This window comes from Aeromonas sp. 25-AL00135 (genome assembly GCF_054052385.1).
Genome location: NZ_JBSTYQ010000014.1, coordinates 1 through 57044 on the forward strand (window position 1 = coordinate 1; position 57044 = coordinate 57044).

The 57044-nt window shown below is 59.2% G+C and carries 52 protein-coding genes and 1 riboswitch (1 of these 53 running past the window's edge); of the genes, 30 read left to right on the top strand and 22 right to left on the bottom strand.

Annotated features, from left to right (window positions below):
- Nucleotides 1–180 precede the first annotated feature (180 nt).
- From ACW5XC_RS13850 to uvrA, 3 genes are all read right to left on the bottom strand, one after another.
- Nucleotides 181–777 carry an OmpW family outer membrane protein gene (locus ACW5XC_RS13850; protein ID WP_005340187.1) on the bottom strand — a complete coding sequence of 199 codons (597 nt, stop codon included), beginning with the start codon at nucleotides 775–777 and terminating at the stop codon, nucleotides 181–183.
- A 458-nt stretch (nucleotides 778–1235) separates the two neighbouring features.
- Nucleotides 1236–2909, bottom strand: a complete 1674-nt coding sequence (locus ACW5XC_RS13855; protein ID WP_042052619.1) for a sensor domain-containing diguanylate cyclase — start codon at nucleotides 2907–2909, stop codon at nucleotides 1236–1238.
- A 121-nt stretch (nucleotides 2910–3030) separates the two neighbouring features.
- Complete coding sequence (uvrA, locus tag ACW5XC_RS13860; protein ID WP_042052616.1) at nucleotides 3031–5859, bottom strand: excinuclease ABC subunit UvrA; 2829 nt, start codon at nucleotides 5857–5859, stop codon at nucleotides 3031–3033.
- Nucleotides 5860–6229: 370 nt separating this feature from the next.
- Here uvrA and ACW5XC_RS13865 point away from each other — a divergent pair, with 370 nt between their 5' ends.
- Together ACW5XC_RS13865 and ACW5XC_RS13870 are read left to right on the top strand one after the other, a co-directional pair.
- The gene (locus ACW5XC_RS13865; RefSeq protein WP_005340181.1) at nucleotides 6230–6817 is read left to right on the top strand and encodes a single-stranded DNA-binding protein; all 588 of its coding nucleotides are present in this window, start codon (nucleotides 6230–6232) and stop codon (nucleotides 6815–6817) included.
- Between the two features lie 136 nt (nucleotides 6818–6953).
- Complete coding sequence (locus ACW5XC_RS13870) at nucleotides 6954–7697, top strand: substrate-binding periplasmic protein (RefSeq protein ID WP_042052615.1); 744 nt, start codon at nucleotides 6954–6956, stop codon at nucleotides 7695–7697.
- A gap of 72 nt (nucleotides 7698–7769) precedes the next feature.
- Here the strand turns inward: ACW5XC_RS13870 and ACW5XC_RS13875 are convergent, their stop codons facing one another.
- Complete coding sequence (locus ACW5XC_RS13875; RefSeq protein WP_019445191.1) at nucleotides 7770–7895, bottom strand: hypothetical protein; 126 nt, start codon at nucleotides 7893–7895, stop codon at nucleotides 7770–7772.
- 461 nt (nucleotides 7896–8356) lie between these two features.
- Between ACW5XC_RS13875 and ACW5XC_RS13880 the strand changes: the two genes are divergently transcribed.
- The 8 genes from ACW5XC_RS13880 (at nucleotide 8357) to ACW5XC_RS13915 (ending at nucleotide 16035) form a co-directional block, all read left to right on the top strand.
- On the top strand, nucleotides 8357–9259 hold the full coding sequence (locus ACW5XC_RS13880; RefSeq protein WP_042052614.1) for a cation diffusion facilitator family transporter: 903 nt from the start codon (nucleotides 8357–8359) through the stop codon (nucleotides 9257–9259).
- A 146-nt stretch (nucleotides 9260–9405) separates the two neighbouring features.
- A complete protein-coding gene (yjbD, locus tag ACW5XC_RS13885; protein ID WP_005340165.1) occupies nucleotides 9406–9690 on the top strand; it encodes a DUF3811 domain-containing protein in 285 nt (94 codons plus the stop codon).
- A gap of 595 nt (nucleotides 9691–10285) precedes the next feature.
- Nucleotides 10286–10498 carry a transcription antiterminator/RNA stability regulator CspE gene (gene cspE / locus ACW5XC_RS13890; RefSeq protein ID WP_005316548.1) on the top strand — a complete coding sequence of 71 codons (213 nt, stop codon included), beginning with the start codon at nucleotides 10286–10288 and terminating at the stop codon, nucleotides 10496–10498.
- Nucleotides 10499–10803: 305 nt separating this feature from the next.
- Entirely contained in the window at nucleotides 10804–12162 is a 1359-nt protein-coding gene (locus ACW5XC_RS13895; protein WP_042032197.1) for an NCS2 family permease, read from the top strand.
- Between the two features lie 238 nt (nucleotides 12163–12400).
- Nucleotides 12401–13471, top strand: a complete 1071-nt coding sequence (gene dhaK, locus ACW5XC_RS13900) for a dihydroxyacetone kinase subunit DhaK (RefSeq protein WP_005340163.1) — start codon at nucleotides 12401–12403, stop codon at nucleotides 13469–13471.
- Nucleotides 13472–13480: 9 nt separating this feature from the next.
- Nucleotides 13481–14110, top strand: coding sequence for a dihydroxyacetone kinase subunit DhaL (dhaL, locus tag ACW5XC_RS13905; RefSeq protein WP_042052612.1), 630 nt, complete (start codon nucleotides 13481–13483; stop codon nucleotides 14108–14110).
- Between the two features lies 1 nt (nucleotide 14111).
- Entirely contained in the window at nucleotides 14112–14828 is a 717-nt protein-coding gene (gene dhaM, locus ACW5XC_RS13910; protein WP_042052611.1) for a dihydroxyacetone kinase phosphoryl donor subunit DhaM, read from the top strand.
- A gap of 124 nt (nucleotides 14829–14952) precedes the next feature.
- Nucleotides 14953–16035: a glycerol dehydrogenase gene (locus tag ACW5XC_RS13915; protein WP_042052609.1), complete on the top strand. Its 1083-nt coding sequence runs from the start codon at nucleotides 14953–14955 to the stop codon at nucleotides 16033–16035.
- A gap of 95 nt (nucleotides 16036–16130) precedes the next feature.
- On the opposite strand, the gene dhaR is transcribed toward ACW5XC_RS13915, so the two are convergent.
- On the bottom strand, nucleotides 16131–18032 hold the full coding sequence (gene dhaR / locus ACW5XC_RS13920; RefSeq protein WP_042052626.1) for a dihydroxyacetone kinase operon transcriptional regulator DhaR: 1902 nt from the start codon (nucleotides 18030–18032) through the stop codon (nucleotides 16131–16133).
- Between the two features lie 600 nt (nucleotides 18033–18632).
- Between dhaR and ACW5XC_RS13925 the strand changes: the two genes are divergently transcribed.
- Nucleotides 18633–19511 carry a hypothetical protein gene (locus tag ACW5XC_RS13925; RefSeq protein ID WP_143182603.1) on the top strand — a complete coding sequence of 293 codons (879 nt, stop codon included), beginning with the start codon at nucleotides 18633–18635 and terminating at the stop codon, nucleotides 19509–19511.
- Nucleotides 19512–19845: 334 nt separating this feature from the next.
- Here ACW5XC_RS13925 and ydiK read toward each other — a convergent pair whose 3' ends face one another.
- Together ydiK and ACW5XC_RS13935 are read right to left on the bottom strand one after the other, a co-directional pair.
- Nucleotides 19846–20931, bottom strand: coding sequence for an AI-2E family transporter YdiK (gene ydiK / locus ACW5XC_RS13930; RefSeq protein ID WP_042052607.1), 1086 nt, complete (start codon nucleotides 20929–20931; stop codon nucleotides 19846–19848).
- A complete protein-coding gene (locus ACW5XC_RS13935) occupies nucleotides 20928–22316 on the bottom strand; it encodes a bifunctional NUDIX hydrolase/phosphatase PAP2 family protein (RefSeq protein ID WP_042052606.1) in 1389 nt (462 codons plus the stop codon). The genes ydiK and ACW5XC_RS13935 overlap by 4 nt, the downstream gene beginning before the upstream one ends.
- Nucleotides 22317–22501: 185 nt before the next feature.
- On the opposite strand from ACW5XC_RS13935, the gene ACW5XC_RS13940 reads away from it, so the two are divergent.
- The 9 genes from ACW5XC_RS13940 (at nucleotide 22502) to ACW5XC_RS13980 (ending at nucleotide 30636) form a co-directional block, all read left to right on the top strand.
- Nucleotides 22502–22882, top strand: coding sequence for a hypothetical protein (locus tag ACW5XC_RS13940; RefSeq protein ID WP_005340143.1), 381 nt, complete (start codon nucleotides 22502–22504; stop codon nucleotides 22880–22882).
- A 256-nt stretch (nucleotides 22883–23138) separates the two neighbouring features.
- The gene (gene hslR, locus ACW5XC_RS13945; RefSeq protein WP_005340141.1) at nucleotides 23139–23537 is read left to right on the top strand and encodes a ribosome-associated heat shock protein Hsp15; all 399 of its coding nucleotides are present in this window, start codon (nucleotides 23139–23141) and stop codon (nucleotides 23535–23537) included.
- A 77-nt stretch (nucleotides 23538–23614) separates the two neighbouring features.
- On the top strand, nucleotides 23615–24499 hold the full coding sequence (gene hslO, locus ACW5XC_RS13950; protein ID WP_042052605.1) for an Hsp33 family molecular chaperone HslO: 885 nt from the start codon (nucleotides 23615–23617) through the stop codon (nucleotides 24497–24499).
- A gap of 149 nt (nucleotides 24500–24648) precedes the next feature.
- Nucleotides 24649–26274: a phosphoenolpyruvate carboxykinase (ATP) gene (gene pckA, locus ACW5XC_RS13955; protein WP_005340139.1), complete on the top strand. Its 1626-nt coding sequence runs from the start codon at nucleotides 24649–24651 to the stop codon at nucleotides 26272–26274.
- A 193-nt stretch (nucleotides 26275–26467) separates the two neighbouring features.
- Complete coding sequence (locus ACW5XC_RS13960) at nucleotides 26468–27133, top strand: GntR family transcriptional regulator (RefSeq protein ID WP_005340138.1); 666 nt, start codon at nucleotides 26468–26470, stop codon at nucleotides 27131–27133.
- A 33-nt stretch (nucleotides 27134–27166) separates the two neighbouring features.
- The gene (locus tag ACW5XC_RS13965; protein WP_042052604.1) at nucleotides 27167–28969 is read left to right on the top strand and encodes an aminopeptidase P family protein; all 1803 of its coding nucleotides are present in this window, start codon (nucleotides 27167–27169) and stop codon (nucleotides 28967–28969) included.
- Nucleotides 28970–29055: 86 nt separating this feature from the next.
- Complete coding sequence (locus ACW5XC_RS13970; RefSeq protein ID WP_042052624.1) at nucleotides 29056–29460, top strand: nitrous oxide-stimulated promoter family protein; 405 nt, start codon at nucleotides 29056–29058, stop codon at nucleotides 29458–29460.
- Nucleotides 29461–29573: 113 nt separating this feature from the next.
- A complete protein-coding gene (locus ACW5XC_RS13975) occupies nucleotides 29574–30071 on the top strand; it encodes a GNAT family N-acetyltransferase (RefSeq protein WP_042052623.1) in 498 nt (165 codons plus the stop codon).
- 97 nt (nucleotides 30072–30168) lie between these two features.
- Complete coding sequence (locus tag ACW5XC_RS13980) at nucleotides 30169–30636, top strand: outer membrane lipoprotein (protein ID WP_005340126.1); 468 nt, start codon at nucleotides 30169–30171, stop codon at nucleotides 30634–30636.
- 82 nt (nucleotides 30637–30718) lie between these two features.
- Here the strand turns inward: ACW5XC_RS13980 and amt are convergent, their stop codons facing one another.
- Nucleotides 30719–32146 carry an ammonium transporter gene (gene amt / locus ACW5XC_RS13985; protein WP_042052603.1) on the bottom strand — a complete coding sequence of 476 codons (1428 nt, stop codon included), beginning with the start codon at nucleotides 32144–32146 and terminating at the stop codon, nucleotides 30719–30721.
- Between the two features lie 505 nt (nucleotides 32147–32651).
- On the opposite strand from amt, the gene ACW5XC_RS13990 reads away from it, so the two are divergent.
- Entirely contained in the window at nucleotides 32652–33575 is a 924-nt protein-coding gene (locus ACW5XC_RS13990) for a GGDEF domain-containing protein (RefSeq protein ID WP_042052602.1), read from the top strand.
- Between the two features lie 89 nt (nucleotides 33576–33664).
- Here the strand turns inward: ACW5XC_RS13990 and ACW5XC_RS13995 are convergent, their stop codons facing one another.
- Entirely contained in the window at nucleotides 33665–34285 is a 621-nt protein-coding gene (locus ACW5XC_RS13995) for an outer membrane beta-barrel protein (RefSeq protein ID WP_042052621.1), read from the bottom strand.
- A gap of 251 nt (nucleotides 34286–34536) precedes the next feature.
- Here ACW5XC_RS13995 and ACW5XC_RS14000 point away from each other — a divergent pair, with 251 nt between their 5' ends.
- Complete coding sequence (locus tag ACW5XC_RS14000; RefSeq protein WP_040067711.1) at nucleotides 34537–35175, top strand: exopolysaccharide biosynthesis protein; 639 nt, start codon at nucleotides 34537–34539, stop codon at nucleotides 35173–35175.
- A 66-nt stretch (nucleotides 35176–35241) separates the two neighbouring features.
- Here the strand turns inward: ACW5XC_RS14000 and ACW5XC_RS14005 are convergent, their stop codons facing one another.
- Nucleotides 35242–36516, bottom strand: a complete 1275-nt coding sequence (locus ACW5XC_RS14005; protein WP_042052601.1) for an amino acid permease — start codon at nucleotides 36514–36516, stop codon at nucleotides 35242–35244.
- Nucleotides 36517–36987: 471 nt separating this feature from the next.
- Entirely contained in the window at nucleotides 36988–37878 is an 891-nt protein-coding gene (locus ACW5XC_RS14010) for a sensor domain-containing diguanylate cyclase (protein WP_042052599.1), read from the bottom strand.
- A gap of 349 nt (nucleotides 37879–38227) precedes the next feature.
- Between ACW5XC_RS14010 and ACW5XC_RS14015 the strand changes: the two genes are divergently transcribed.
- The 6 genes from ACW5XC_RS14015 (at nucleotide 38228) to ACW5XC_RS14040 (ending at nucleotide 42515) form a co-directional block, all read left to right on the top strand.
- The gene (locus ACW5XC_RS14015; protein ID WP_042052598.1) at nucleotides 38228–38545 is read left to right on the top strand and encodes a DUF6968 family protein; all 318 of its coding nucleotides are present in this window, start codon (nucleotides 38228–38230) and stop codon (nucleotides 38543–38545) included.
- Nucleotides 38546–38568: 23 nt separating this feature from the next.
- On the top strand, nucleotides 38569–39204 hold the full coding sequence (locus ACW5XC_RS14020; protein WP_042052597.1) for a Vat family streptogramin A O-acetyltransferase: 636 nt from the start codon (nucleotides 38569–38571) through the stop codon (nucleotides 39202–39204).
- 26 nt (nucleotides 39205–39230) lie between these two features.
- Entirely contained in the window at nucleotides 39231–39644 is a 414-nt protein-coding gene (locus ACW5XC_RS14025) for a GNAT family N-acetyltransferase (protein ID WP_042052595.1), read from the top strand.
- Nucleotides 39645–39648: 4 nt separating this feature from the next.
- Nucleotides 39649–40164, top strand: coding sequence for a hypothetical protein (locus ACW5XC_RS14030; protein WP_042052594.1), 516 nt, complete (start codon nucleotides 39649–39651; stop codon nucleotides 40162–40164).
- A gap of 22 nt (nucleotides 40165–40186) precedes the next feature.
- Nucleotides 40187–40738 carry a GNAT family N-acetyltransferase gene (locus ACW5XC_RS14035; protein ID WP_042052592.1) on the top strand — a complete coding sequence of 184 codons (552 nt, stop codon included), beginning with the start codon at nucleotides 40187–40189 and terminating at the stop codon, nucleotides 40736–40738.
- Between the two features lie 292 nt (nucleotides 40739–41030).
- Nucleotides 41031–42515, top strand: a complete 1485-nt coding sequence (locus tag ACW5XC_RS14040) for a hypothetical protein (protein ID WP_042052591.1) — start codon at nucleotides 41031–41033, stop codon at nucleotides 42513–42515.
- Between the two features lie 519 nt (nucleotides 42516–43034).
- Here ACW5XC_RS14040 and thiH read toward each other — a convergent pair.
- The 9 genes from thiH to ACW5XC_RS14085 form a co-directional block, all read right to left on the bottom strand.
- Nucleotides 43035–44294: a 2-iminoacetate synthase ThiH gene (gene thiH / locus ACW5XC_RS14045; protein WP_042052590.1), complete on the bottom strand. Its 1260-nt coding sequence runs from the start codon at nucleotides 44292–44294 to the stop codon at nucleotides 43035–43037.
- On the bottom strand, nucleotides 44291–45058 hold the full coding sequence (locus ACW5XC_RS14050; protein ID WP_024945667.1) for a thiazole synthase: 768 nt from the start codon (nucleotides 45056–45058) through the stop codon (nucleotides 44291–44293). The genes thiH and ACW5XC_RS14050 overlap by 4 nt, the downstream gene beginning before the upstream one ends.
- Before the next feature lie 85 nt (nucleotides 45059–45143).
- Nucleotides 45144–45350, bottom strand: coding sequence for a sulfur carrier protein ThiS (gene thiS / locus ACW5XC_RS14055; RefSeq protein WP_042052588.1), 207 nt, complete (start codon nucleotides 45348–45350; stop codon nucleotides 45144–45146).
- Nucleotides 45347–46141, bottom strand: coding sequence for a HesA/MoeB/ThiF family protein (locus ACW5XC_RS14060; RefSeq protein WP_042052587.1), 795 nt, complete (start codon nucleotides 46139–46141; stop codon nucleotides 45347–45349). Before ACW5XC_RS14060 ends, thiS begins: the two co-directional genes overlap by 4 nt.
- On the bottom strand, nucleotides 46131–47738 hold the full coding sequence (gene thiE, locus ACW5XC_RS14065; RefSeq protein WP_042052586.1) for a thiamine phosphate synthase: 1608 nt from the start codon (nucleotides 47736–47738) through the stop codon (nucleotides 46131–46133). Before thiE ends, ACW5XC_RS14060 begins: the two co-directional genes overlap by 11 nt.
- Nucleotides 47735–49726, bottom strand: coding sequence for a phosphomethylpyrimidine synthase ThiC (thiC, locus tag ACW5XC_RS14070; protein WP_042052585.1), 1992 nt, complete (start codon nucleotides 49724–49726; stop codon nucleotides 47735–47737). The genes thiE and thiC overlap by 4 nt, the downstream gene beginning before the upstream one ends.
- A gap of 278 nt (nucleotides 49727–50004) precedes the next feature.
- Nucleotides 50005–50117: riboswitch (TPP riboswitch) on the bottom strand.
- A 241-nt stretch (nucleotides 50118–50358) separates the two neighbouring features.
- The gene (gene aerA, locus ACW5XC_RS14075; RefSeq protein WP_178378379.1) at nucleotides 50359–51822 is read right to left on the bottom strand and encodes an aerolysin AerA; all 1464 of its coding nucleotides are present in this window, start codon (nucleotides 51820–51822) and stop codon (nucleotides 50359–50361) included.
- 260 nt (nucleotides 51823–52082) lie between these two features.
- A complete protein-coding gene (locus ACW5XC_RS14080; RefSeq protein ID WP_042052581.1) occupies nucleotides 52083–52568 on the bottom strand; it encodes a hypothetical protein in 486 nt (161 codons plus the stop codon).
- An 86-nt stretch (nucleotides 52569–52654) separates the two neighbouring features.
- The gene (locus tag ACW5XC_RS14085; RefSeq protein WP_005340092.1) at nucleotides 52655–53077 is read right to left on the bottom strand and encodes a hypothetical protein; all 423 of its coding nucleotides are present in this window, start codon (nucleotides 53075–53077) and stop codon (nucleotides 52655–52657) included.
- Between the two features lie 88 nt (nucleotides 53078–53165).
- Here ACW5XC_RS14085 and ACW5XC_RS14090 point away from each other — a divergent pair, with 88 nt between their 5' ends.
- Together ACW5XC_RS14090 and ACW5XC_RS14095 are read left to right on the top strand one after the other, a co-directional pair.
- Entirely contained in the window at nucleotides 53166–53834 is a 669-nt protein-coding gene (locus tag ACW5XC_RS14090; RefSeq protein ID WP_042052580.1) for a response regulator transcription factor, read from the top strand.
- Entirely contained in the window at nucleotides 53831–55075 is a 1245-nt protein-coding gene (locus tag ACW5XC_RS14095) for a sensor histidine kinase (RefSeq protein WP_042052577.1), read from the top strand. Before ACW5XC_RS14090 ends, ACW5XC_RS14095 begins: the two co-directional genes overlap by 4 nt.
- 95 nt (nucleotides 55076–55170) lie before the next feature.
- Here the strand turns inward: ACW5XC_RS14095 and rimK are convergent, their stop codons facing one another.
- On the bottom strand, nucleotides 55171–56067 hold the full coding sequence (gene rimK, locus ACW5XC_RS14100; protein WP_005340088.1) for a 30S ribosomal protein S6--L-glutamate ligase: 897 nt from the start codon (nucleotides 56065–56067) through the stop codon (nucleotides 55171–55173).
- Nucleotides 56068–56298: 231 nt separating this feature from the next.
- Nucleotides 56299–57044: the final stretch of a methionine synthase gene (gene metH / locus ACW5XC_RS14105; protein ID WP_042052576.1), read on the bottom strand. It continues 2950 nt past the right edge of the window; 746 of the gene's 3696 nt are visible here — the last part of the coding sequence; its start codon lies beyond the right edge, outside the window; its stop codon occupies nucleotides 56299–56301.

The window sequence follows — 57044 nt, forward strand, 5'->3', positions numbered from 1 at the left end:
GAGTAATCGCGCTGTGTCCGTTTCACACCTTGTCCCATCGGGTTCTCCATTTATTGGGGGGAAAGGTGTAAACCATATTCAGGACGGGACAGCCATACGAAAAAAGCCCGGCACAAGCCGGGCTGAAAGAGACGTACTTTGCTATCTTCCGCGGTCCGTTCAGAACCGCAGTCAGAATCATTAGAAGCGGTAGCCAACACCCACCATAAAGGCCATCGGGTCGACCTTGGTATTAATGGTGCCAATCGCTGTATGCACATCGGTATCGATATCCATGATCCAGGCTGAACCGTTGACAAACCAGCGGTCAGTGATCGCCATATCGATACCAACTTGTCCGGCAACTCCCCAGGAGTCATCGACTTTGACATCGGTTCCTGACAGCGCACCACGACCCTCTTCATCAAAGAAGGTGGTGTAGTTCACGCCAATACCGACATACGGGCGAACCTTGCTTTGAGCATCGCCAAAATAGTACTGACCCATCAGAGTCGGCGGCAAATGCTTGATCTTGGCAACTTCAGCGCCACCCAGTTTGACTGAATGAGAGAAGGGGGTTGCAGCCAGCAATTCGACACCCCAGTTATCAGTAATCATGTAAGAGAGAGTCAATCCCAATTGCATGTTGTCATTAATTTCCAGCTCTACAGGCGTGCTGCTTTCCTGCGGCGATACAAATGCCAAACCACCACGAACCAGAATATCACCAGCCTGATGGGCCATGGCGAAAGGAGAGGTCACTGCAGCGGCAATCATCAGAGGAAGTAATTTTTTCATCACGTAATCCCTTTTTTTGTTTTCATTTGATGCTGTAAGCCCGCTGACTATATGCCCTTGTAAATGCAAAGTTATTGACTTGGAGCAAAGGTTGCACAGAAATAAATCGATTGGTGTGACATCTTTGCTCGCCATCCCAATCTCGTTAAGTCCCCAGACAACAAGCCGAAATACCTGTTTCGACAGGTTGTAACTACCCGCATTCAGCGCCAAAAGGAGCAAACAAACCACACCTTATTGCGCGACAGAGCGGCTATTAATTGTTGTTAACATGGGCAAATCAGCGTATTTTTTGCGCCATACAAGTTACTGGGAAGTAATGGTTTATTTATGAAAAATGAGTCGAAATGGCAAAAGGTGGGAGCCTTTCTCGCGGCCGTGTGGGGAATCGGATCCTTTCTCTTTATCCTGCTCGGTTTTATTGTCGCCCTGGCCTATCTGGTATTGGTACGGCAGGGCTAATCCGGATTGACAGAGTGCAGCAGGGTGATATCTCCCCCTTCGGCAAGCTGTTCCGGAGTCTGGCCCATGCCCTCCGCAGAGAGGGTACCAGCATAGCCAAACCACCGATTTCGCCCGCCGACTTTGGCCTGGTACAGCGCCATGTCCGCCAGTTTGAAGCTGTGACTCCAGAATGAATCCGGACACTCCGGGTGCAACGGATAGCGGCAGAACCCCAGCGACACCGTCAACCAGAGTGGCGCATCCTCTCTGCCAAAGCGGTGCTGAGCGACACGCTGGCGCAGATATTCGACCCGCAACGCCAACTCTTGCTCGTCATCCACTTGTAGCAGCAACAAGAACTCCTCCCCGCCCAACAGGATGATCGGCTCGCGCTCTCCTGTCACCACCTTGCGCAGCAGATCCGCCAGCTGTTTCAGCACCAGATCCCCGATGTCATGGCCAAGGCGATCATTGATCCGCTTGAAATGATCCAGATCCAGCAGCAATAACAGACAAGGTTTGGCCCGGTTGGCCTGCAACCAACCATCGAGATAGCGACGATTGAAACAACGGGTCAAGGGGTCGGTGAATGCAGCCACCTCCATCTGGCTGGATTTTTCCAACAAATCATCGTGTTGCTGACTGACCTTGCCGGCCATCTCCCTGAACTTGCCACTCAGGGTCGCCATCTCGGCGCTGCTGTCGATATAGGGGATCAAGGTGGCATCTGGCCGATCGCCAAAGCGTTGCAGCGCCGACACCAGCTGCTGCAACGGAGTAAGCACAATGCTGTTGAGCCGATACATGGCGATCATGACGCAGATAAAACTAATAAACAGCATGCCGATAAAGGTCCAGAGCGCCCCCTCCATGACGCAACTCAAGATCTTTCTCTCCTCCTCAATCACCAGAGTCAGCACCGGCTGGTTATCGCTGTTGAGCAGTCGCACCTCTCCCCTGAGCCGGGTGAGCCCAAGGTCGATCAGGCGATACGTTATTTGCGGTTTCAGTGGTTTGAAGGTAGCGGTGACATCCAGATTGGCGTGGGAAATCGCCAGAGGCAGTGCGGTACGCTCCGATACCTGCTCGAGATAGGCCTTGTCGAGCCAACGTACAACCAGCAAGAAACCGTTGAACGGTGCCGACTCGTCACTGTTTCTGATCGGCTGCCACGAGTACATCAGCGGCCCCCACTGGGAAGCACGGATCCCGTGCAGATTGATGCCCCCTTGCGCCACCGAGCGCGCCCTTAACTGCTTTTTCAGTTCATCAAGGAAGTAGGGAAACTGGTCCGGATTGATCCCCGGCGCATCGGGTAGCAGGGTGCGCGTCCAGATTTCGTAGCCGGTGAGATCCATGAAGCTCATCAGGTTGAGACTAAAATCCCGCATCGGCATATCACTGAACAGGTTGGATTCGATGTACGACCTGCTTTTGTTGTCCATAAAACGGTGACTGTCATCCCAGATGCCCCAATCCCGACTGAATGCATCCAGAGCGGCCACATCCGCCTGCACCGCCTTGGTCACGCGCAGCAGATGCTCCTTCATTCGCTGCTCTTCAATCCGGCTGGCAGCCGGGATTTGGGCCCACGCCAGCAGGACCAGCAATAGCAGGATCGCCCCCAGCCAGATGGGGAACATGGAGTAAGCCAACTGATGATCAATCGTGCGCGGAGCCTGAGCCATAACCCGATATATCCATTACCATGATGCTGAGATGCCAAGCCTGCCCACACTTGACGAGCTTCCCCCTATGCTCCCGATTTTTATAACAAAAAGGGGCCAAAGGCCCCTCGATTATAACGGCTTATCGCGCCAATAGCGGTCGTAAAAAACGAGCTGTATGAGACTCTTTATTAGCGCAAATCTCCTCCGGCGTCCCCGTCACCAGAATGCGGCCACCACCGGCGCCTCCCTCTGGCCCCAAATCGACAATCCAGTCGGCAGTTTTTACCACATCAAGGTTGTGCTCGATGATGACGATGGTGTTACCGCGATCCCGCAGCTGGTGCAACACCTTGAGCAGTTGCTGGATGTCGTGGAAGTGCAGGCCGGTGGTCGGCTCATCCAGAATATAGAGGGTCTGACCGGTATCCCGCTTGGAGAGCTCCCGCGCCAGCTTGACCCGCTGCGCCTCCCCGCCCGACAAGGTAGTAGCAGACTGGCCGAGACGGATATAGGAGAGGCCCACGTCCATCAGGGTCTGCAGCTTGCGCGCCACCGCCGGCACCGGATCGAAGAACTCGCGGGCATCTTCCACCGTCATCTCGAGGATTTCGTGGATATTCTTGCCCTTGTACTTCACCTCCAGGGTCTCGCGGTTGTAGCGCTTGCCCTTGCAGACATCGCACGGCACGTAGACATCCGGCAGGAAGTGCATCTCTACCTTGATGACGCCATCCCCCTGACACGCCTCGCAGCGGCCCCCCTTCACGTTGAAGGAGAAGCGGCCCGGCTGGTAGCCGCGCGAACGCGCCTCCTGGGTGCCGGAGAGCAGCTCGCGGATCGGAGTGAACAGACCGGTATAGGTGGCCGGGTTGGAGCGCGGGGTACGACCGATGGGGCTCTGGTCGATATCCACCACCTTGTCCAGATGCTCCAGCCCCTCGACGCTGCGATAGGGCGCCGGGGTGGACTCGGTGGCCTTGTTAAGCTCGCGGTGGGCGATGCGAAACAGGGTGTCGTTGATCAGGGTCGACTTGCCGGAGCCGGAGACGCCAGTGACGCAGGTCATCACCCCGATGGGCAGATCAAGATTGACGTTGCGCAGGTTGTTGCCGCTTGCCCCCTTGAGTTTCAACCACTTGCCGGTGAGCGGCGTGCGCTTGGCGGGAATGGCGATCTGCTTGCGACCGGAGAGGTAGTCACCGGTCAGCGATTCCGGATTGTCGATGATCTGCTGGGGGGTGCCCTGCGCAACAATCTCGCCACCGTGCACGCCAGCCCCCGGGCCGATATCCAGCACATGGTCGGCGAGGCGGATGGCGTCCTCGTCGTGCTCCACCACGATCACTGTGTTACCGAGATCGCGCAGGTGAGTGAGGGTCTTGAGCAGGCGTTCATTGTCGCGTTGGTGCAGGCCGATGGAGGGCTCGTCCAGCACATACATGACACCTACCAGACCGGCACCGATCTGGCTGGCCAGTCGGATCCGCTGCGCTTCGCCGCCTGAGAGGGTCTCTGCGCTGCGCGACAGGCTCAGGTAGTTGAGGCCGACGTTAACCAGGAAGCCGAGCCGTTCGACGATCTCTTTCAAGATCTTCTCGGCAATCTGGGCGCGCTGGCCGGTCAGGTTCAACCCTTCGAAGAAGGCCAGTGCATCCCCGATGGACTGCTCGGCAATGGCCGGCAGATTGCGGTTGTCGACGAAAACGTGGCGCGCCTCTTCCCGCAGTCGGCTGCCACCGCAGCTGGTACAGGATTTGTTGGCGATGTATTTGGAGAGCTCTTCACGCACCGAGTTGGATTCGGTCTCCCGGTAGCGCCGCTCCATGTTGTGCAGGATCCCCTCGAACGGGTGCTTGCGCACCACCACATCGCCGCGATCGTTCATGTAACGGAACTCGATCTCGGTGCGACCGGAGCCGCGCAGGATCACCTCCTGGGTCTTCAGTGGCAGATCTTCCCACGGAGTCTCCAGATCGAACTTGTAGTGCTCGGAGAGGGATTTGAGCATCTGGAAGTAGTAGAAGCTGCGTTTGTCCCAGCCGCGAATCGCGCCGTTGGCCAGACTGATGGCCGGATCGCCGATCACCTTGGCCGGATCGAAATATTGCTGCACCCCGAGGCCGTCACAAGTCGGGCAGGCACCTGCCGGGTTGTTGAAGGAGAAGATGCGCGGCTCCAGCTCCGACATGGAGTAACCACACTCCGGGCAGGCGAAGTTGGCGGAGAAAGTCATGGGGGCAACCCCCTCTTCACCATCCATCGGCACTACCAGTACGATGCCGCCGGAGAGGGTCAGCGCCGTCTCGAACGACTCGGCCAAACGCAAGGCAAGGTCCTCGCGTACCTTGAAGCGATCCACCACCACCTCGATGGTGTGCTTCTTGTGCAGCTCCAGAGTCGGAGGGTCGGAGAGATCGCACACCTCGCCGTCGATACGGGCACGGATGTAGCCCTGGGCCGCCAGGTTCTCCAGCAGCTTGGTGTGCTCCCCCTTGCGATCGCGCACCACCGGGGCCAGCAGCATCAGCTTGCTCCCCTCCGGCTGGGCCAGCACCTGATCCACCATCTGGCTGATGGTCTGGGCGGCGAGCGGAATGGCGTGGGTCGGGCAGCGCGGCTCACCAACCCGGGCAAACAGCAGACGCAGGTAGTCGTAGATCTCGGTGATGGTACCGACGGTCGAGCGCGGGTTGTGGGAGGTGGACTTCTGTTCGATGGAGATGGCGGGCGAGAGCCCCTCGATATGGTCGACGTCCGGCTTCTCCATCAGGGAGAGGAACTGGCGGGCATAGGCGGAGAGGGACTCCACATAGCGGCGCTGCCCCTCGGCATAGAGGGTATCGAACGCCAGAGAGGATTTGCCCGAACCGGAGAGGCCGGTGACCACGATCAGCTTGTCGCGGGGCAGGGTCAGATTGATGTTCTTGAGGTTGTGGGTGCGAGCACCCCGGACCACGATCTTTTCCATCTTGTTGCACGCTCGATACAGAAACCTGAGCGAGTCAGTATGGCATAGAGACTACTGGATGAATAGACAGGCATTATCTATCGCCGTTATCCTTTTTTACGATGGCTAGCCCCTTCGTCACACCCTGACCAAGGCGACGAGTTTGCCCACCATCCACACCAGCAAGCGCTCGCCCGCAGAGTGATCAACTGTTACTATTGGGGGCTAAACCTGAATCAGAACAGGCGAAACGAGCACTCTGATTGCTGCAACGGTTATAGAAAAACCATGCTGTTCAATATGATAACGACATGATCATGAAAAAAGCGCGGTAACTTATTTAGTGGGTCCAGGCCTTGCCTGACCGGAATATAAAGGTGGAAGAGAGATTATGGCCAGTCGAGGCATCAATAAAGTCATTCTGATCGGTAACCTCGGGCAAGACCCGGAAGTACGCTACATGCCGAGTGGCGGTGCTGTGACCAACATTACTCTGGCCACCTCTGAAACCTGGCGCGACAAGCAGACCGGTGAGCAGAAAGAGCGTACCGAATGGCACCGAGTTGTCTTCATGGGCAAGCTGGCCGAAGTGGCTGGCGAGTACCTGAAGAAGGGCTCCCAGGTCTATGTGGAAGGCAAACTGCAAACCCGCAAATGGCAAGATCAGAGCGGCCAGGAGCGCTACACCACTGAAGTGCTGGTCGACAGCTTCACTGGCGTGATGCAGATGCTGGGTGGTCGTCCGCAAGGCGGTCAGGGTATGGGCCAAAACATGGGTGGCCAATCCCAGGGTAACTGGGGTCAGCCGCAGCAGAGCATGCCTGCCCAGCAGCCGATGAATCAGCAGCGCCCGGCGCCAGCTCCGCAGCAGAACATGCAGCCGCAAGGCGGTTATGGCCGTCCTGCCCAGCAGCCGCAATCTGCGCCGCCGGTATATAACGAGCCGCCGATGGATTTCGACGACGATATCCCGTTCTAAGAACAGAATATTGAAAAGGCCCTGATAACTCAGGGTCTTTTTTTATGCACTCAGCCCCGAAAGGGATAAGACGTTTTATGACTGCCTCCCCTACATTGATGGATATTCTCCACAGGATCGCTTTGTGAAAAGTGCAATGAAACTGCTCACCCCTTTATTGCTAATGCTGACCAGCATGCTCTCCGGCCAGTTGCAGGCAACGCCACTCAAGGTCGGGGTCAGCTTTGCCATCCCCCCTTATGTCATCGAAGGCGAAAATCGCGGCATCGAGCTGGATCTGCTGAAAGAGGCGTTCGCTGGCAGCGACTATGAGCCCAGCTTTGAATTTCTGCCGCTGGAGCGTACCTTCCGCCTGTTCGAGTCAGGAAAGCTGGATGCCATCATCAACGTCAGACCCGGTATGGTTGATCCTCACGTTCTGACCCAGCCCGTTATCACCTTCCATAACCGGATCTTCACCCTGCGCAGCACCCACATCAGCACTCTGGACGACCTGCATTCAAAACGGGTTACCGCCTTTCAACGGGCAAGGATCATTCTGGGGGGCGCGTTCGCCACCATGGCCAACCAGAATCCCCACTATGAGGAGGTAGCCAAGCAGCAGGTGCAGGTACATCAGCTGATGCGCGGCAGGGTGGATGCAGTCGTACTGGAGGAGCGGGTGTTCTACTACTACCTCGACCAGCTGATTGCCACCGCCCAGGCAGGCGAGCACTACGAGCGCAATCAGGTCAGGCAAGCAGACCTCTTCCCGCCCACCGTCTATCACTTTGCCTTCCGAACGGCCGATGCCCGCAATCTGTTTGATAAGCGCCTTGAGGCGATGCGTCAGGATGGTCGTTATCACCAGATTTTCGCGGCTTACGGCGCCACGCCGTGAGCCACAAACATAAAAGCCAGCCGGTAAGGGCTGGCTTTGTACTGGCTCCGAAGGAACAGCAGTAGGGGAGCGTTACTTCATTGCGCTGCCGTTTTTCAGTTCTGCTTTCTGACGTTTGGCTTCGCGTTTCTCTTTCAGTGACATCTGCGGTTTTTTCTTGGCATCTTTGCCGTTGTGATGTTCTTTGTTACTCATCATCAAACTCCAAAAATGTTACCCAGACAGTTGGTTCCCAGAGGGAGCCAGCATGCCATCCGAATCATCAACTTCAGTACGCTTGGTGGGATGGTGCAAGACCATCACCAGACCCAGCATACCCTCCAGCGGCATCCGGATCCAGCCTCATTCTCGTCCAAAAAATGTCGCGCGCAGCCCCTTGAGCGGGGAGGCCAAACGACCTCGACAGGAAAGACCAAAAAAGAGTAATTCGCATTATTAAATGTTGTCACGCTTATATTAAGCCATCGTAGGCTAGATATTTTCACGGGTAAATATAAATCCCTCTCATTATTTATTGCCGCGCAAGAGGCCACCATTTTAATAAGCATTCGCAATATCACCGAAAACATCAGGTTACAACACCGAATAGGTTATTTCCGGTCAGCCGGATATAATGCGCGCCGCACCGAAATATCCGTTTTTATTCAGGAAGCTGTGACATGAACAGAAAAACCAGAGCCGCCATGGTGTCGGTCTGCTCCAATATCAGTCTGATCATCATGAAAATGGTGGCCGGTTTCGCCAGCGGCTCAGTCAGTATCATCTCGGAGGCGATCCACTCCGCCATGGATCTGGTGGCGGCCCTGATCGCCCTGTTCGCGGTGAAAAAGTCCGATCTCCCGCCCGATGAACGCCACCCCTATGGTCACGACAAGATTGAAAATGTCTCCGGCGTCATCGAAGCACTGCTTATCTTGCTGGCCGCGGGCTGGATCATCTTCGAAGCCGTCGACAAGCTGATCACCCCCAGCTCCATCGAGAGCATTGGCTGGGGCGTACTGGTGATGGTGATCTCGGCGCTGGTCAACAGCGGTGTCTCGGCCTACCTCTACAAGGTGGCCCGAGAGGAGGAGTCGGTCGCGCTGGCTGCCGATGCGCTTCATCTCAAGGCGGATGTACTCACCTCCGCCGGGGTCGCCGTCGGTCTTGGCGGGATCTGGCTGGCCGGTCTGTTCGGCCATTCACTCGCCATCCTAGATCCGCTGGTCGCCATTGCGGTCGCCATCTTTATTGTCAGAGAGGCCATCAGCATGCTCAACGAGGCCTTCCAGCCGCTGATCGACCAGAGCATGAGCCCGGAAGAGCTGGCGATGACCAGCCGCATCATCACCGAATGCTGCCCTGCCGCCAGCGGTTTTCACGATCTGCGCAGCCGTCGTGCCGGACGCCGCCGCCATATCGACTTCCACCTCACCCTGCCCCCGGAGATGAGCATCGGCGAAGCCCACGATATCTGTGATCGCATCGAACACGCCATCATGGCGCAACTGCCCCACGCCATCGTGTTGATCCACGTCGAGCCGGAGGAGCAAGAGCTGTCCTCACCGCTCGCCATAAATTGAAATGTGGCAAACAGGCGGGAAAGTGGCAGCGAAATAACGGAAAGTTGGCACAAACCCGCATTTTTACTGCCGGAAAGCCGATTGCATAAGAAGTGATCGGCACAACTGTGTTAGGGTGTCTAACCACCCTGCCGCAGGAGCGCGCCGTGAAAAAGCTGGAAATGAAAGATCTGACCGAGGCCGAAAAAGCCGAGATAGCCTTGTTATTGCAAAAGGCACAAGCCAATGCAGACCACCAGCTGACCAACGGAGAGCGGAACAAGATCCGCGAAGAGGGTCGCCTGAAAATTGTGGCCGACCGCGCCGAAGCAGCCAAGGCAGCCTCCAAGCTGGCTCGCGAGAAAGCCAAAGAGCGTGCCAAGAACCAGGTACTGCCGGAAACCTTCAGCTGGATTGATTCGGTCAGCAACAAGTTTCGCAGCAAGCGCTGATCCTTTCTTGCAAAACTCCCGCTGGCACTTGGTGCCTGCGGGCGTTTGCATGTCTGGGCGATGCCCGATGAACCAGATTTGGCGCTGCCATTGATTTGCAGCTCAGAAGCTAATCGCAGCAGCAAAGAAGTGATTTACATTGTGAGTTAGAGAGAACGACAACTCACAATCCCCATCTATCGCCACCTTTTCATTTTTTCTCATATTTTTTGCCAGAACTGGCTACATAGTCAGGACAAAAAAGCCGAATCCGGCTTGCCACAGGGTGATATGAGTCTGCACTGATTTTTCTATGCCGTTGAAATGCATCATGTTTACTATAAAAAATGATATTTTTGGCTGTTACAAAACATTAATATCGAGATAAAGTTTGCTTTAAAAATGAGAGCGTGTTTTAATCTTTCTCGATGGTTCGGCAGTTCAGACCTGATTATGTTAGGCAGTCATTTTAGTAAAGCAGTGATTAGCATAAGCGTTATCCTCGGATAATTCTTATCAAATAATTCTCCTTCTTTAGTGCTCCCCATACGTATTGCTGACGAAAAATCAAAAATTGCCATTTAGGTGGCATTCAACACTATTTAAGGAAATTATTATGTCTAACAAAATGACTGGTACCGTTAAGTTCTTCAACGCTGAGAAAGGTTTTGGTTTCATCTCCCCTGCTGACGGCAGCAAAGACGTGTTCGTACACTTCTCCGCTATCCAGTCCACCAGCTTCAAAACCCTGGACGAAGGTCAGCGCGTTGAGTTCACCATCGAGCAAGGCCAGAAAGGCCCGGCTGCTGCCAACGTAGTTGGTCTGTAATTCAAGCCGGAGCATGCTGCTGATGGCTCATGCCAACTGCTGACAGCTCTGCAAGAATTTAAAAAAACCCGCTTAGGCGGGTTTTTTGTTTTTCCCCGCTTTTTCCTCACAGATCTCACCTCGCCCGACCGCTTGATCCCTCCCTTACACGCTCTCACCGCTTGAGTCTTAGAATGAGCTCCGAATGGACTCAAAATGTAAAATAGTGACGAAAAAGTCAGGTTATCCGCTGTATTTGCCGCGAATTCTTGCTATTTTGCGCGCCACCAACGCAAACGATTTCCTTCACACTTTCAGGATTAGTTATGGCAAAGCAAGATATGGCCGCCCAAACAGGGACAGGCGGCTTTCTGGACTCTTATTTTTCCATTTCTGCGCGCGGCAGCAGCGTGCGTCAGGAGCTGGTCGCGGGGCTGACCACCTTCTTGGCGATGGTCTACAGCATCATAGTGGTGCCGAATATGCTGGGTGCTGCCGGCTTTGAGCAGGGCCCGGTGTTTGTGGCCACCTGTTTGATCGCCGCCTTCGGCTCCCTGCTGATGGGGCTGTGGGCCAAGCTGCCGATGGCCATCGGTTGCGCCATCTCCCTCACCGCCTTTACTGCCTTCAGTCTGGTACTGGGTCAGGGGCTGAGCATTCCGGTCGCCCTGGGCGCCATCTTCCTGATGGGGGTGCTGTTCACCCTGATCAGCGTCACCGGCGTGCGTCAATGGATCCTGGATAACCTCCCCTCCGGCATCGCCCACGGCACCGGTATCGGTATCGGTCTGTTCCTGCTGCTGATCGCCACCAACGGCGTCGGCATGGTGATCAAGAACGAAGGGGCCGGTCTGCCGGTGCAACTGGGTGAAGTCACCGCTTTCCCGGTCATCATGACGGTGCTGGGTCTGGCCGCCATCTTCGGTCTGGAGCGTCGCAAGGTGCCGGGCGGCATCCTGATGGTGATTATCGCCATCTCCATCCTCGGCCTTATCTTCGACCCGAAAGTGACCTGGCAGGGCTTCTTCGCCATGCCGAGCCTGACTGGCGAGAAAGGTTCACTGGTGGGCAGCATGGATCTGCTGGGCGCCCTCAATCCGGTGGTCATTCCGACCGTGCTGGCGCTGGTGATGACCGCCGTGTTTGACGCCACCGGCACCATCCGTGCCGTGGCCGGTCAGGCGGGCCTCATCAACGAACGTGGCCATATCATCAGCGGCGGCAAGGCCCTGACTGCCGACTCCGTCAGCAGCATGGTGGCAGGCGCCGTCGGTGGTGCTCCGGCTGCCGTCTACATCGAATCTGCCGCAGGCACCGCGGCCGGTGGCAAGACCGGCCTGACTGCCGCGCTGGTCGGCGTGCTGTTCCTGCTGATGATCTTCCTCTCCCCGTTGAGCTATCTGGTACCGGCTTACGCCACCGCACCGGCCCTGATGTACGTCGGTCTGCTGATGCTGGGCAACGTCACCAAGCTGGACTTCAGCGACTCGGTCGATGCGCTCTCCGGCATGCTGTGTGCCGTCTTCATCGTGCTCACCTGCAACATCGTGACCGGCATCATGCTGGGCTTCGTGGCGCTGGTCATCGGTCGCCTGTTCGCTGCCGAGTGGAAGAAGCTGAACGTCGGCACCGTTATCATCGCCGTGGCGCTGGTGGTCTTCTACGCCGGTGGCTGGGCCATCTAACCCGTCCGCATATTCCGGTTATAGCGAAGGGCCCTGCGGGGCCCTTTTTCATGGCTGTGAGTCAGCTAACAGTTTCCCACTCGCTTGCCCTGCGCCGTTTCAGATTGAAACGTCCATCCCCCTTCTGCTGTTTCAAATCCGAACCAAATCGACCGTCATTTTTATCCCTTTTTCTGTCGTTAGACTGGCTCCATCAACCATTTGCCCACCCGAGCGGTGGCAAGCCAAGGAGTGAGCCATGAAGAAACTGATCAATGCCGTCGATGCCGTGGTCCGTGAACAACTGATGGGGATGGCAGCCGCCCACCCCGAGCTCAAGGTACGTATCGAACCCCACTACATCACTCGCGCCGACTCCCCCGTGATGGGCAAGGTGGCGCTGGTCTCCGGCGGTGGCAGCGGCCACGAGCCGATGCACGGCGGTCTGGTGGGCAAAGGGATGCTGGATGGCGCCTGCCCCGGCGAGATTTTTACCTCCCCGACCCCGGATCAGATGTACGAGTGCGGTCAGGCCGTTGATGGCGGCGCGGGCGTGCTGTTTCTGGTGAAGAACTACACCGGCGACGTACTCAACTTCGAAACTGCGGTCGAGCTGCTGCACGGCGACGGGGTCAAGGTGGGCTTCGCCCTCATCGATGACGACGTGGCGGTCAAAGACAGCCTCTACACCGCAGGTCGCCGTGGCGTCGCCACGACCGTGCTGTGCGAGAAGCTGGTCGGTGCCGCCGCCGAGGCGGGCTACGATCTGGCGCGCTGCGAGGCGCTGGCCCGTCGCATCAACAACCAGAGCCGCACCATAGGCGTGGCCATGCATGCCTGCACCGTGCCGGCCGCTGGCAAGCCCTCCTTCACTCTGGCGGACAACGAGCTGGAGTTCGGCGTCGGTATCCACGGCGAGCCGGGCATCGAGCGTCGCCCCTTCACCGACCTCAATACCCTGGTGGACGACATGTTCAGCGAGCTGGCTGACAACACCCCCTATGGCCGCACCCTGCGCCACTGGGATCGCACCAGCGGCAGTTGGCAGGAGGAGCACACCTTTATCGAGCCGCTCAACAAGGGCGATCGGGTTATCGCACTGGTCAACAGCCTCGGTGGCACCCCCATCTCCGAGCTCTATGGCGTCTATGGACGCCTCGCCACCCTGTGCGAGGAGGCGGGCATCCATCTGGTGCGCAACCTGATCGGCCCCTACTGCACCTCCCTCGACATGACCGGCATCTCCATCACATTGCTCAAGGTGGATGATGAACTGATGACCCTGTGGGATGCCCCCGTTCACACCCCCGCCCTGCGTCGCGGCTGCTAAGGAGAACCCATGTTAAGCAAGCATCACATCGTCAACTGGCTGCTCGACTGCGAGCATATCTTCACCGAGCAGCGTGACTACCTCACCGCGCTGGATACCGACATCGGCGACGGCGACCACGGCCTCAATATGCAGCGCGGCTTCGCCAAGGTGGCCGAGAAGCTGCCAGCAGTGGCGGACAAGGATATCGGTCAGGTGCTGAAAACCACCGGCATGACGTTGCTCTCCTCGGTCGGTGGCGCCAGCGGCCCGCTCTACGGCACCTTCTTTATCCGGGCCGCGGCCAGCACCGACGCCTGCCAGAGCCTGAGCCTCAGTCAGCTGTGCAAAATGCTGAGCGACGGGGTCGAGGGGATCGTCTCCCGCGGCCGCGCCGAGCCGGGCGACAAGACCATGTGCGATGCCTGGTGGCCAGCACTGGCCGCCCTGCAACAGGCGCAGCAGCAAGAGTTGTCGCTCAATGAAGCGCTGGACAAGGCGGTGGCAGCCGCCGCGGCCGGTACCGAGGCCACCATCCAGATGCAGGCCCGCAAGGGGCGCGCCAGCTATCTTGGCGAGCGCAGCATCGGCCATCAGGATGCCGGGGCCACCTCGACCCTGCTGCTGCTGACCGCCCTGCGTGACAGAGCGAGGTTGTGACATGATCGGAATCGTAGTTGTCTCTCACAGCGCCATGCTGGCGGCCGGTTTGAAAGCGCTGGCCGACCAGCTCGGCAGCCCGGCCCGATTGCTGCTGGCGGCCGGGGTCGATGACCCCGACCACCCCATCGGCACCGATGCCATCGCGGTGATGAGTGCGATTGAAGAGGCGGATGACGGCAGTGGCGTGCTGGTGCTGATGGATTTGGGCAGCGCCCTCTTGAGCGCCGAGACCGCCCTCGAACTGCTGCCCCCGGAGCTGAGTGCCCGGGTGCGACTCTGCCCCGCACCGCTGGTCGAAGGTACTCTGGCCGCCGTGGTGGCGGCCGGTTCCGGCCTGACGCTGGACGAGGTGGCCGCCGAGGCGCTCGGTGCCCTTGGCCCGAAACAAGCGATGCTGCCTGCCAGCGCGGCGCAGGCCGCCACCGAGACAGCCCCCGTTGCCGACGACGGATGGCTGCGCTGCGAGGTGGTGGTGGATAACCCCCACGGCCTGCATGTGCGCCCCGCCGCCCGGCTGGTAGCCGCCCTCAAGCCCTTTGCCGCTGAGCTCAAGCTGCAAAAGGGGGATAAAGAGGCCAATCCCCGCAGCCTGACCCGGCTCGCCATGCTCAACGTGCGTCAGGGCGACCAGCTCACCCTGCTGGCGCGCGGCGAGGATGCCACCGCCGCACTGACCTGCTTCCAGCAGCTGGCCGACGAGCGCTTTGGCGACTGACACCACTGTTTCAAGGGGCTGCACTCGCTCGCTGAGCCTGTGCAGCTTCATTCAAGACGAAGGAGTCTCGGCACAGCCGCCCCTTCGCCCCGATTCTTAATTAGTAAAGAGAGAGGGATAGAATATGGACCGCATTATCATCAGCCCCAGCAAATACGTGCAAGGCAACGGGGCCCTCGCCAATATCGGCAACTACGTCAAATCGCTCGGCAGCAAGCCGCTCATTCTGGCCGACGCCTTCGTCACCAAGCTGGTGGGCGATACCGTGGCCACCAGCTTCCACGGTGCAGGCATCCAGCCCGAGTTCGACTGCTTCAACGGCGAATGCTCCCGCCCCGAGATCGACCGCCTGCTAGCTCGCTGCAACCAGACCCCGTTTGACGTCATCATCGGCATCGGCGGCGGCAAGACGCTGGATACCGCCAAGTCGGTCGCCTTCTACCAGAAGGTGCCGGTGGTCATAGTGCCAACCATCGCCTCCACCGATGCCCCCACCAGCGCGCTGGCGGTCATCTACACCCCGGAGGGGCAGTTCAGCGAATACCTGATGATCCCGACCAACCCCAACATGGTCATCATGGATACCGGCGTGGTCTCCCGCGCTCCGGTACGGCTGTTGGTCTCCGGCATGGGGGATGCGCTCTCCACCTACTTCGAGGCGCGCGCCAACAAGGTTTCCGGTTGCCAGACCATGGCCGGTGGCGCCTCCACGCTGGCGGCGCAGGCCATTGCCGAGCTCTGCTACAAGACCCTGCTGGCCGATGGCTACAAGGCCAAGCTGGCGGTGGAGCAGGGACTCTGCACCAAGGCAGTGGAGAACATCATCGAGGCCAACACCTACCTGAGCGGTATCGGCTTCGAGAGCAGCGGGCTGGCCGCCGCCCACGCCATCCACAACGGCCTGACCCAGCTCGCCGAGTGTCACCACCTCTATCACGGTGAAAAAGTGGCGTTCGGTACCCTGGTGCAGCTGGTGCTGGAGAATGCACCGATGGCGGAGATCGAAACGGTGCTGGGTTTCTGCCGCTCGGTGGGCCTGCCGACCAACCTGCATATGATGGGGGTCAAGGAGCTGGATATGGCGCGCCTGATGGAGGTGGCCAAAGCCTCCACCGCCGAGGGCGAAACCATCCACAACATGCCGTTCAAGGTCACTGCCGAGGATGTGCTGGCGGCCATCGTCACCGCCCACCAGCTGGGGCTGTAGCAGCGCCACCACTGACCTTGCCATATAAAAACGGCCCCGCAACTGCGGGGCCGTTTCGTTTTCTACGGGCCGGTTTGCAACGGCTTCAATAGCCATCAGCCGTGATAGTCGGCGGGATCGATCTCGAGCAGCTTGAGTCGTCGCCACAGGGTGGTGCGGCTGATGCCAAGATGCTGGGCCATCTGGCTCACCTGCCCCTTGCAGGCGTGGGCGCAGCGCAGGATGGCTTGCCGCTCCAGCTCCGCCAGCGTGAGCAGCGGTTGCCCCACCACCTCGTCCGCCACCCGCTGATAGCCGTGCCGAATGGCGGCGGGCAGCGCCTCGGGTGGGATCGGCCCCTGACCGGCGTGGAGCAGCGCATGCTCAACGGCGCTGCGCAACTCCCCCAGATTGCCGGGCCAGGGATAAGCAAGCAGACAATCGAGGGCCGCCGGGCTGAACTGGCGCACCGGTTCGCGCCCCTGCGCCCCTAGCTGCTGGCTGATAAGACCCGGCAGATCCGCCGCGCGCTCCCGCAGCCCCGGCAGCCACAGCTCGCACGCCTGCAAGGCATAGAGGAGCTGGCGGCCAAACAGCCCATCCTGCACCAGTTGTTCCAGCGGGGCGCTGCTGGTGGCGATGATCCGCACCTTGAGCGGCAGAATGCGGGCCGAATCGAAGCGCTGGATGCGACCGGTTTTGAGCAGTTGCAGCAGCGCCGCCTGCATGGGAGCGGAGAGACACTCCACCTGCTCCAGCACCAGGGTGCCGCCGTGAGCCAGCTCGAACTTGCCCGCCCGCTCCTGCCCCGCCTCGTCGGAGCCCATCAGCTCCAGCGCCATCCGCTCGCTCGGCAGCGCCTTGCAGTTGAGGGTAATGAGCGGCCCGGCGGCCCGTTCGCTGCCAAAGTGGATCGCCTCCGCCAGCTGGACCTTGCCCACCTCCTCCTCGCCACGCAGCAGGATCGGCCCCTGACTTTGGGCCGCCTGCCGGGCGTAGCGCAGCAGCTTGCGCATGGCGCTCGACTCCCCCACCAGCGCCGACAGCTCGGGCACCGTCTGGCGCAGCTGGTGAATGGCCCGCAACCGATCGACCGGGTGCAGCAGGGCGATAAAGCTGACCCCCTCTGGCCCCGGCAGCGGCTTGAGGCTCACCAGCGCATTGATAAACTCCCCCTCCTGCGCGCCAAGCCGCTCCAGCGTCACCTCCACATGGCTGAGCGGCGTCTGCCCCCTGATGGCCAGCTGCAACCGCTGGGGTAGCAGCAGATGCTGCTCCAGCGGTTGGCCGAGACAGAGCGCGGGATCGAGCCGCAGCCGGTTGGCCGCCAGAGCGTTGAGATAGCGCAGTCGGCCCTGCGGATCCCAGGCCAGCACACCGTCATCCATGCCATCGAGCAGGGCGTAAAGTTCGCTCAAGTGGTGCTGGGACTCCTGCATCAGGGTCTCCATCTGCAGCAGATGGGCCAGCTCGCGCCCGGCACTGACGGTGAGCGCCAGATCGCCGGCGCTCGCCTCCTCCACCTTGCAAATCAACGCAATGATGGCGACCTGACGGCCATTGCTGTTGTAGACCGGGCTGGCGCAGCTGTGCCACGGGTGGAGGGTCTGATTGAAGTGCTGGGGGCCGCTGACGCAGAGCGGCACTCCCTCCAGCGCCGCCAGATTGATGGCATTGGTGCCGATGCGCCCCTCGCTGAAGAAGGCGCCGGGGCCAAACCCCAGTGCCGCCAACTCGCGCAGGGTGTCGGGATGGCCGGTTTGGGCCAGCAAGCAGCCGCTCTCGTCGGTGAGCAGCAGGACGCAGGGGCGCCCCTCCATAAATTCGTAGAGATCTTCGAGGGCCATCTCGCCGGTGGTGAGCAGGTCGCGCTTGCGCTGGCGCAGGCTCTGCAAGGTCTGCCCCTTGGCGCTGTGGGGCGGATGCCAGAGGGTGGCACTGGTCTGGTGGGCGCAGCGCAGCCAGGATGCCTGCAAATAGTCAGGCCAAGCGAGCAGCGGCTGAAGGTCAGATGGCATGGTCACAGCAATATCCGGCAAGATGTAAGCCGACCATTTAACCACGCCAGCGCCCCCGATTCAGTGACCTGCCTCAGAGGGTGGCAAGCCCGCTCTGCTCTTGGTCGGGTTCGCCTCCGAATTTGACGACAAGGTCGTCGCCAGTGGTGGAATTCGCTGCATCACCCTGCACCAGCCCGCCTGACCCTCCCCTACCGACAGATAACCCGGGGCGTTGCCACGCCCCGGGTTATTTATCCACGTCAATTTTTGTTAACTACAAGCCCCTGACCTGCCACCGTTCCGCATATTGGCCAGCAATACCATATGGGGTATCACCGCGATCACACTCCCGAGCTATTCAAGAAGCTGAGACTGCGAGGCGCTTTCCATTGCCGCCCCTTAAGTGTATTTTTGCTCACTAACGAAAAGCAGAGCCAAAGGGGAATGTTGAGCGAACACGTTCAGCCCCTGAGATTGGCGGCAATGTTGTGATTTAAAATTACTTTTTGCGGAAAGCAGGACGAGGCAGAGTTATATGGAAGGCTCTATTAATGGATTACTACCACCTTCCATCCAACACTAGTTATGCCTCGCCCTAATTTTAATAATAGGTTCAATATGGTTACAAAAGAAAATGCACGTAAGTGGTTAGAATATAGAGATCGAGGAATCGAACCTACACGCTACAAAAGTCGAACTATTGTATATTCCAGCAATTCGATCGAACAAGATCTAAATTTTAAATTCGAAACATATGAAGTGAAATTAACTTCTTGCTTTAATCAAAGAATCCCGCATGAACTTGGTATGAAATATGACCCTGCGTTTGTATGTGAAGTTATTGTGGGCCCCTCTCAGCACCAAGGAGGCGGCAATTTCGATATCGAGAATATACTAGATCAAATCCTTACTTGGCTTGAGTTTGATTTTGATATTGGTCTTTCCTATGAAGCATGGGAAGAATACGAAGGATCTTGGCTACCAAGTATTAGTGGCGCGTGTTCGGTTTCTTCTCAATCGTGTTATAAGGCCCTCCCTAAAAGGGACTTTGAGGCTTTTTTAAAGAAATATGAAACAGCAAAATCATTAAACTCCAAGAAAGCAAAAAAGATTGTAAATATACGCAAGTATTTACAAGAGGGGCTGAAACTGAAGGATATTTCTGCAAATTATAGTTTTATGTCCTTTTATAAAGTAGTGGAGATTGTAGCTGATGACCTAGCATCAACTCAATACTGTGAAACTAGTAGTTCAGTTGTAAAGGAAATGGTTAGCTTCAAGCTGCTAAGTCGGGGGAGCCAAAGAGCTAAAATATACTATTTGCTGTCAGCATTAAATAATGAATTTGAAAAAGATGAAATGGTATATCTGGCTGATATACGAAATGAATTGGCGCATAATGATCATCTGGTATCGCATGACAAATTGAGGATGTGTCAAAAGCTAGCGTATTGGGCGGCTGAAAACTACGTGTCCATATTGGCATCTACGGCATAACAAAACATTTAAACCCGTAGGTTCGATTAGCCGTCAGGCGTAATCGGACGTTCGCGTAAATCAATTCCCCCCGCTATAACGGCTACTCGAATTTCCCCTCTGCCAGATGCCGCTGACTCATGGATACAACCGGGACAGCGGCATCTCGATCGTCCGATTACGCTTCGCTAATCGAACCTACATGAGACGGTCATATGTGGGATATGGAGGCTGGCGCGGATCTGCCAATCTGACGCCATCGCCATAATCAGAATCACCACAAATAACAGAGCCGCCCTTATGGGCGGCTCTTTGTATCAGCGATGGATGGCTGAATCGTCTTGTTACCGAATCGTCACTCGGCCTTGGGCGCTTCAACCGCCGCGGTCGCCGGTTGGTCATCTTCCTTGATCCAGGCATCCAGCAGGGTGTAGCCCACCGCCAGCACCACGGGGCCGATAAAGAGACCGATGATCCCCATCGCCAGCAAGCCACCGATAACCCCCACCAGAATGAGGATGAGCGGCAGATTGGCGCCGCGCTTGATGAGGAAGGGGCGCAGGAAGTTGTCCATGGTGCCCGCAAACAGTGACCAGACCAGCAGGAAGGTACCCCAGGTGGTGTCGCCGCTCCAGTAGAGATAGCCGATACAGGCCAGCAGCACCGGGAAGGGGCCGATCTGGGCGACGATCAGCAAGAACATCACCACCACCAGCACCATGGCATAGGGGATACCGGCAATCAGCAGGCCGACACCGGCCACCGAGGATTGCACCAGCGCGGTCACCACCACCCCCATGGCTACAGCACGGATCGCCTGAGAGGCCAGTACGGTGGCGTTGTCGCCCCGTTGCCCTGCCAGACGGTGGGCAAAGCGGCGAATGCCGGCCGCCACCACTTCACCCGAGTGATAGAGCACCCCGCAGATACCGACCGTCAGCAGGAAGTGAACAAACAGCAGCCCCAGATTGCCCGCCTGAGCGGCCAGCCAGCGGGCGGTCTGGCCAAAGTAGGGAGCCAGCTTGGCAAACAGCACCTGACCACCGCTCGCCAGAATTTGCTGCCAGAAGCCGTAGAGCTTGTCGCCTACCAGCGGGATCTGTTGCAGCCAGAGCAGCTCGGGCGGCGGTGACTGGCTGATATGGGTTCCCAGCTCGATCAGCATGGGCGCCTTCTCCGCCACATTGGCCAGCGTCATAAAGAGCGGGATGACAAACATCAGCAGCAGCACCAGCGTCATAAAGAGGGCCGCCAGGGTGCGCTTGCCCCACAACAGCCGCTGCACCATCAGCATCAGCGGCCAGGTAGCGATGGTGATCATGGTGGCCCATACCAGCGCGGGCAGGAAGGGCTTCAGCACCAGGAAACAGGAGATAATCAGGATGCTGAGAAACAGCACCCCCAGGGTTATCTTGGCCAAATCCACTTTTTTCACATTCATAGAGTTCCCTTGTCAGAGCCGTTGCCCTTGGGTCGTGTGTCGCATTTCAAGAAAGAGAGTATCCACCAGAGGCCAGCGCTCAACCAGAGCCCCAGCCCGAAAAAGAGCACAAACTGACCAAGCAGGATGGCCAGCGAACTGCTGGTCAGCAGCGGCAGCGCCCAAAGTCCTGCCCCTATCACCGCGCCCCCCGCCAGCGTGACCGCACCGGTCACAATGGAGGGATAACCGCCGCGGGTCAGGGTAAGCAAACCGCCAACCCAGATCCCGAGGGCCGCCAGCCCGATCCCGGCCAGATGGGCCGACTGGGTCGGGCCCGCACAAACCAGTGCTGCAGCGATCAGCAAGCCCCACACGGATGAACGCTGATCCAGCCGCCAGTAGGGGCGAACCGCCAGCAGCAAGGCGCCAATCAGCAGCCCCGCCGCCACGTCGGAGATAAAGTGCACCCCGAGCCAGACCCTCGCCAGACCTGTGGTCAGCGCCAGCAGCAAGGCCAGCGAATAGGCCAGCCCGCGCCGGGCAGGCCAGAACCAGCCAAGCAGCGCCCCCCAGAACAGCAGGGCCGAAGCGGTATGGCCGCTCGGCATGCCAAAGCCTTGCGCGCTCTGGGTTGCCAGCAGCGGTTGCAGATGGAAGGGACGCGGCCAGCCGATCCCCTCCTTGCTTGCCTGCACCAGCAAGCCGAGCCAGAGCATGGCGAACAGCAACTGGCGCAGCCGCGGCCATCCCAGCAGCGGGAGCAGCAAAGGTATCAGGGCAAGCTGAAAGCCGCCTGAACCAAACAGATTGCTGACCGACAGCCACCACACATCGGGCCCCAGCCACTGCTGCAGGCGCAGCATCAGCGGGATCTCGACCTGATGCAGCGCATTGCCCTGCGCCACAAAATCAGCCTGCCAGTGCACCTCGCTCTCGGGCACCTTATCCAGTCGGGATTGCAGCCAGTCGAGCTGATCCGGGAAACGGCGCTGCTCGCGGGGGAGCTGGTCGATGGCGATCAGCCGGGCGTTAAGGATCTCTCCCCCCAGATTGGGAGCTTTCAGCAGAGAGACAAAATCGGAATCTTGCTGGGCGACGATAGGCTCCAGAGTGCGACAAGCGAAGATAAGCGCCCGCTGCCAGCGGCCCAACTCCTGCACCACCTCCCCCCGCAAGCCGGTCTCTTCATAGAGTTCGCGCAGTGCCGCCTGCTGCGCGCTCTCGCCGCCATCTATATAGCCACCGCTCAGGCTGTAGCGGGAGGAGATGCGATCCTGCACCAGCAGCAGTTGATCCTGATGGCGGATGGCGCAGGCCGCTGCCGTGGGGGCTGCCGGTTCGGCGCTCAGGGCTGGCAGAGCGGCAAACAGCGCCAGCAAGAGTAAAAAGAGGGTTCTCGACATCAATTTGCTTTCCCTATGCACAATGGCGACAAGCCTCCCAGAAATCAGATAGTTGGGCAACGGTAGCGGCCGGATCGCCGCCGTTCCCGCCGCGCTGGCGGTGCACGGAAGATTGCGATGAAGCAGGGCACTCCCTACTATTGGCGGCTATCTTCAATTTCATGCAGCAAACGCTGGAGCCCTCCATGAGACAGTTCGGCTTTTTCCTCGGCATCGCCATCGGTGTCATTTTGATCCTGTTCGGCAGCATCGTCATCTTCCAGGCGCTTCCTGCCGCACTGGATGTACTGGAGATGCCAAGCCGCATCCCGTTCGTGCGCGAGGTCTACACTTGGCTGATGACCAGCGCCAACGGCCTGACCGCCCAGCTGGAGCAGAACTTCCTGGAAGCGTTCCAGACCGTGCTCAAGCTGATCCTGCTCATCACCTTCATGTGGGTCTGCGTCAAGCTGGTCAACATGGGGGTACTGATTATCCGTGCCGGGGTTGACCTCATCCGTACCGCCATCGCCCACAGCGAAGGGCCGCACGACCAGAAGAAGCCGGATCAGCACGATCACTTCTGACTCTGACATGGTCAACGGATTTGAACGCTGCCGCCCCCAACCGGGGCGGCAGCTTTATATGCGCGGTATGAAGGCCCTTCCCAGCCCCCATGGATACCCGATAAAGCAGCGGCTTTCCCTTGTGAATCAGCAAACTGCCCATATGTTGCATCACCTTGACATGGTTTGCGCCCCGCGCGGCGGCGGCCCGGTTTCTATCCCGACCCCGTGCTCTGGTATAATCGACCACCTCTTTTCCCCGTTATGGAGCCTGTTCATGCCCAATCATGCAGAAAGTGCCCTCGAGGTTCGTCTCGACAAGTGGTTGTGGGCGGCCCGTTTCTACAAGACCCGCTCCATTGCGCGGGATCAGATAGACGGGGGCAAGGTGCACTACAATGGTCAGCGCAGCAAACCGGGCAAACAGGTGGAAGTGGGGGCACTGATCCGCTTCTGGCAGGGGCAGGACGAACGCGAAGTGCGGGTGCTGGCCTTGAGCGAGCAGCGCAAATCGGCCCCGCTGGCCCAGCAGCTCTATGAAGAGACCGCCGAGAGCCTGAAAAAACGGGCCGAGAACAGCGAGGCGCGCCGCTTCAATAGCCAGTTTGCCCCCAGCCCCGAGCGCCGCCCCGACAAGCAGGAGCGACGCCAGTTGCTCAAGGTCAAACAGTACTGACCGACCCCGATTTGATACCGGGCTGGCATCAACCCCAGCCCGCCCGATTTACCTCACCGAAAAGCCAGGAATACATGATGAGCAACCAAGATCTGCTGTATCGCTATCTGTTTGAAGAGTACGAAGTGCGTGGCGAGCTGGTCCAGCTGGATCACACCTACCGCCATGTGGTGGAAGCCCAGAACTACCCGGTGCAGGTGCAAAAACTGCTGGGCGAGCTGCTGGTCGCCACCAGCCTGCTGACCGCCACCCTCAAGTTTGAAGGCTCCATCACGGTTCAACTGCAGGGCGATGGCCCGGTGCGTCTGGCCGTGATCAATGGTGACAACAACCAGCAGCTGCGCGGCGTGGCCCGCTATGAAGGCGAGCTGCCGAGCGATGGCAAGCTGCAGAGCCTGATCGGTAATGGCCAGCTGATCATCACCATCACCCCAGAGCAGGGCGAGCGCTATCAGGGCATCATCGCGCTGGACGCCGATACCCTGGCGGGCTGTCTGGAGCACTACTTTGCCCAGTCCGAGCAGCTGGCCACCAAGCTGTGGATCCGCACCGGTTACCACGAGGGCGAACCGCGCGCTGCCGGCATCATGCTGCAGGAGCTGCCCGCCCAGAGCGAAGATCACAGCAACGACTTCGAGCACCTGACCCAGCTCACCAGCACCATCAAGGATGAAGAGCTGTTCGGTCTGGAAGCCGAGGAGATCCTCTACCGTCTCTACCATCAGGACAAGGTGCGGGTGTTCGATCCGCAGGCGGTCGAGTTCCGCTGCACCTGCTCCCGCGAGCGCTGCGAAGGAGCCCTGTTGCAGATAGAAAAGGAAGAGGTCATGGAGATGGTGCAGGAGCTCGGCAAGATCGACATGCACTGTGATTATTGCGGCGCCCAGTACCAATTTAATGGGATCGATGTCGAAACCCTGTTCAGCAGGGCTCCCGGCAATGATGCAAACCAGTTACACTAATTAAAGGCGGGCAAAACCCGCCTTTAACTTTAATAACAAAAAAATACCCTATTCTATAAAGTTTGATGGCGATCGCTAAACTCTACCACCTAAGTGATAGGATGACCGTCAGATAGAACCCTACCAACCTCTGAACCCAGGAGAATACAATGACAATCGTGGCAGAACCCACCCTGGCCCAACAATTAGGACTGGACCAGTACGGCATCAAAAACAGCCAAGAAATCGTTCGCAACCCCTCTTACGAGCAGCTTTTCGCGGAAGAGACACGCCCTGACCTGGAAGGGTTCGAGCGCGGTGTGGTGACCGAGCTGGGCGCCGTCAACGTCAACACCGGTATCTTCACCGGTCGCTCCCCGAAAGATAAATATATCGTCAAAGATGCCACTACCCAGGATACTGTGTGGTGGTCTGACCAGGGTAAAAACGATAACAAAGCCATTACCCCGGAAGTGTGGTCACATCTGAAAGGGCTGGTCACCAAACAGCTCTCCGGCAAGCGCCTGTTTGTAGTCGACGGTTTCTGCGGTGCCAACCCGGATACCCGCCTGGCCGTGCGCATCATCACCGAGGTGGCCTGGCAGGCACACTTCGTGAAAAACATGTTCATCCGCCCGAGCGATGAAGAGCTGAAAACCTTCAAGCCTGACTTCGTGGTGATGAACGGTGCCAAGTGCACCAACCCGAACTGGAAGGAGCAGGGTCTCAACTCCGAGAACTTCGTTGCCTTCAACATGACCGAGAAGATGCAGCTCATCGGTGGCACCTGGTACGGTGGCGAGATGAAGAAGGGCATGTTCTCCATGATGAACTACTTCCTGCCCCTGCGCGGCATTGCCTCCATGCACTGCTCCGCCAACGTGGGTCAGGACGGCGACGTCGCCATCTTCTTCGGCCTCTCCGGTACCGGCAAGACCACCCTCTCCACCGATCCGAAGCGTCAGCTGATCGGCGATGACGAGCACGGCTGGGATGACCACGGCGTGTTCAACTTCGAAGGGGGCTGCTACGCCAAGACCATCAAGCTCTCCGAAGAGGCTGAGCCGGACATCTACCACGCCATCCGCCGCGATGCGCTGCTGGAGAACGTGACCGTTGCCGCCGATGGCACCATCGACTTCGATGATGGCTCCAAAACCGAGAACACCCGCGTCTCCTACCCCATCTATCACATCGACAACATCGTCAAGCCGGTCTCCAAGGCAGGTCACGCCACCAAGGTGATCTTCCTGACTGCCGACGCCTTCGGCGTGCTGCCCCCGGTCTCCAAACTGACCAAGGAGCAGACCAAGTACCACTTCCTGTCTGGCTTCACCGCCAAACTGGCCGGTACCGAGCGCGGCATCACAGAGCCGACTCCGACCTTCTCCTCCTGCTTCGGCGCAGCCTTCCTCTCCCTGCACCCGACCAAGTACGGTCAGGAGCTGGTGAAACGGATGGAAGCGGCAGGTGCAGAGGCCTATCTGGTCAACACCGGCTGGAACGGCACCGGCAAGCGCATCTCCATCAAGGATACCCGCGCCATCATCGACGCCATCCTGGATGGCTCCATCGAGAAGGCCGAGACCAAGGTGCTGCCGATCTTCAATCTGGAGATCCCGACCGCGCTGCACGATGTGAACCCGGCGATCCTCGACCCGCGCGACACTTACGCCGACAAGGCCGAGTGGGATGCCAAGGCCGTCGATCTGGCAGGGCGCTTCATCAAGAACTTCGAGCGCTTCACCGATAACGATGAAGGCAAACGTCTGGTTGCGGCAGGCCCGCAGCTGTAACAGGCTCGCTTCGTATCAGTGACATCATGCCGGTCAGCCACGCTGACCGGCATTTTTGTTTTTGTGGAGCCCCGAACGCCGCCATCGCCCCCGTTAAAGGGGCCAAAACCTTGCCTTTGCCCATTGTGACAGGTTAGATTCAGCCAAACTTTATACAATATACAATTCTGTAACGCCCAATCGTGACCCGACCATGACCCCACCCTACAAGACCCGAACCCAGATGGTGATGGAAAACCTCCGTGGCCGGATCCTCCGTGGGGAGTTCCCCGCTGGCGCCCCCTTGCGTCAGGATGCCATTGCCAAAGAGCTGGCCGTGAGCCGCATCCCGGTGCGCGAAGCCCTGATGCAGCTGGAAGCGCAGGGGCTGGTGAAGTTCGAAGCCCATCGCGGCGCCGTGGTCACCATGCTGGACGCCTCGGCCATTGAAGAGCTCTTTTATTTGCGAGCGCTGCTGGAAGCCGATACCCTGTTTCACGCCGTCGACAAGATGACGGAAGCCACCTTCGCACAAGCGGAGGCGATCCTCGCCCAGTTTGATCACGCCCTGGAGTCAGGCACCCAGATCGAACATTGGGCCGAGTTGAACCACAGCTTTCACGCCACCCTCTATCAGGCAGCCGGTCGCCCCCAGGCACTTGAACTGATCGCCCAGATCAATCTGAGCTGTGACCGCTATGTCCGCTTCGAGCTGCTGTTTGCCAGCGACGGGGTGGACAAGGCGGAGCGTGAACACGCCCAATTGCTGGAACTGTGCCGCGCCCGGCGCAAGCACGAGGCGGTGGTGCTGCTCAGGCAGCATATCGAAGCAGCGGGTCAGTCGATCAAGCGGATCCTGGCCAGCGGCCATAAAAACTGAACACTCATATAGCAACCATCTGGCACTAACGACATGAATAATTTCGAGATAATTGAAACCCGCGTCGCCCAAGTCAGGGCCGAGCTGGCCATGCAGGAGTTGGACGCCTTTATCGTCCCCCACGATGATGAGCACCTCGGCGAGTACATCCCCGCCTATGCCGAGCGGCTTGACTGGATCACCGGTTTCAACGGCTCTGCCGGGGTCGCCATCATCATGGCCCAGCGGGCAGCCCTCTTTGTCGATGGTCGCTATACGGTGCAGGCGCGGATGCAAACCCCCGCCGAACTGTTCGAATTCCTCCACCTCATTGAAAATCCTCATGTGCAGTGGCTGGCCGAGCAGCTGCCGTCAGGCTCCCGGGTTGGCTTCGATGCCCGCCTGCACAGCCTGACCTGGTACAAGAATGCCAAAGCGGTGCTGGCCGAGCGCGGTATCGAGCTGATCCGCGTCGAGCAGAACCCCATCGACCTGAACTGGAGCGATCGCCCGGAGCCGACCAAGAGCCCGGTCATCCTCTACAGCGAGGAGCTGGCGGGCCAGTCCAGCCAGTCCAAACGTGAACAGCTGGCGGCCGACCTGCGCAAGCGCGGGCTGGATGCCGTTCTGCTGACCCAGGCCGAGCCCATCAACTGGCTGCTCAACCTGCGCGGCCGCGATATCGACCGGTTGCCGGTGGTGCTGGGTTTTGCGGTGCTCTACGCCAACACCAGCATGGATTTCTTCGTCGATACCGACAAAATTGACTGCTTCGCCTTTACCCAACACGTTGGGCAGGATGTCTCCGTCTACCCCATCGACAAGCTGGGCGACGTGTTGCAGCGCATCGGTGAAGATCAGCAGAAGGTGCTGGCCGATCCGGACAGCGCCAACGCCTGGACCCAGCTCGTCATGGAAGAGGCGGGCGCCATTCTGGTGGCAGGGCAAGACCCCACCATGCTGCCGAAAGCGTGCAAGAACGAGATCGAGCTGACCGGCATGCGTGCAGCTCACCTGCGTGATGGCGTGGCCATGACCCGCTTCCTCGCCTGGCTGGATCGGCTGGTCGCCTCCGGCGAGTTCGAGGGGGTGGACGAAGGCACCCTGGCCGATCAGGTGGAAGCGTTCCGCCGCGAGCAGGAGCACTACGTCGAGCCGAGCTTTGATACCATCTCCGCGCTCGGCCCCAACGCCGCCATGTGCCACTACCACCATACCAACGGCACCCCGCGTGCATTTGGTCAGGACAGCCTCTATCTGCTGGACTCCGGCGCACAGTATATGGATGGCACCACCGACATCACCCGCACCATCAAGGTGGGTGAGGTGAGCGACGAGCAGAAAGCGATGTTTACCCGGGTACTGCAGGGCCATATCGCGCTGGATCAGGCCCGCTTCCCCCGTGGCACCGCCGGCATCCAGCTCGACGTGCTGGCCCGCATGCCGCTGTGGCAGGCCGGTTACAACTACGACCACGGCACCGGCCACGGCGTCGGCCACTTCCTGAGTGTCCACGAAGGGCCCCAGCGCATCGCGCCGAAAGGGAGCATGGTTGCCCTGCAACCGGGCATGGTGCTCTCCAACGAGCCGGGCTACTACCGTGAAGATGGCTTTGGCATCCGTTGCGAAAACCTGGTAGTCGTGACCGAGCTGGAACAGGTTGGCGAGCTGCCGATGCTGGGCTTCGAGCGGCTGACCTACGTGCCGTTCGATACCCGCCTGATCGACCGCAGCCTACTGAGCCCGGCCGAATTCCGCTGGATCAACGAATACCATGTCGAGGTGTTACGCCGCCTGAGCCCGCTGCTCGAGGGCGAAGATCTCGCCTGGCTGGAGCAGGCAACCAGCCTCATCTGATGACACAGGGCCTGCGGGCCCTGTTTTTTATCCCCCTTTTGACCTGTATCAACACCCAAAGCGAGCAGGTCAGGAGAATGGCGGCCATGAAAAGTCATCATGCCAGCCCAGCCCGGGGCTCACACGCCGCAGCCAGCAAAAAGGCGAGTGACCACCCCAGACTCATGCGCGAGCAGCAGACGGTCAGCGCCATGATCCGCCTCTACTGCCAGCACCATCATCAGGATCCCCATTGCCGCCACTGTCGCCAGTTGCGGGAGTTCGCCCATCAGCGCCTTCGTCGCTGCCGTTATGGCCACGGCCACAAACCCACCTGTGCCAACTGCAATATCCACTGCTACGCCCCGGCGATGCGCAAACAGATCCAGCAGGTGATGAAGTGGAGCGGCCCGCGCATGTTGCTGCGCCACCCCTGGCTCACCCTCCGCCACCTGCTCGACGGCTTTCGCAAGGCTCCCAAACTGCCCCAGAGCCGCCCCCTGCCGCCATAACCGCCAATCCCTTGCATCCGGCAGGGGATGACCACTACCCTATGACTCCTTTTTTTGCCGTTGACCCCAAGGTCAGCGGTATTGCCGATCCGTTTGCTGCCGATGGAGTCCTGATGCACCACAACCCGCCCCTGCTACGCACTGCTACCCACAATGACATGCACGCCATCTGGCAGATCGATGCCAAGGTGTTTGGCGAAGATGTCTATCCCGCCTTCTTCTTCCGTCAGGCGATGGATTTGTGGCCCGAGTTGTTGCTGGTGGCCGAATACGAGGAGCAGCTGGTGGGGTATGTACTGGGGGGATTCGGTCAGGAGCGGTCGCAAGGCTGGGTGCTCTCGCTGGCGGTGCTGCCCGAGGCGCGCGGTTTTGGTCTGGCCGAGCGAATGATGCGCCAGATGGAGGCCAACCAGCAGGCGCTGCAGATCAGCGAACTGCGGCTCACGGTCGATCCGGCCAATCCGGCCCAGCGCCTCTACTACCGGCTCGGTTACACATTGCAGGCGGAAGTAGCCGACTATTTCGGCCCCGGAGAAGACCGTCTGCTGCTGGTTAAAACCCTCTCCGGTACAGCTGCGATTCAAGGACAAAACCGGTTACAGAACGCATAATTGGTTACATTTTGCCGATTTCATGTGTGACGGGGTTGGAGTAAAGTTCACTCATCAACCGGATTGTTCAAATTACGTACAGCCCAGGAGGCCCACCATGTTGAAGCGTATGACCCTTATTGCCCTGCTGGCAGCAACCACCATCACCGGATGCGCCAACAGTGACGTTTACTCTGGCGATGTTTACACCAAAGACCGCGCCAAACAGGTGCAGACCGTCAGCTACGGCACCATCATCTCCACCCGCCCGGTGAAGATCCAGGCCGATGAGAACTCCCTGATTGGCACCATTGGCGGCGCCGTGGTCGGTGGCCTGCTGGGCAGCACAGTCGGTGGTGGCACCGGACGCGACATCGCAGCCGCAGGCGGCGCCATCGCCGGTGCAGCGGCAGGCAACGCCATCGGCAACAAGATGAATCAGGTCGACGGCGTCGAGCTGGAGATCAAGAAAGAGAACGGCGAAGCCATCGTGGTCGTGCAGAAAGCCAGCCCCACCTTCACCCCGGGTGCTCGCGTGCGCATGACCCAGGGTAACGGCAGCATCAACGTGGCCGTCGTGAATTAAGCGTGTGAATTCAGGTTTCGTCACGCTCGAGCCATAAAAAAACCGCCGACCCCGGCGGTTTTTTGTTGTCTGGCATTCGGGATTACATGCTGTAAGCCTTCTCGCCGTGGGAGGTGACATCCAGCCCTTCCCGCTCGGCATCGCCATTCACCCGCAGACCCACCAGCATGTCGACCGCCTTGAAGGCAATCGCCGCCACGACACCGGACCAGAGCAGGGTGACACCGACCCCGATGGCCTGGATCTTCACCTGAGTCAGAATGGAGTAACCCTCGGCAACCTGATTGGTGACATAGTCCCACACCCCGGTGCCGCCCAGATCCGGGCTGGCAAAAACGCCGGTCAGCAGGGCACCGAGAATGCCGCACACTCCGTGCAAGCCAAACACATCGAGACTGTCATCGGCCCCCAGCAAACGCTTGAGACCGTGGACACCCCACAGACCCGCCACGCCACTGATAAGGCCCATCACCAGACCACCACCCACACCGACGAAACCCGCTGCCGGGGTGATCACCACCAGACCGGACACCGCACCAGAGGCGGCCCCCAGCAGGGAGGGACGTCCCTTCATCACCCACTCGGCCAGCGTCCATGACAGAGCGGCCGCAGCCGGCGCCACCCAGGTGTTGATAAAGGCGAGCGCGGCGATACCATTGGCTTCCAGCGCGGAGCCCGCGTTGAAACCGAACCAGCCGAACCAGAGCAGGGAGGCACCGATCATGGTCATGGTCAGGCTGTGGGGGGTCATGGGATCACGACCGTAGCCCAGACGCTTGCCCACCAGATAGGCACCCACCAGACCCGCCACGGCGGCGTTGATGTGCACCACTGTGCCGCCTGCAAAATCCAGCGCACCATGCTGGAACAGATAACCGGCCGTTGCAGTCGCTGTGGCCGCAGCCTCGGCGCTGGTATAGGCATCCGGACCCGCCCAGTACCACACCATGTGAGCCAGCGGGATATAGGCGAAGGTGAACCAGATCACCGAGAAGAGCAGCACGGCAGCAAACTTGATGCGCTCGGCGAACGCCCCCACGATAAGGCCGCAGGTGATGGCGGCAAAGGCCCCCTGGAACACCACATAGATCAGCTCGCTGATCCCGACACCCTTGCTGAAGGTGGCGGCGATGGAGTCAGGGGTCACCCCCTTGAGCAGCACCTTGCTGAAGGAGCCGTAGAAATTGCCCCCCTCGGTAAAGGCCAGCGAATAACCGTAGATCACCCAGAGCACGCAGATGAGGCAGAACAGGGTAAAGACCTGCATCAGCACGCTCAGCATGTTTTTGGCCCGCACCAGACCACCGTAGAAGAGGGCCAGACCGGGGATCGACATCAGGATCACCAGCGCCGCCGAGAGCAGCATCCAGGTGTTGTCACCCTTGTTGATTGTCATGGCGGCAACCGGCGCCACCGCCGCCTGTACCTGAGCGACCTCTTCGGCCCAACTTGGGGTAACCAGCAAGGCAGGCAACATCGTCAGACCCGCCATCATCCATTTTTTGACCATAGAGCACTCTCCTTCCCTGTCGTACCGGTACAAGACCGGCTCCGTTTCCCTGATTGAATCTGTGGCGAACCGCAAAGTATTGCTGCAACCCGCCAGAATCACACCCGCGCCCGGCACGGGGATGTCTCTTGCCACTTCCTCATCACTGCGTCTGCCGTCGATGACCGCAAGAGACCGTCTGACATATAAAAAGCATAAAACGGGCCACAAATTTAAATCCTTTTAAATCATTGCATTAGTAAGATCACGCATCATCAACGCACCAATTTGGCGCATGAGCTGCGCTAACCTGTCCAGGGTCGCCCTGTCACAGGGCAGGCGATACTTCACGCACCAGAAGTGCGCAAACCCTGAGCCAGCCCACAAGCTGACGTCATCGATATCGCGCGCTGCGGGCCCGCTCGTTTACACTGACAGACCAGCCGTTTCCTGTTATCCGACCACGGCATGCCATTACGCAGCCTCTTGTTTGCAACCTGATGGCAGTCCCAATCCGAGGAACACCATGCAGTTCGATCGTCTCGACATCAGCCTCTCCCACTACCGTCATCTCGACCGGGAGCATCGCGCCCACATCGCGCTGCTGGGGATAGTGATGCTGGCCATCATGACCCTTCATCTGTTGCTGCTGCCCCACTTCCCCTACGAGCGCTTTTACGCCGTCAGCTTTGGCTTCGAGGTGATCAACTGGCTCACCATGCTGTTCCTGTTCTGGGTGGTGCAGTGCGCCCACCTGCCCACCCATACCTACCGCATGCTCTCCTGCGGTCTGATGTTGTGGATCATGGGGGCCACCGCCGACATCATGGATGAGCTGGTGGCACAGCCACTCTGGCTCGCCATCTATGCCGAGGATCTGCTGCGCTCCAGCGGCATCCTGCTCAGCAGCATCGGTATCCTGAGCACCATGCACCACCTCTTCCACATCAATACCCAGCTCAGACAGCAGGCGCTGTTCGACGATCTGACCCGGCTGCCAAACCGGCGCTACTTTCATCAGCAGCTGTTTCTGGAACAAGGGATTTGCCACGCTCTCATCCTGCTGGATCTGGATCACTTCAAGGTGATCAATGACAACTACGGCCACGATATCGGGGATCGGGTGTTGCAGCAGTTTGGCGAGCTGTTGCAACAGCACTGCCCGCCCGGTGCGCTGGCGGCCCGTGTCGGGGGTGAAGAGTTTGCCCTGCTGCTGCCCGTCGCCCACGAAGCCGAGCTGCAGCAACTGGCCAACACCCTGCTCACTGCGACCCGCACCATAGCCCCCGACCCGACCCATACCATGACGGTCAGCCTGGGAGTGGGGATCCGCGAGCCCAAGGAACCGGCAGTCTCGCTGTTCAAACGGGTGGATCAGGCGCTTTATGGCGCCAAGGAGGCGGGCAGAAACTGCGCGGTATGGGCGACGCCGACTAATAAAGAGGCGTGAAGAGCTGCCGATTGATTGCCGATCACGGCGGAAGATTGCTGATGATACAGGGGCCCAGGGGCCCCTGTATCATGGGGAAAATCCCCCGTCTAAAAGCGGAAGGTAAGACCGATATTGGCCTGCCACTGGGTTACCAGCTCCCCGCGCACCTTGAACACGCACTGCTCCGGGTTGCAGAGAAACTGGTTGTTGTCGTTGACCAGCGCACCATAGCCGCGCACCTCGGCCCGCAAGGCCAGATGCTCGGCGAGGCGCGGTTGCACCCCGAGCGCCAGCGACATGGAAGGAGTCACCTCGCTGTCGTAGGCGGCAAAGCGGGTCACCCCGATCCCGGCGCCGATGTAGGGCGCCATCAGGTTGTCAGAGAGGGTCAGCGCACCGGCAAAGTGCAAAGTATCCACCCTCAGGCGATCCGGCTGATCGGGAGAGAGGGTGGTGGACTGATGGCTGTAGAGCAGCTCAATCATGCCGGGATCATCCACCTCCTTGCTGATAAAGAAGCCCCAGCTGCCGGAGCTCTGCCCCTGCAGTGAATCAAACGATGCAGAAAGCGGCACCGGCTGCACCTCATCGCTCTTCTCGAAGTCGATGGCTGAGCTGTAGCCAAAAAATGGCGTCACCTGCCAACCGGATGTGGTCGCGGCCTCGCTACTCCAGGCCTGCCCCAGTGGCAGCAACAGCCCCATCATCACTATCCTGACTCTCTTCATCATCATCCCCTGCTCCCTGTGTGATTGTGCAGAAAGCATACCAGAGGCGTCCTAGGCCCATCCTAAACGGCGGCTGTACCGGCTCACTTTCATCGCGGGATTTCCCTCTCGCCGGAACCTCTGCCGAGCCGCCCCACTGGCGCCGCTATGCGCCCCTGCCACCATTCATCGACGGTTAACCTCTGCCACGTATGCTGGCGCCAAATCGGGTCATCGGGGCCCGTTATCACCACTCAGAAGGACATCAGGGAATGGTTGCCGCGCAACTCAACGACCCCAAAACTACCCTTGCGGATACCCTGCGGGCCACCGCGCATGCCATCGACGAGAGTCACATCAGCCTGCGCCAGATGCTGGAGCTGGTGGGCGAACAGGGCATGCTGCTGTTTTGCGTGCTGCTCACCGTCCCCTTTCTGCTGCCGGTCTCCATTCCCGGGGTCAGCACCCCGTTTGGCCTGTTGATCCTCTTTATCGGGATCGGCATCACCCTCAATCGGGTGCCCTGGCTGCCCGCCATGCTGATGGAGCGCCGCTTCGCTGCCGACCAGCTCAAGCCGACCCTTCACAAGGGAGCGGATCTGCTGGCCCGGGTCGATCGCGTTATCCGCCCACGCCTGCTGGTGCTGACCGGCAGCAACACGGTCAACCGCTGCAACGGCCTGCTGATCATGCTGGCCGCCCTGCTGCTGATGCTGCCCCTGGGCGCCATCCCGTTCACCAACGCCATGCCTGCCTGGGCCATCCTGCTGCTGGCCACCGGCATGTTGCAGCGGGACGGTCTGTTCGTCGCCAGCGGCTATCTGCTGGTAAGCGCAACCCTGGTCTGGTTCAGCGTGCTGGCCATCGGCTTGCTGATGGCGGGCCAGAGCGCCAGCGGCCTGCTCGGCTAACCCCGATGCACAGAAAAAGGGCGACCAGATGGTCGCCCTTTTTGATTTGTGCGGGATACCGCCCGGTCAAAGCAGATCGTAGATAAGGGCCGAGATGGCAAGCAGCCCCATCACCAACACAAAAAGGGTACTCGGCCCGCGATAACGCTTGAGTACGGGCAAGCGATAGATAGAGCAGGCCGGCAGCAGAAACAGGATCACCGCGATCAGCGGGCCGCTGACGCGCTCGATGATGTCGAGCACGTTGGGGTTCAGATAGGTGATGACGGCGGTCACCATAAACAGGATCACCGATGACACCCGGGCGATGGTCGACTCCTTGAGGGAGAGCCCCAGCCCCTGACAGGCACCGCTCACCATGCTCACCGTCCCCTCGCTCACCCCCATGGAGGTGCCGAGGAAGGATTTGGACATGGCCAGAATGGCGATGAGTGGCCCCACATAGGCGATCAGCGGGTTGGAGAACTTGTTCGCCAACGCCGACAGCACCGAGATATTGTCGGTGCGGGCCAGCGCCATCTCTGCCTGACTCAGACTCATCACGCAGCTCACCACGAAAAAGAGCACGCTGCCGCAAATCAGCATGCTGCTGTACTTGATGATCCGCTTGGCGCGCAGGTCAGCACTCTCCTGACAACGCTTTTTCTGCGCCGCGCTGAAGGAAGAAATAATGGGCGCATGGCTGAAGGAGAAGACCATCACCGGCACGATCAGCCAGAGGGATTTCCAGAACGCCGGATCACGCCAGTCCACCGCCTGACTCTCGCTGAAATAGGAGAGGCTCCACTGGGGCAGCAGATAGATGGAGAGGCCAATCAGAAAGGCGACCATCGGTAGCGCCAGCACGCTGATGGCCGACACTACGATCTGTTTGCCGGCCAGCAGCACCAGATGCAGGCCCAGCATCACCCCCAGCACCAGCAAGCCGCGCGGCAGCTCGGCATCCCCCAGCTGGTGAACAACGAAGCTCTGGATCGCGTTGGTGATGGAGATGCTGTAGACCAGAATGATGGGGTAGAAGGCCATCAGATAGATCAGCATCAGCAGCTTGCCCGCCTTGGCACCGAAGTGCTCCTCCACCACATGGGTGATATCCCCTTCCCGATGGGAGCTGGAGAGCACAAAGCGGCTCAATGCCCGGTGGGAATAATAAGAGAGCGGAAAAGCCAGCAATAAAATAAATAGCAAAATAACCGGGGAATTACTGCCAACAGTAATAGGAAGAAATAACGTACCGGCACCGACAGCAGTGGCATATAGGCCCATGGTCCATACCGAATCGCTTTTCTCCCATTTCAATTTTGAAACAGGGTTACTCTTTTCAGCAATAGAAACACTCATTGCAATATATACCTTATTAATCTGTCATCATTATTTTTATTGGCCCGAATAACAGGCTGGAGATATGTCGTTGCATATCACCCGGCACATGAAAAAACAACGCCGCCAGCGGCCAACAGGGCCACCGGAGAGAAACGGAGCTGCCACGCTACCATCGTTGAAATCGCTATCCGGGTCAAGGTTAATAATTCATGACTGTTTGAATCGGAATGTTTCAAAAGACAACAGGATGTATCACATTCGTCACCCAAAACCAGATTCACGCCTGTTTGATAACATACCGATAAAACCTCATGCTGTTGCCCAACAGCACAAATAAGACCAGCGATCAGGCCGATAATATTAACACCTTAAGCTGTGGAATATGAGTTAAATAATACGGCCAACTTTTCTACTAATTGACAGTGATGTCAGCCAATTTATTCAGGGTAAAAGCGCAGGCTATTTCCCACAGCGACCGGAGCGGCACTTTCAACCTGCCGAGCAGTGCGCCACCCGGTTGCGCCCTGCCCGCTTGGCCCGATAGAGCCACTCGTCGGCCCGGGCCAGCGCCTGATTGATCTCCTCCTCCGGCTGCACCAGGGTTGTGCCCAAGCTGACCGTGATGGCGACCGGATCGGCAGGCAGCGCTTCGACCGCGGCACGGATCTGCTCCGCCATCTGCAGCAAACCGGCTTCATCGATCCGCGGCAGCAGGATCAGAAACTCCTCGCCACCGCTGCGCACAAAGAGGTCATCCGCCCGCAACAGGGCATCGATACAACTACTGAAGCGCTGCAAGGCCCGATCTCCCTGCTGGTGGCCGTAACGATCGTTGATCTGCTTGAAGTGATCGATGTCGAGCATGATAAGACCGCAGGGCGCATCTCCTGCCCGCAACGGCTGGCAGTGCTCGAAGAAGAAACGGCGGTTATGGAGGCCAGTCAGCTGGTCGGTTTCACTCTGGCGCAGCAGTCGCTGCTGCAACTCGTACTGGCGGGTGATATTGCGGGTCACCCAGGCCACCGCCCGCTTGCCATCATAGAGGGATGGCAGCGGCGCAATCTTGCCCTCAAAACGCTGTATCCCTTGCGGCCCGGCGGCGGCATTGATCCCCCCCACCTCGGCTGCTGAGAGCTCATACTCCACCACCCGCACCTGACCGCTCGCCAGCGACTCGGCTACCTGCGCCTTGACCCACATGGCCATCTCGGGTGGCAGCACATCGGCCAGCTGCTTGCCCGCCAGCGGATTGCCGTCGTGATAGGATTGCTGCTCCATGCCGCCGATATATTCCACGTAATAGCCATCTTCACTGAGGATAAAGACGGGATCTGGCAGCTGGGCCATCACTTCATAAAGCTGGGTTACCGAAAGCGCCACGGAGACTCCTGTACTTCAACGTCAAACAGGGGGGAGATATTCTGCCTCAAGAGGACTCACGCGCCCTCACCGGCAGCGCAGAAAAATCTGCGGCCACAGCCAACAATCCTTTACATCTAGCAGCCTGCCAGCCTCTCGGCCACCACCTGTGGCCAGCGCGTTGCAACTCCCGCCACTGCGCTCGCTCACAGTAGCGAAAGCCCCCTCACCCGGTCACGCATATCCCATTGTTTCAACTCACAAGTTCATTTACGCTGGCCGTCCTGAGTCCAGTTTTCACCTCATCAGCCATCAGGAACGCCAGCCGCCCGCAACCGCAGGGGCTGTACCACGGAAAAGGAATCGCCAGATGAAAAACGCCATCGTTACCGCCCGCTTCGACGCTATCAGCACCGAAGGGGAACAGCTCGTCCTCAAAATCGCCATCAAGGCCCCCGAGCCGGATCCCAAGTCCGCCAGCGGTGACTGGCGCTGCAAGGTGAAGCTGGAGGGGCTGAGCGACAAGACCTTTATCTACGGCATCGACAGCCTGCAGGCCCTGAGCCTCGCCATCAAGTTTGTCGAAACCGAACTGCGCGCTTTCTCCGATGCGGGCTGGCAATTCTATCTGCCAGGCTGCCCCGATCACCCCATCGACATGAGCGCCTGCTACTTCCCGGCGCTCTAGCCCGGTCACTCCAAGGAGACCAGATGCACGGACCCGATCCCGCCAATCCCCACCCCATGAACGGCTTCCCTCAGGTGTGCTTTATCAAGAACACCGTCAAGGGGCTCAATATCGAGGTGGGTGACTACACCTATTACGACGACCCGGAAGATTCGGCGGGCTTCGAGCGCAACGTCCTCTACCACTTCCCCTTCATCGGCGACAAGCTCATCATCGGCAAGTTCTGCGCCATCGCCCGCGGGGTGAAGTTCATCATGAACGGCGCCAACCACCAGACCTCCGGCTTCTCCACCTACCCCTTCTTTATCTTCGGCAACGGCTGGGAGCATGCCGCACCCGCCCCGGGCAGCCTCCCCTACAAGGGCGACACCGTCATCGGCAACGATGTCTGGATTGGCTATGACGCCCTGATCATGCCGGGAGTAAAAGTCGGCAACGGCGCCATTATCGCCGCCCGCTCCGTGGTCACCGGTGACGTGCCCGCCTACGCCGTGGTCGGCGGCAACCCCGCCAAGGTGATCCGCTACCGCTTCGACGACGACACCATCGCCCGTCTCAACGCCATCGCCTGGTGGGACTGGCCGGTGGAGCAGATCAGCCGCAACCTGCCGCTTATCAGCGGCGGCGAGATAGCCGCGCTGGAAGCGGCAACCCGTTAGAGACAACCACTCAAGCAGGAAGCACTATGCAACTCACACCACCCCAACCGCCTCAGGATGATGAGATCGAAGCGCTGCGCATTGGTCTCTCTGGCTTCAACACGGGTCACGCCGGCACCCATCTGCGCGAGCGGATCGCCAGCTTTATCAAGGATAAAGAGGGCAAGGTACACGGCGGCATCATCGCCGACATCAAGTGGGGCTGGCTGCACGTCGACTGGCTCTGGATCGACGAAAGCATCCGCCGCGATGGCTGGGGCGGCCGCCTGCTCGGCGCCATGGAGCAGTACGCCCAAAGCAAGGGCATCAGCAACTACCATCTGGAAACCACCAGTTTTCAGGCTCTCCCCTTCTATCAGAAGCAGGGTTACGAAGTCTTTGGCCAGCTGCCCGATATGCCGCCGGGGCATATCAGTTACTTTCTGAAAAAGCAGTCATAAGCCGATGAGCAGCCGCAACAGCCCTGCAATAGACAAGCCGCCGGGTAGCTGGAGTCTCTCCTTCTATAGACGCCTTGCCTTGCTCTTTGCGCTGCTTGCAACCAGTTCCAGCACCCTTGCCCTGTCACTACACGATCTGGATCCGGCATTTGAGCGATGTGAAGCGATCAAGTCACAACACAGCGCCACACTGCCCGCAAAAAGCGACCCCTTCTGGTCACTGGAGAGGGAACAACAGACGACAGTGCTGATCTATCTGCATGAGAAAAGCATGGAGCGCTGCACCGCAGCAGAAGTGGATGCGCTGGCGATCAAGGCGTTCCATCAGGCGGTAGCGGGAGACCGCAGTTTTCTCGACACCTTGATCAAGGCGAGAGCCACCACCCTGACGCCATCCCAGCAAACCCAGTTGCAGCAAGTCGGCCAAGCAGAGCTGGAGAGGTTGGCTGGTATGAAGGAATTTGCTCTGCCTTTCTCGCTGACGGCTTCCCTCAAGCAACTGGGCAGCGCAGTCCCATAGACACCATCAAGCAGGAAGCACGATGCAACTCACTACCCTTGCCAACACCCAGATCGTAATCCGCCCGTTCGAAGCGGGCGATGCCGACGAGTTTGTCCGCGCGGCCCACGAATCGATCGAGACGGTCGGCAAATGGATGAGCTGGTGCTCCCGTTCATTTACTCGGGAGAGCGCGCTGGCGTGGTTTGCCAGCTGCGAGCAGGATTGTGCGGCGGGACGCGCCTTTGACATGGGCATCTTCTGCGCCACCACCGGCCAACTGCTGGGTGGCGCAGGAATCAACCAGCTGTCACCCCATCATCGCTACGGCAATATCGGCTATTGGGTACGCCAATCCAGCCAAGGATGCGGTATCGCCCGACAGGCGGTCGCCCTGCTCCGTGACTTTGGCTTTCAGCAGTTGGGACTATTTCGGCTGGAGATCGTGATGGGGGTTGGCAACATCGCCAGTGAAGCTGTTGCCATCGCTGCCGGAGCCGCCTTTGAGTGCCGGGCAAAAAATCGCATCTTCCTACATGGCCAGCCTATGGATGCACATATTTACTCTCTTATTCCCATAGACTGTGCTTTGTAATGGGTCGTATTCTGCTGACGTAGTAGACGTAAATGGGTGATGTTTCTGGCAAACATATTATGCTCATATCTTTAGTCAAACAGCATGCCAAAACTCTGCCAAATGATGTATACCCTACAACCATTTTACTGGTGGCAATTCAATCGACACATTTTCTTAATATCATGTGTACGAGCCAAGATTGACTAAAACTTACGCCTATTGACAGCCAATGAAATCATTTATACAAAATTCGATACTCAGCTATAGTACCACCCTAATTACACCATTAGCCTAACCTCAGGATAAAACGATGAAGAAAACAATTGAAAATGATACTTTTTCAGGAGGAAAAAATACCACCTTGAATGCAACTGTTGGTTATAATGGTAGTTTTTCTCCAGAAGGAGAAGCACGTTCAAACACAGATTATGCTCTGGGCTTTTCAAGTGCCGCACTAGAATTAATTAGAGTAGCAAAGGAATCTTCTGAATTCAGAACCCACCTCGACTTTTTAGTTTATCCTATTTGTTTCAACATGAGACATGCTGTGGAACTACGACTAAAAAAATGGTGGAAAGACTTAGGAGTTTTAGCTCCAAAGAGAGACATTAAACTAAAGCAACATAGAGATGCCAAAGTAGCTAAAGATCATTCATTAAGAGGAACACTAGAACCCTTCCCGACAATAAATGAAGCTGCTACACACGATTTATCTAAACTATGGAGCCTAGTAGCCGAGTATGCTCCAATAATCGACTCACGATTTAGCAAGCTAATTCCATTACTGGATTCATACATTCAAGATATTGCCGACATTGACCCTACAGGTCAAACTTTTAGATATCCTGCGAGCAACGACAGTAAAACTCACTTAGCTGAAACACCACTTATTAATATTGAAATACTTGAGCTAAGATTCACTATGTTATTTAAACTATTAGATTTTCAGGAGCAAATCACTCAAGATATTAAATATGAATATTCTTGGACTGAAACACCAAGCCAACTTTCATATTACGATCTCCAATCAATATCTTTGGACTTAGCCAAATACAAAGACATTGAAGGTACATCGATCGCCGCACAAGCAAAAAAAACTGTTACAAACAGATATTCCCTATCTAGTAACACATATGCAAAAGCCATAGCATCAATAAAGTCAAATCACTACTTAAATTATAGCCTAAACATCACCAACAACCTCAACCATTTAAATGAAGAAGCCATCAAGAAAATATTTGATGCGTATTTTACATATGTAACACAAGAGGAATACCTGGCAAGGTACAAACAGGAAAAGACCATTATTGACATTACCTCACATAATCCTGATTTCGAAAAAATAATACAAGAAATGGAAAAGAAAAATGAATTGAGCGAGCAGTTATTAACTACATTAACAAAAGAGCAAATCGCAGAAGCTACCGCACTTATTGAGTGTCTCTCTCAAGAAAGATACATAGAGATTTATTATTCATTAGCCAGAGAGCACATTGAAGATGTGAGCACAATGGACAAAGCCGAACTTAAAAGCCATATATCAAAATACTTTTTTGGCCATATGGCAATAGAAAAGCTATCTTCTATTCTTTTCCAAATCAATTGTGCACAACTAATACAACCTCAAATCGAAAACTACCATTTAACTGAACTCAATTGGTATAAAAAACTACACTCTCATGCATTTATCCGGAATTACGACTCACTTTATAGATTTGAATCTATGCTTGAGCGATTTCAAGTTGAAGTAACCAGTGTGTTATCTAAGGTGAAGTTGGAAAGATTATATTTTTAATAAAAATTCCGTAGGGGACAATAAACGATGTGAATTCCCCCTGTCTCTTGAGCGTCAACAAACAGTTGTGATCAAGAGACAGCCTATGACAGCCCCTGGAGCAACGATGGGCATGGTATTGATTCCCCCTCTTATTCGCTGAGACGAACCCGCTTGTCCGGGCCGCGAGACAGATGTCGAGCGAACGGAGCCTAACCATCACCTTCCAACCTGCAAAACGGACGATTACGCCTAGCGGCTAATCGACCCTACCACTGCTCGCATAGATACGCTTTGCCCTGCATAGCGGCAACCGGCCCATCCTTACCCCCCAAATCGGCCATTGCTAATGGTCGCAATGACCCATGCGATAAGCTGAGCTGCAGCCACGATTTTTGCACTGGCGAAACGATATCAAGAATCATCGTCGCACCAACGAAACAATCCTATTTGAGCAAACAAAGCAAAGCGGCAAGCAGTGGCGGGGATCTGCCCCTCCGATCTGCTTGCCGCAGTCTGTTATCGCAGCTGTAAACGTCGTTAACGACCCAAAAACGGCTCCCAATCTTTGAACACCGGCTGCAACCCGGCCTGCCGCACGGCGGCGGCCACTTCCCCCATCGGACGGTCGTCGTGGATGGCGAACTGCTCCAGCTCCTCCGCATCCCCCTCGGCATAGCCCCCCGGCTGGGTGCGCGACTCGGCCGACATCTGGGTGATGCCAAGGCGCACCGCGCCGTTGCGAAACGTAGCCGACTCGCGGGTGGAGAGGGACAAGTCCAGCGTCGGCGAGAAGAGACGCCAGGCGCAGATCAGCTGGGCCAGCTGGCGATCCGACATGACCACGGCAGGTTCCAGTCCGCCTGTGCAGGGGCGCAGGCGCGGGAAGGAGAGCGAATAGCGGCTCTGCCAGTGGTGACGCTCAAGCCAGCTCAGATGCTCGGCGACAAAGTAGCTGTCGGCGCGCCAGTCCGAGGAGAGGCCGATCAGCGCCCCCAGCCCGATTTTGTCGATACCGGCGCGGCCCAGCCGATCCGGTGTGGCGAGGCGCCATGCGATGTCCTGCTTGTTGCCGCGCAGGTGGTGGCGGGCATAGGTGGGGGCGTGGTAGGTCTCCTGATAGACCATGACGGCGTCAAGGCCGAGGCTTTTCAGCTCGGCATAGTCGGCCTGCGAGAGGGGCTGCACCTCCATCCCCACCGTGCTGAAGTGGCGGCGGATGATGGGCATCACCTCGCGAAAATAGGCGAGCCCCACCTTGTGCTCGTGCTCGCCGGTCACCAGCAGCACGCTGTCAAAACCGCGCGCCTTGATGGCCAGACACTCGCGCTCTATCTCCTCTGCATTCAAGGTCTTGCGCTTGAGGCGGTTGCTCATGGAGAAGCCGCAATAGGTGCAGTCGTTGGCGCAGAGGTTCGACAGATAGAGCGGCACATAGAAGCCGATGGTGTTGCCAAAGCGCTGGCGGGTCAGCCGCTCGGCCTCGGCTGCCATCTGCGGCAGATAGGCTTCGGCGGCTGGGGAGATCAGCGCCATAAAATCGGCCAGGGTGCGGCGGGGTGCGCTCAGGGCGCGGGCCACATCGGCGGCAGTTTTGGCGCGGATCTGCATGCCGATATCGTCCCACTCCAGCTCCTGCCATCGGTCGAGAAAAGAAGGCTCCTTAGCCCTTACACCCAGTGCCCTCACCCCCAGCCCCTCTCCCAGAGGGAGAGGGGGGCTAAACACATCGGCCTCGTGAGAAACCGAGAAAGAGGGCGTGGCGATTGGCTCTTGCCCCGAGCCAGCATCATGACTCATAACGCCCCCAGAAAATCGGTGAGCGGGCTGGAGGCTTGGGCCTGCAGGGCGCGGGCGCCAAGGCCAGCTTCATAAGCGCTGCGACCGGCGGTGCAGGCCAGCGCAAAGGCGCGGCCCATGGCGACCGGGTCGCCGCTCACCGCAATGGCGGTGTTGACCAGCACGGCGTCGGCACCCAGCTCAAAGGCGGCGGCGGCGTGGCTCGGCGCACCGATCCCCGCATCCACCACCACAGGCACATTGGCCTGCTCGACGATGATGGAGAGAAACTCCCGGGTTACCAGCCCCTGATTCGAACCAATCGGCGCGCCGAGCGGCATCACGGCGGCGCAGCCCACCTCTTCCAGCCGCTTGCAGAGCACGGGGTCGGCGCCGCAGTAGGGCAGCACCACAAAGCCCTCTTTCACCAGCTGCTCGGCGGCTTTCAGTGTCTCGATGGGATCGGGCAACAGATAGCGCGGATCGGGGTGGATCTCCAGCTTCAACCAGTTCGTCCCCAGCGCCTCGCGGGCGAGGTGGGCAGCAAATACCGCCTCGGCGGCGGTCTTGGCGCCTGAGGTGTTGGGCAGCAGCTTGACCCCGAGTTGCAGCAAGGGGCTCAGGATATCGTCGTGGGCCTTGCCCGGTTCCAGCCGCTTGATAGCCATGGTGACCAGTTGGGAGCCGCTCGCCTCGATGGCGGCGGCCATCAGGTCAGGGCGGGCAAACTTGCCGGTGCCGGTAAAGAGGCGCGATGAGAAGGTGTGATCGGCAATCTTGAGCATGTCAGCCTCCGGCCACTGCGATAAGAAGAGATGAGGTTCCGCCGCAAGGCAGAACACGCGAAGATGGGACTGCGAGCATCATGGGTCAGCCTCCCGCAATAGCGGTGAAGAGGTGGAGTTCGTCCCCGTCATTGAGACGGGTCTCGGCCCAGCGGCCACGGGGCAGCACGGCGCCGTTAAGGGCCACCGCCACCCCCTGTGGATTAACATCTTGCGCCGCCAGCAGGTCGGCCACGCTCTGCTCTGCCGCCAGCGGCTGGGCTTTATCGTTGAGTCGAATGGTGAGGGTCATGGGGTGGTCTCCTTATCGTGTGTCGGGCATCGGCGCTGCCCGCAGACCAGGCAATCGGGGTCGGGAGCCAGAGTGAGGGTCTGCCACTGATGGGTCAAAGCATCGAAGCGGCGCAATGTGCCCGCGACCGGGCTCGACATCCCGAGCAGCAGCTTCAATGCCTCCAGCGCCTGCAAAGAACCCATCACCCCGACCAGCGGGCCGGTGACGCCGCTGGTCTCGCAGCTCTGGGCGAGCTTGGTATCCAGCGGATAGAGGCAGGCGTAGCAGGCGTGATCGCTGCTGGTGCGCGCCATCAGCTGCCCCTGCCAACCTACTGCGGCGGCGGAGATCCAGGGCTTGCCCTGAGCCACGCAGGCGGCGTTGATGGCCTGGCGGGTGGCGAGGTTGTCGCAGCAGTCGATCACCAGATCTACCTCGGCCACAAACTCCGGCAGGTTGGCGGCATCGAGCCGCTGGTTGATGGAGATCAGCTCCACCAGCGGGTTGTGGGCCGCCAACCGCTCGCGGGCCAGCTCCGCCTTGGAGTGGTTGACCGCCTCGCTATCGAACAGGATCTGGCGCGGCAGATTGCTGGAATCGACCGTATCGCCATCGGCCAGCCACAAGGTGCCCACCCCGGCCCCGGCCAGATAGAGGGCCAGCGGCGAGCCGAGCCCGCCGAGACCGACGATCAGCACCGATTTATCCTTGAGCCGTGCCTGACCCGCCTCCCCCACTTCCGCCAGCATCAGCTGGCGGCCGTATCTCAGATACTCTTTGTCACTAAGAGACGCCTCATCAGAGCGCATGTTCTGCCTCCTGTATAACGGTGGCCGAGCGCGGCTCATCCCCCGCCCCCACGGCAGCGAGCAGCCGCTCGGTCGCCCCCTGCCAGTCATCGCTGGCAGTGATGGCCGAGACCAGCGCGATACTGCCGACCCCGCTTGCCTTGACCGCCGCCACCCGCTCCTCGCTGATGCCGCCGATGGCCACCGTCGGCCACTCCGCCATCAGGGCGCGGTAGCGGTGCAGCCGCACCAGCCCCTGCGGGCGCGAAGGCATCGCCTTGGTGTTGGTCGGGAAGATATGGCCGAGCGCTATGTAGGAGGGGGCCAGCTCGCGGGCCCGCATCAGCTCGAAGTAGCCGTGGGTGGAGATGCCAAGGCGCAGCCCGGCCGCCTGAATGGCGGCGAGATCGGCGGTCTCCATATCCTCCTGCCCCAGATGCACGCCCCAGGCGCCCGCCTCGATGGCCTGCTGCCAGTAGTCGTTGATAAAGAGCCGCGCCCCATGGCGGCGACCAAGCGCTACCGCATCACGAATGGCCGGCGCCACCTCTGCGGCGGGCAGATCCTTGATCCGCAGTTGGATGGTTTTGACCCCCTGCCCCAGCAGGCGGCGCAGCCACTTGACCGAATCCACCACCGGATAGAGGCCGAGGTTATGTTCGGTCGGCGCGAAGGGGCCCTGTGGCAGGCGGGCGATGCTTGTTTCATAAAGTCCGAGGCGGCGATCGAGGGTTGACCCCGCCAACACGGCGCGGGGGAAGTGAGCAAGATTGGCAGGCCAGCCAAGATGGGCGATGGGGCCCGGGCCTGCCCCCACCCCCTGCGCCGCCGCCAACCCCTGTTGCAGGTAGGCACGCGCCAGGATGATGGCGTCCTCCACCGGATAATCCTGCGCCACCACGGCGGCGATGGCGCTGGCGTAGCAGCAGCCGGTGCCGTGGCCGTGGCGGGTATTCAGGCGCGGCGCCGCCAGCCAGAATTCGCGGGTCTCGTCCTGGTAGTAGTCGAGGCAGAGCTCACCGCTCCAACCCAGATGGCCGCCCTTGACCAGCACGGCGCTGGCGCCGAGTTTGCGCAGCCGCTGGGCAGCGAAGCGCACCAGCACAGGGCTGGTCGCAGGAATGCCGGTCAGGGCTTCCAGTTCGGGGCTGTTGGGGGTGATGAGCGACAGACGTGGCAACAACTGTTCGCGCACCGCCGCCAGCATATTGGGCTCCGCCATCGGGGTGCCGGAGCTGGCGATGGCCACCGGGTCGTAGACCACGAAGGGGGCCTCGATTGTTGCCAGTCGGCGGGCCAGTACCTCCACATGGAGCCGGGTCGGCAGCAGACCGATCTTGATGGCGGCGGGCGGCAGATCGACGCCGAGGGCGTCGATCTGGGCGGTGAAGGTCTGCATCAGTACGGGGTCAACCATCTTCACCGCCACCGAGTTCTGGGCTGTGATGGCGGAGATAACCGAGCAACCGTGCACGCCAAGGTCGTGCAATGTGTGCAAATCGGCCTGAATGCCGGCACCGCCACCGGAGTCTGAACCGGCGATGGTCCAGACAACTGGGCGAGAGTCGGTCACGGGCGACAGGTCGGCGGGGCTGACAGCCCCGCTTGCGCTGCTCACGCCTCCTCCCCTGCGGCCTGTTTCAGCGCCGCCGCCTGATGGTAGATCTCGCCACCGGTCTCCTTGAAGGTCTCCGCCATGCGGGCCATGCCGCTCTCCACCTGAGCCACTACCTGCTCCTGCTGGCCATCCATGCCGACCAGCTTGATCTCAACGGCTTCAAGCTTCGCCGCATAGTCACGCACGTCCTGGGTGATCTTCATGGAGCAGAACTTGGGCCCGCACATGGAGCAGAAGTGAGCCACCTTGCCGGACTCCTGCGGTAGGGTCTCGTCGTGATAGGCGCGGGCAGTGTCGGGGTCGAGGGCCAGATTGAACTGATCCTCCCAGCGGAACTCGAAGCGCGCCTTGGACATGGCGTTGTCGCGGATCTGGGCGCCCGGGTGACCCTTGGCCAGATCTGCGGCGTGAGCGGCGATCTTGTAGGTAATCAGCCCCTGCTTCACATCCTCCTTGTTGGGCAGCCCCAGATGCTCCTTGGGGGTGACGTAGCAGAGCATGGCGCAGCCATACCAGCCGATGAGCGCGGCGCCGATGCCGGAGGTGAAGTGATCGTAACCGGGCGCGATGTCGGTGGTGAGCGGGCCAAGGGTGTAGAAAGGCGCCTCGTGGCAGTGCTCCAGCTGCTCGGTCATGTTGCGCTCGATCATGTGCATCGGCACGTGGCCGGGGCCCTCGATCATCACCTGTACGTCGTACTCCCACGCGATCTTGGTCAGCTCACCCAGGGTGCGCAGCTCGGCGAACTGGGCCTCGTCGTTGGCGTCATAGACGGAGCCGGGGCGTAGACCGTCGCCCAGCGACAGGGCCACGTCATAGGCGGCGCAGATCTCGCAGATTTCGCGGAAGTGCTGGTAGAGGAAGTTCTCCTTGTGATGCGACAGGCACCACTTGGCCATGATGCTGCCGCCGCGCGAGACGATGCCGGTGAGGCGCTTGGCGGTCATCGGCACGAAGCGCAGCAGGACGCCAGCGTGGATGGTGAAGTAGTCCACCCCCTGCTCGGCCTGCTCCAGCAGGGTGTCGCGGAACAGCTCCCAGGTGAGGTCTTCGGCAATGCCGTTGGTCTTCTCCAGCGCCTGATAGATGGGCACGGTACCGATGGGCACCGGGCTGTTGCGCAGGATCCACTCGCGGGTCTCATGGATGTAGCGGCCGGTGGAGAGATCCATCACTGTGTCGGCGCCCCAGCGGGTGGACCAGACCAGCTTTTCGACCTCCTCCTCAATGCTGGAGCTGACCGCCGAGTTGCCGATGTTGGCGTTGATCTTCACCAGAAAATTGCGGCCGATGATCATCGGCTCCGCTTCCGGGTGGTTGATGTTGCTGGGGATGATGGCGCGACCGGCCGCCACCTCATCGCGCACAAATTCGGGAGTGATATTTTCCGGCAGGCGGGCACCGAAATCACGGCCCGGATGCTGGGTGCGCAGGAGCTCGGAGCGCACCCGCTCGCGCCCCATGTTCTCGCGAATGGCGATAAATTCCATCTCGGGGGTGACTATGCCGGCACGGGCGTAGTGCAGTTGGGTGACCCGGCGACCCGGCTTGGCACGACGCGGCTTGGGCAGATGCTCGAAGCGCAGGTGATCCAGCCCCTCGTCGGCCAGCCGCTCCTGAGTGAAGGTGGAGCTGAGCCCCGGCAGTTCGTCGGTGTCATCGCGCTCCAGCACCCAGTTCTCCCGCAGGCGCGGCAGGCCACGGCGCACGTCGATGGCGACCCCCTCCTCCCCGTAACGGCCAGAGGTGTCATAGACCGGCACCGGCTCGTTGGGCTCGAACTTGGGATCTTCTTTGGTGCCGCCGACGAAGGTGTCGGCCAGCTGGATCTCCCGCAGCGGGACACGAATATCGGCGCGGGAGCCTTCGATAAAGATGCGGCGGGAGTTGGGGTGAGCCATCCCCTTGAGGCTGTCGATAAAGGCCTGAGCGCTGGAGCGCTGCTCGCGGCGGCTGGATTTGGTGATATCAGATACGGAAGTAGACATAGCAAAACTCACATTAACTGGTTGAAGTTATGGGTATTTGCTTGTCTGGAGTTCGAGGAGAAGATGAACTTGCGGCGGGGTGTTTATCTCGGGAGGGAGTGCGTGCGGGATGGATCTCCGCGCTGTTGTTCTGCCGCTTTCCGCTCTCTGCACGCTGTGGCAAGGCACCCCACGTGCTGGACAACCGGACGGGACAGACTCCCTCCTGTGCGCCCTGACCCATCAGGGTTACCCCTTCGATGAGCGGAAGAGGCTTGTTCCTCCTCCGGCGCGGTAACCCGCAAGTTACCCTTGTTCCCTTCGCAGGTTTTAACCTGATCAGGTTCCACGGATCCCGAATTAACGGTCTCAGCTTCGCGTCGTTCGACGGTCAGCACTCCGACAAGATGGCGCCAGTATAAGGGGGAAAATTTAAAGCACAAGCCGTTAACAATCTGGCCAACACGCCTCTTTCAACAAATGAGTGAACGATGCCTCGCTCACGGGGCCACCTCGGGCAGAGGTCAAACCTGCGTTGGCATCACCTTGGCACGCCACAGGTTCCCGTTGTGATCATTCAGGGACAAGAGGAGAAAAAGAGGGGCGCAGAGCAAACAGAAACAGGCCCCTATGAAAGGGGCCTGCGAGTGAGGTTATTGAACCGGAACTATGGTCAGGGATACGTTGCCAAACCCTTCGTTGGCAAGGGCCTCGCTGTCCAGATCCACACCGGTCAGAGCCACACCTTCAGCAGAGGCGTTACGCAACTGGGCAGAGGCCGCGGAACGGATCTGGGGCTGACCGATTTCGATATCGCCGGCAAACTGGCTCTCGGCATAGAAGTCACCGGTCACTGCCGAACGGATCGGGCGCAGCACACGACCCAGGTTATTCTGCATGGTCGACAAGCCATACTCGCTGATGGTCCAGTTCCAGTCCCACCACTTCACTTCACCCGGGATATAACGCTTGTCCCACTGATAGCGGATGCTGCTCGCCTTGTCGCGGAACGGGCCGACGGCAAAAGTGTGCTCCCAAGTAGGACGATTCTCCGGATGGGTATACCAGGCATTGCCGCCCCAGCGCAGGAAGCCCCTCATGGTCAGGTCATAATTGACCTCGGCCTTGAACTCGTAGGGGTAGGAGATGTTGGACTTGTAGAGCGCAACCCGTACCGGCAGGCTGGAGTGAGGCGGCACCGTGGGACGCGCTTCAACCGAGACGGTCTCGGTGGTCGAGCCCCCGTGTTGGGAAGCCCAGCTCTGGCTCGCCGCAATCTCGATGGCAAGCTCGGTCTCACCCACCAGCGGCCACTGGAACTTGTTCTTGGTGGTCACCTTCTCGCTCAGACTGTAGGTGTCGGTCTTCGACCAGTTGGTGGCCTTGTCGTACTTCAGGGTCACCACCACCTGCTGGGGCAGGTCGGTGTAGTTGGTCGCATTGGCCGTGATGGTCTTGACCAGCTGCTTGCCGCTCTCGGTGACCTGACCATGGCTGAAAGAGTCGGGTTCCAGAGTATATGAGAAGTTGCTTACCTTGATGGAGCTCTTCTCCCCGCAACGATATCCGGAGCAGCCGCCGTCATTATTTCCCTTTATCAGCCAGCCATCGCCAACCCGGGTAACATCCATATCCTCCCCGACATAGGGGCTGTGATTTCCACCCACCCAGGCGTATCCCAAATAATGGGCGAGATAACTGACCGGCTTGATAAAATAATCATTGTCGTGGACAAGCCTCCATTGCACATCGACCTCATCACCCGCCGGAATATTCCAGTCAGAGAGTGTTGGTATTTCTCCGGAAACCGGTGAATTTGGATAGCACCAGGTTTCTCCGGCAGTGCCCTGTTTGATTTCGCCATTATATCCCGGCCCCATAATCACCCAGCGATCCGCCAGCCCGGTGATCTGCCACTGCCCCATGCGGCTGACCAGATTACCCTTGATACTCATGGCTTCATCGCGGGTCAGAGGACGATAACCACTGGCACAGACGCCCGTCCCAAGACCCGCCCACTTGACCTGATCAGGGTAGACAGGTTCAGCCGCCTGCACCTGAGCGAGCATCAATGAAGACGCCAAAAACGCCAGATTGGCGGTAATTATTCTATTCATCATTTATCCCTCTTTCAGACATACGATAATTGTTATTGTGTAGAAATATCCTTTTTCATTTGACAGGTATGGACTCCGACAAAACCTGACACAAATAAAATAAACCACCAAAAAACATTCATGACAAACAAAATAATGGTGGTATAAGAAAATAATTAGAGTGATGACTTTATTGAGGAATAAATCATAAATATTGTGACAGTCATTATTTAATGGCTGCCACAATATGGTGAAACCATATTAAATAAGAAGATACTGAATTACTCTTCCGGATTGATCACTTCAATTCCCTGCAATATTCCATCCGCCGAACGGATCAATACCAGCTCGCTCCCGGCGTGCAGATCGGCGACCGAGCCGTTGACCCAGCGCACCTGCGGATTGAGTGGCACTGTGCCCAGGGTGGCCAGCGTGAGCTGCCGATCATCGAAGGATTGCAGGCGATCTTGCGCCCGCTGCCAGGGCTGATTGGCCAGCGGGGCTCTGGCGGCCAGCAGCTCAATCCGGGTGGCAACGCCATCAGCCACCAGCAGAGCAAGCTGGTCGCCGGGCTTGAGTGGCTGCGGCCAAATCTCCCCCTGCCGCCAAACGGCGGCACTGCCCTGCTCCACTTCGGCCCCCTGAAATTGCAGGCGGATGCCGTCGCTGTGCTCCAGCTCCACCAGCCACAATTCGTCGGCTCCCGCCTGCGCCGCCCAGAGCGGCAGACCCAGCATCCATGCACACCACTTTCTCGATTGTTCCATCTTCGTTCGTCCCTGAACAAAAAGCCCATGCTGGACAAGCATGGGCTTCATTCGGGAGCATTTCTAATCGGAACGCAGAGATCGGATCAGTCATCCTCACGGCAGCGGCTCAGGCGCATGCCGTCAAACTTGCACTCCAGCTCGAGCCAGCGCCCTTCGAACGGCGCCAGACTGTTATCCGAGGTGGTGTAGCCCCAGATCCGCCCCCCTTCGACCGGCCCCTCCAGATCCATCTCGTCCTTGTCATCTTCGTCGAGGGCCTCGACCTTGCGCACATAGCGCACGCCGTTCTCCACCACCCCCTTCATCTCGACCCAGGTACCGCCGAGATCATCCTCGTTGAGCCAATCCTTGAAGCGGGTCTGGTCGTCGATCACGAACGGCATTCCGTTGACCATCAACTGGCCAAGCTGCCAGGTGGTGCGGCCGGTCAGTTTGAATTCGGTCGCCTGTGCGGTGCCAAGTGGCAACAAGATCAACAGCAGGAGGGCGCAGAGAGACTTCTTCATCAGGGATCCTCGGGGTTACACTGGCAAACAGGATGCCGAATCCGGTGTGAAAAGAGCGTGAAACGCTCGCCAACCAGGAGAGCAAAGCATGAAGATTTTGGTAGTGGAAGACAATCCTCAGGTAGCGGAAACCATCATGGATTATCTGGAGCTGGCCGGTCACCGCCTCGATTGTGCCTATCACGGTCAGGCGGCGCTGCAACTGCTGGAGGATCAGCGTTTCGACGTCATCATCATGGATGTGATGATGCCGCGCCTCGATGGCCTCAGCACGGTGGCGCGCCTGCGCGAGCAGGGGATTGCCACTCCCGTGCTGTTTCTCACCGCCCGCGACAGCCTGGAGGACAAGCTGGCGGGGTTCAAGGCCGGTGGCGACGACTATCTGGTCAAGCCGTTCGCCATGGAGGAGCTGGAGGTACGGCTGCAAGCTCTGAACCTGCGTGGCCCGCGCGGCGATGTGGGGGCCATCAGCTTTGGCGATCTGACGGTCGATGTCGCCAGCGGCCGCGCCACCCGCGCCGGTGAGCCCCTCAAGCTCGGCAAGATCCCGTTCCGGATCCTCGCCCTGCTGGCCCGCCGCGCCCCCGCCATCGTCAGCCGTCAGGAGGTGCTCGACACCGTCTGGGGGGATGAGGAGCCCGACTCCGATGCCCTGCGCAGCCATATCTATGCCCTGCGCAACGCACTCGACAAACCCTTCCCCACTCCCATGCTGGAGACCCTGCACGGTCAGGGCTATCGACTGGTGAGCGCATGAGCCTGCCGAGCCTGCGCCGCCGCCTGATCATGGCGCTCGGCGGCGCCGGGGTGGTGCTGCTGATCCTGCTCTCCGGCTTGATGCTGGTGGCCGAGGACAAGATGGAAGAGCTGAGTCTGCGCCACTGGCTGGAAGCCGAAGTGACCCGCTACAGCGATGACTGGCTGCGACTCGGCCCGGCCGCCGCTGCCCCGAGCCCCAGACAGTTCTCCAGCTACTGGACCGAGGCGGGCCGCCTGCCGAAATGGCTGAAGCCCTACCAGACCCCCGGCTTTTTCGAGCATCAGCTGGGCAAGGAGGACAAACACTTTCTGGTGGCCCGTCACCCCTCCGGCGAGGGACTGCTCTATCTGGTGTTCAATGACGACGCTGATGACTACCTAGACCCCTACGAAGACAAGCTGCATCTGGCGACCCGACTGATCGGGGTGACCCTGCTGCTGGGCTGCCTCGGCTTCGGCATCTGGCTGGTACGCCATATCACAGGACCGCTGCAACGGCTGCAACAGAGGGTCGCCCACCTCACCCCGGATCAGGCGGATTTCGAGCCCGACGCCCCCTGGCAGGAGCTGCGGGACATCGAGCTGGCGCTGCTGGCCGGCAAGCAGGAGGTGAGCGCAGTGTTTGCTCGCGAGCAGGAGTTCAGCCGCTTCGCCAGCCACGAGCTGCGCACCCCCAACATGGTGATCCAGGGCTCGGCGGCCCTGCTCGGCAAGGTGACGGATCTGCCCGCGCCAGCCGCCCGCGCCACCACCCGCATCCGCGCCGCCGCCGACGAGATGGCGCTGCTCACCGAGACCTTCCTGCTGCTGGGCCGCAAGGAGGCGGTGGAGAGGCCACTGCAACAGGTCACCCCGCTGATCCGTCAGGAGCTGGCCCGCCTCGCTCCGCTGTTGCAGCGGGAGGCCCTCGATATCCGGCTTAATCTGAACGAGAGCAGCGAAGTAAACGCCCCCCTCTCCCTGCTCGCCATCGCCCTCGGCAATCTGCTGAAAAATGCCCTGAGCTATGCCGAGGGACATATCGACATCGAGCTGTGCGGCCCGGTGCTCACCATCAGCAACCCGACGGCGGCGGCGCCGGATCAGATCCTCGGTTACGGCTGTGGCCTCACCATCATCCAGCGCATCTGCGAGAAACTCGGTTGGCAGATCGATACCCGGCTGGAAGATGGCGTATTTAGCGCCCGGCTGGCGATGATCACTGCCGAACAGTTCCCTCTCCCTTGGGGAGAGGGTTAGGGTGAGGGCGCAGTGGCACCGCCAACCCACCAGCCAGATAGCAACAAGGCGCCCGGGGGCGCCCTGTTTCTATCTGACGGATGCAAGCCCGAGGCTCACTCCGCCGGTTTGTTCTTGCGGCTCGCCTTGAGTTCGAGGAACTCGATGATCTTGCCGGCCACATCCTTGCCGGAGGCGGCTTCCACCCCTTGCAGGCCGGGGGAGGAGTTGACCTCCAGCACCAGCGGGCCACGGGCGCTGCGCAGGATATCGACCCCCGCCACATCCAGCCCCATGATCTTGGCGGCCTGCACCGCGGTGGCGCGCTCTTCCGGGGTGATCTTGATCGCCTCGGCGGTGCCGCCACGGTGCAGGTTGGAGCGAAACTCCCCCGGCTGGGCCTGACGGCGCATGGCGGCAACCACCTTGCCGTTGACCACCAGACAGCGGATATCGGCGCCATTGGCCTCGCGGATATACTCTTGCACCAGAATGTTGTTGTTGGTCTGGATAAAGGCCTCGATCACGCTCTCGGCGGCCTTCTGAGTCTCGCAGAGCACCACGCCAATCCCCTGGGTTCCCTCCAGCAGTTTCACCACCAGCGGCGCCCCGCCCACCATGGTGATGAGGTCGGGCACGTCGTGGGTGCTGTGGGCATAGCCGGTGATGGGCAGGCCGATGCCGTGGCGGGAGAGCAGTTGCATCGCCCGCAGCTTATCGCGGGAACGGCTGATGGCCACCGAGCTGTTGAGGGCCATGGTGTTCATCATCTCGAACTGGCGCAGCACGGCGGTGCCGTAGGCGGTAATGCTGGCACCGATCCGCGGGATCACGGCGTCATAACTTCCCAGCTCCCCACCCTCGTAGTGAATGGAGGGGTTGTGGGAAGCGATATTCATATAGCAGCGCAGGGTGTCGAGCACCTCTACCTGATGACCGCGCGCCTGTGCCACCTCGACCAGACGGCGGGTGGAGTAGTTTTTCGGCTCACGGGATAAAATGGCGATCTTCATGACAATTCCGCTAGAAGGCTGTGCCTGGGCAGGATGGGGCGGGAGAGTATAAGGTGCCACAGCGCCAAGACAACGCCAATTGTTTATCCTGACAACAAGACAAACCACACCAAACAGCACTCTAACCTGTCACTATGACCAACAGGTTAAACGGCGGCTCTGCGCAGGTTGTTCAACCCGTGCAAGGATGCCGCCGTTTCTCGTTAAAGATCAACCGGTGTCACGCGGGAGTCAGTTCAGGTTTGGCCCCAACCAGCGTTCGGCCTCTGCCAGCGTCATCCCCTTGCGAACGGCGTAATCTTCCACCTGATCTTGCTGGATCTGCGCCACCGCGAAGTATTTGCTCTCGGGATGGGAGAAGTACCAGCCCGACACCGCCGCCCCCGGCCACATGGCGTAGGATTCGGTGAGCTGCATGCCGATAGCCTGCTCCACCTCCAGCAGCTCCCAGATGCTCCCCTTCTCGGTGTGCTCCGGGCAGGCCGGATAACCGGGGGCCGGGCGGATACCCTGATAGTTCTCGCGAATGAGCTCCTCGTTGCTGAGGGCCTCGTCGGGAGCATAACCCCAATGTACCTTGCGCACCTGCTCGTGCAGATACTCGGCAAAGGCTTCGGCCAGACGGTCGCACACCGCCTGAATCAGGATGGCGTTGTAGTCGTCATGCTGCGCCTTGTAGGCCTTGGCGATGGCCTCCTCACCGATGCCGCCGGTCACCGCGAAGGCGCCGATCCAGTCGGGCTTGCCGCTCTCTTTCGGCGCCACATAGTCCGCCAGACAGTAGTTGGGGAAGCCCTGCTTCTCGCTCTGCTGGCGCAGGTGGTGCAGCACCTTGATGACCTCGGTGCGCGACTCGTCGCTGTAGACCTCGATGCTGTCTCCTACCGCGTTGGCCGGGAACAGACCGATCACCCCAGCGCAGCGCACGCTATGATCCTTTTCCAGCTGATCCAGCATGGCGTTGGCATCGGCAAACA

What these genes read in the sequence shown, in the direction of transcription:
- amt (WP_042052603.1), bottom strand. Translation starts at nt 32,146, where the DNA reads ATGGTCAAAAAATGGATGATGGCGGGTCTGACGATGTTGCCTGCCTTG.
- ACW5XC_RS13960 (WP_005340138.1), top strand. Translation starts at nt 26,468, where the DNA reads ATGACCCCACCCTACAAGACCCGAACCCAGATGGTGATGGAAAACCTC.
- ACW5XC_RS13865 (WP_005340181.1), top strand. Translation starts at nt 6,230, where the DNA reads ATGGCCAGTCGAGGCATCAATAAAGTCATTCTGATCGGTAACCTCGGG.
- ACW5XC_RS14035 (WP_042052592.1), top strand. Translation starts at nt 40,187, where the DNA reads ATGCAACTCACTACCCTTGCCAACACCCAGATCGTAATCCGCCCGTTC.
- ACW5XC_RS13940 (WP_005340143.1), top strand. Translation starts at nt 22,502, where the DNA reads ATGAGACAGTTCGGCTTTTTCCTCGGCATCGCCATCGGTGTCATTTTG.
- ACW5XC_RS13970 (WP_042052624.1), top strand. Translation starts at nt 29,056, where the DNA reads ATGAAAAGTCATCATGCCAGCCCAGCCCGGGGCTCACACGCCGCAGCC.
- ACW5XC_RS13990 (WP_042052602.1), top strand. Translation starts at nt 32,652, where the DNA reads ATGCAGTTCGATCGTCTCGACATCAGCCTCTCCCACTACCGTCATCTC.
- ACW5XC_RS14050 (WP_024945667.1), bottom strand. Translation starts at nt 45,058, where the DNA reads ATGCTCAAGATTGCCGATCACACCTTCTCATCGCGCCTCTTTACCGGC.
- thiC (WP_042052585.1), bottom strand. Translation starts at nt 49,726, where the DNA reads ATGTCTACTTCCGTATCTGATATCACCAAATCCAGCCGCCGCGAGCAG.
- ACW5XC_RS14085 (WP_005340092.1), bottom strand. Translation starts at nt 53,077, where the DNA reads ATGAAGAAGTCTCTCTGCGCCCTCCTGCTGTTGATCTTGTTGCCACTT.
- ydiK (WP_042052607.1), bottom strand. Translation starts at nt 20,931, where the DNA reads ATGAATGTGAAAAAAGTGGATTTGGCCAAGATAACCCTGGGGGTGCTG.
- ACW5XC_RS14060 (WP_042052587.1), bottom strand. Translation starts at nt 46,141, where the DNA reads ATGCGCTCTGATGAGGCGTCTCTTAGTGACAAAGAGTATCTGAGATAC.
- ACW5XC_RS13870 (WP_042052615.1), top strand. Translation starts at nt 6,954, where the DNA reads ATGAAACTGCTCACCCCTTTATTGCTAATGCTGACCAGCATGCTCTCC.
- ACW5XC_RS14095 (WP_042052577.1), top strand. Translation starts at nt 53,831, where the DNA reads ATGAGCCTGCCGAGCCTGCGCCGCCGCCTGATCATGGCGCTCGGCGGC.
- ACW5XC_RS14040 (WP_042052591.1), top strand. Translation starts at nt 41,031, where the DNA reads ATGAAGAAAACAATTGAAAATGATACTTTTTCAGGAGGAAAAAATACC.
- ACW5XC_RS14005 (WP_042052601.1), bottom strand. Translation starts at nt 36,516, where the DNA reads ATGAGTGTTTCTATTGCTGAAAAGAGTAACCCTGTTTCAAAATTGAAA.
- ACW5XC_RS14000 (WP_040067711.1), top strand. Translation starts at nt 34,537, where the DNA reads ATGGTTGCCGCGCAACTCAACGACCCCAAAACTACCCTTGCGGATACC.
- ACW5XC_RS14030 (WP_042052594.1), top strand. Translation starts at nt 39,649, where the DNA reads ATGAGCAGCCGCAACAGCCCTGCAATAGACAAGCCGCCGGGTAGCTGG.
- ACW5XC_RS13895 (WP_042032197.1), top strand. Translation starts at nt 10,804, where the DNA reads ATGGCAAAGCAAGATATGGCCGCCCAAACAGGGACAGGCGGCTTTCTG.
- ACW5XC_RS13850 (WP_005340187.1), bottom strand. Translation starts at nt 777, where the DNA reads ATGAAAAAATTACTTCCTCTGATGATTGCCGCTGCAGTGACCTCTCCT.
- aerA (WP_178378379.1), bottom strand. Translation starts at nt 51,822, where the DNA reads ATGAATAGAATAATTACCGCCAATCTGGCGTTTTTGGCGTCTTCATTG.
- dhaR (WP_042052626.1), bottom strand. Translation starts at nt 18,032, where the DNA reads ATGCCATCTGACCTTCAGCCGCTGCTCGCTTGGCCTGACTATTTGCAG.
- thiS (WP_042052588.1), bottom strand. Translation starts at nt 45,350, where the DNA reads ATGACCCTCACCATTCGACTCAACGATAAAGCCCAGCCGCTGGCGGCA.
- dhaL (WP_042052612.1), top strand. Translation starts at nt 13,481, where the DNA reads ATGTTAAGCAAGCATCACATCGTCAACTGGCTGCTCGACTGCGAGCAT.
- hslO (WP_042052605.1), top strand. Translation starts at nt 23,615, where the DNA reads ATGAGCAACCAAGATCTGCTGTATCGCTATCTGTTTGAAGAGTACGAA.
- ACW5XC_RS13995 (WP_042052621.1), bottom strand. Translation starts at nt 34,285, where the DNA reads ATGAAGAGAGTCAGGATAGTGATGATGGGGCTGTTGCTGCCACTGGGG.
- ACW5XC_RS13925 (WP_143182603.1), top strand. Translation starts at nt 18,633, where the DNA reads ATGGTTACAAAAGAAAATGCACGTAAGTGGTTAGAATATAGAGATCGA.
- ACW5XC_RS14080 (WP_042052581.1), bottom strand. Translation starts at nt 52,568, where the DNA reads ATGGAACAATCGAGAAAGTGGTGTGCATGGATGCTGGGTCTGCCGCTC.
- ACW5XC_RS13855 (WP_042052619.1), bottom strand. Translation starts at nt 2,909, where the DNA reads ATGGCTCAGGCTCCGCGCACGATTGATCATCAGTTGGCTTACTCCATG.
- rimK (WP_005340088.1), bottom strand. Translation starts at nt 56,067, where the DNA reads ATGAAGATCGCCATTTTATCCCGTGAGCCGAAAAACTACTCCACCCGC.
- ACW5XC_RS13975 (WP_042052623.1), top strand. Translation starts at nt 29,574, where the DNA reads ATGCACCACAACCCGCCCCTGCTACGCACTGCTACCCACAATGACATG.
- ACW5XC_RS13935 (WP_042052606.1), bottom strand. Translation starts at nt 22,316, where the DNA reads ATGTCGAGAACCCTCTTTTTACTCTTGCTGGCGCTGTTTGCCGCTCTG.
- cspE (WP_005316548.1), top strand. Translation starts at nt 10,286, where the DNA reads ATGTCTAACAAAATGACTGGTACCGTTAAGTTCTTCAACGCTGAGAAA.
- ACW5XC_RS14025 (WP_042052595.1), top strand. Translation starts at nt 39,231, where the DNA reads ATGCAACTCACACCACCCCAACCGCCTCAGGATGATGAGATCGAAGCG.
- ACW5XC_RS13875 (WP_019445191.1), bottom strand. Translation starts at nt 7,895, where the DNA reads ATGATGAGTAACAAAGAACATCACAACGGCAAAGATGCCAAGAAAAAA.
- pckA (WP_005340139.1), top strand. Translation starts at nt 24,649, where the DNA reads ATGACAATCGTGGCAGAACCCACCCTGGCCCAACAATTAGGACTGGAC.
- hslR (WP_005340141.1), top strand. Translation starts at nt 23,139, where the DNA reads ATGCCCAATCATGCAGAAAGTGCCCTCGAGGTTCGTCTCGACAAGTGG.
- ACW5XC_RS14015 (WP_042052598.1), top strand. Translation starts at nt 38,228, where the DNA reads ATGAAAAACGCCATCGTTACCGCCCGCTTCGACGCTATCAGCACCGAA.
- thiH (WP_042052590.1), bottom strand. Translation starts at nt 44,294, where the DNA reads ATGAGTCATGATGCTGGCTCGGGGCAAGAGCCAATCGCCACGCCCTCT.
- ACW5XC_RS13915 (WP_042052609.1), top strand. Translation starts at nt 14,953, where the DNA reads ATGGACCGCATTATCATCAGCCCCAGCAAATACGTGCAAGGCAACGGG.
- ACW5XC_RS13880 (WP_042052614.1), top strand. Translation starts at nt 8,357, where the DNA reads ATGAACAGAAAAACCAGAGCCGCCATGGTGTCGGTCTGCTCCAATATC.
- ACW5XC_RS13965 (WP_042052604.1), top strand. Translation starts at nt 27,167, where the DNA reads ATGAATAATTTCGAGATAATTGAAACCCGCGTCGCCCAAGTCAGGGCC.
- dhaM (WP_042052611.1), top strand. Translation starts at nt 14,112, where the DNA reads ATGATCGGAATCGTAGTTGTCTCTCACAGCGCCATGCTGGCGGCCGGT.
- dhaK (WP_005340163.1), top strand. Translation starts at nt 12,401, where the DNA reads ATGAAGAAACTGATCAATGCCGTCGATGCCGTGGTCCGTGAACAACTG.
- uvrA (WP_042052616.1), bottom strand. Translation starts at nt 5,859, where the DNA reads ATGGAAAAGATCGTGGTCCGGGGTGCTCGCACCCACAACCTCAAGAAC.
- ACW5XC_RS13980 (WP_005340126.1), top strand. Translation starts at nt 30,169, where the DNA reads ATGTTGAAGCGTATGACCCTTATTGCCCTGCTGGCAGCAACCACCATC.
- ACW5XC_RS14090 (WP_042052580.1), top strand. Translation starts at nt 53,166, where the DNA reads ATGAAGATTTTGGTAGTGGAAGACAATCCTCAGGTAGCGGAAACCATC.
- ACW5XC_RS14020 (WP_042052597.1), top strand. Translation starts at nt 38,569, where the DNA reads ATGCACGGACCCGATCCCGCCAATCCCCACCCCATGAACGGCTTCCCT.